The following is a 57,671-nucleotide window of genomic DNA, read 5'->3' as shown; positions in this document are numbered from 1 at the left end:
AGACCTTCGTCGTCGGGTCCCACAACTCGGGAGTCAGCACCGCGGTGTCGTCCGAGAAAGGCTGTGCGAACGCCTGGCCGCCCACCACGACGACCTGTCCGTTCGGCAACACGACGCTGCTGCTGAATGCCCGCGTATAGCTCATCGGAGGCAACGCGGTCGCGGTCGCGGTACCGGTGCTGATATCGATGAGCGTCGCATTCGAAGTCGCATTCGACTGCTCATAACTCGGCGCCCCGCCGACAGCGAGAATCTTGCCGATGTCGTACATGACCGCGTTGCCGTTCATCGCATCGGTATCGTTCGCGCGCTTGCCCGCATCGGTCACATTGCCGTTACCCGCGGTGTCGAACCAGTGCATGGCCTGGCTCGGCCCCGCGTGGAAAACGCGTCCGTTGGCCACCGCGAACAACCACGCGTGGTTGTCGGCGCGGAATATGCCCGCCGCGTCCTGGGTCAATATGTAGTCGGCGAGTATGGCGCCGTTGATTTGCCAACCCGAACCCGATGTCCACGTCTCGCCGTTCTTGCCGCCCTCCCCGCCATTCCACGAACCGCCCAGCGTGAACACGCTGCCGTTGCTCAACGTGACGGTGCCCTGATAGCCGCGCGGGATTTTCATCAGGTTGCTTGATGACCATTGACCCGTCGACGGCGTGTAGATACTCGTCTTCGAACTGCTCGATCCGCCGTTGACCAGCAAGCGGCCGTCAGGCAGATTCGCGATGCCCGGACAGAACATGTCGTGCCCGGTATTGCTGACCAGTACCTGCTTGTTGGTTCCTGTGGTTGGGTTGAAGACTGCGGTGTAGGTCTTTCCCGGCGTGATTTCACCCGAGGTGAAATCGAGCAGCATATCGGAGGACCACACCAGCACGTTGCCATCGGGAAGATTGGCTGCTGCTGCGGGAACCATCGGCACGCCGAAAGGCCCCGACCATTTGGACGGCAACGTCTTCACATTCAAACCGCTCAACTGCCAGGTCTGCAGCGCGCTGCCATTGCATGTCTGCTGGCGGATTTGCTGACCCCATCCAGTGAGACTCTGCGCGGCCAGACACAAGCCGCTATGCGCAGCCACTATCGCGTAGCCGTTGCCTTGCGGCTTCGCGGTGAAGGTCTGGTTCGTCTGACCGTTGCACGACCACTGGATGATCGCGGCGCCCGCAGCCTTGCTCTCCGCGTTCACATCCATGCACAGGCCGCTGTTCTGATTAACGAAATGGAATTGCGACCCGATAGGTACAGGCCGCCACTGCTGATTGGCGCCGCCCGAGCAGCCCCAGGAGATCACCGAAGCGCCGGGAGTGGTCGATGCAGAGTCGACGTCCGCGCACACATTGCCGCCGAGCGCTATCGACCCTACCGTTTGCGCTTCTACGCGTCCGGCAAACATGGCAAGCGTCAACGCCAGTGCAGCGACGAAAAATGCATTCATGCACTTGCCTGCATAGCGCGGGAAGAATCTGACAAACGGAATTGGCGCCACGGTTTCTGCTCCAGTGAAGGTTGTACTACGCGCGCCCCAATGCGCTCAGCGCATTGCAAATTTCATCTGCACGCGGAAGATCCGCGCTGCGCCAGCGCAATCGCGCGTTTGCATCGAAGCAGTAGATCTGGGTTGCGTGATCCGCAATGTTGCCGAGCGGCAGGCGGCTGCCTGCAAGGGCCATACGCATGCCGTCGATGTCGCGCAATGTCGGTGTTGCCGCAGTCCACGCAGGGCCTGCCTGAAAGCGCTTGAGCCACGCATGCAACGCGGATGGCGAGTCGGAGAGCGGATCGATTCCTATCGACAGCAATCGAACCGGATAACGCCCACGTATTTGTGGCAACCGCTCCTGGACCGCGCTGAACAGCGCTCCTTGCAAAGGACATACGGAACTGCATCCGGTATAGATGGTTTGAAGCGCAGTCACGCCGCCTAGCAACAAGCTGTTGAGCAATCGCTCGGTGCCGGCCTGATCGACCAGCCGCGTATCGTCGAGACGAACAGGCGGCGTGACGAGACCGGAGGTTCCATGCTGTGCATATGACGGCAAAGGCGCCGCCGCGATAGCAAGCGATGCGATATCGCGCAGGAAGACGCGACGCGACGATCTTTCAAGCGGGATGGACTCGCCGGCTTTAGCGCGCATGAGAGCTTTCGGATCAAACAAGGTGTCGTCCTCCGCAAAAGCTCTTTGGGGAAGTCGGCGATCGCTACGTTGCTTCGGTTTCGGGGGGCGGAAAACCGGTCACGTATTGGAGGTAGCGATTAACGCCGACGGCAAACGATCGTATGCGAAGATCGCGGCTTCGGTTTGTTTAGTACCCCACACTTCGCAGTGTTTGATGACGCAAGCGAAAGCACTGCGGCGATCTCTATTAATTCGCGTGCCGCGATGCTGTTTTTTTAACCCGCGCTGGCATTGCTCGCGAGCAGCATTCCCGAACCGCGAGCCTGCGAATAGCCCGTGCCGCAGCTCATCGCACTGTTACCGGTAACCGACATGTCGGTGCAGCCAGACAGATTCATGCCGGTCTCGCAACGGCGCACGAGATTCGCCGACACAACGCCGCCGATGCGATTTGCCGCTGCGATTCCGCTTCCGCCCGGCCCGTTGAAACCTTCGACGACATTGCCGACTACCACGGCGCCCGTCGCGCTCGCCTCGAGATAGATGCCGTGCTTCGCGCTTTGCTGACCGAGTACGGTATTGCCGTTGATCACGGGATCGGACACGTCCATACAATGGATTCCATGCGCGCCCATGTAGCGCAGGTTATTGCCGAGAATCGACGGCGAATCCTGATACTGCGCGAAAATGCCGATCGCGCCATCCGCGGCATTACACAGCACACTGTTATTGGTGACAGCGGTGCCCTGCCCGCGCTCATGCCATTTGAAAGTCAGTAGCGGCGAGCCGGCGCCTATCGGATTGCTTGCGAGCAGCGCAGTCCCCGCAACACTCACAACGAACGTCGCTGACGGCACGCCTGGCCCGGTGATGAGCTGCCCAAGTTGCACGGCCGGATTTGCAGATGCAAGCGTGGCGCGAGCCGTGCCGTTTGTCGCCGCCCGCTGCTCCACCGCGACCGCGTCATCCACGTCCGAGCCCAGCAAGCAGATTGCGGCTCTCGCGTGACCGCGCGTGAGATCGATGGTATTGCCCGATATCACGCATTGCACCGCTCCGCCATACACGGCAATGCCGGCGTGAATCGGGTCCCATGCGGACCCGGTGCCGTCCGTTGCGGCGCGGTCGAATATCACCGCGTTGCCTGTGACCGAGCACGCCAGCGATCGGACGATAGCGATGCCCCACCACTTTGCGCCTTCGCAGGTGTTGCCTGTGATGGTCGAGTTGTTGACGTTTTCCGTGACGATGCTTCGTCGAAACGGACCTCGCACGACGTTGCCCACCACCGTACACATGTTGTCCTGCAGTGGGAAAGAGTCGGCATGGTAGTCTGCCAGCCCTTCCATGTGGATGCCGATGCGGCAGTCCTGACCGGCCTTGGCCGTCACGAGATTGCCGGTGATCGTCGCCGCGCAACCCCAGACCGTGATACCGTCGCCGCGATCCTCGCCATACGTGGATTTTTGCGTGGGCCCGCCGCCGGCGCCGATACAGTCGATAACCCGGTTATTCGCGATGATAAAGTCGTGGTACTCGCCAGTCGATTCAACCTGGATGCCATTCTGAAAATAGCGAATGGTCGAGCGCGTCACGGAACCCAGACTTGCGCGAAACATGATGCCGACGTTTCGCGCCCCGCTATTCGACTGAAGCATGTTCGGGTTCGTCAGATAGACGCCGTCAAATTCGCAGCCTGGAGCAGTCACCGTGATCGCCGCCGCATTCGCGATGCCTGCGGTAAAGCGCAACTCGCCGCCGCCCATCACCCGAATCGTCTTCTCTATCTTGAGCGGCTTCGTCAGCTTGAACACGTAACCGCCGGGCACGTCCACTACTGCGGCGCCGCTGCTGAAAGCCGCTTGTATCGCGGCGCTATGATCGAGCGACGGCGCGCCGGAGCGTGCGTCAGCGCGTGCCTCGGCTGACATGAAGTCGAGCACGCTTGCTTCACCATTCGGCCCGCGTACATTGACTGCATTCGACGCAGTTGCCGGATTGGCCGAAAAGTACCCCGCCACTGCCGCGCCCGCGGTCGTAGTTATCTTCGTCAGGAAGTTGCGCCTTTGTTCACTCACAATTTTTCCAGCAAGTTGGAGTACAACTGTTGGCCGCTGCGACTTACCGCTTAATTAACCGGCATTCGTCTGCGGCTTGCCAAGGCGAGCAAAGTTCAGCGTTCTGATCAGTATCGACTTGACCGTGCCCAAAGGTAGAAGCCGCCAGGCGAGCGGCACGCCCGTCATTTGCGCGGCAAACCACGGTAATGAGGAATCGTCTTCGATATCGAATGCGCTCAGGCGAAACGGATCGCTTCTTTCGTCGTTCCAGCCCACTGCCGTAGTGCGTCCGGTCTTGTATCCGGTCGCCTTGAGCATCGCCACCTCGCGCGATCCATATCGGCCATACGGGTAAGCAAAGTGTTCGCAAGGTGAGCCGGTCAACTGCTCAACCTCACGCTTCGATTGCGCGAGTTCGTCGATACATTCCTGGTCGTCGAGGCGTGTGAGCGTCGGATGAAAGCGCGTGTGCGATTGAAAGTCCACGTACGGCAGCATGGCTTCGATCTGCTCTCTGCTTAGTCCGCTGACCGGTGCTTCGTCGCTGCGCACGTCCTGTTGAAATCCGCGCCGCGCTAACTCCTCGAGCCTTTGCGAATTGGGGAGCTTGATCAGACGCTTGACTCCCGCATGCTGCGCGCCGGGTGTCAGCCACCAGTGAGTGCGCTCGTGCGCAACGATACTGCTGCAAATGTAAATAGTCGGACGAACACCATGCTTGATGAAAACCGGCAACAGTGCCGCGTTTCCGACGTGGCCATCGTCGAATGTCAGTGCTGCGCGCCGGCGACCCTTACCCGGTTTATTTACTTCGGACATCGGAACAAAATCGCAATACCGCTTCAAATACGCAAGATGTAAATCCAGTGTGGCAGGATCGGGATCGTGATAAAGAAGCACCGCAACCCGGTCTCGCCATAGCAGCAAGCGTGTGAGCGCGGGCAAGCCGCTTACAAGAATGGCGTGCGTAAAGATCGTGCGCATTAGTTGCTTCGGCTTCATGTCACCTCTTGAGATCACGAAGTACAGCACGTGTTGTGCGCTTCCTTATACCGTTGCCGATAAGGTGCGAACGTACGGTTAACCACAAACGCGCCGTGTGCGCCGACTTTCGCGTAACGGCTTTGCTTTTTGCGAATACGATCGCTAGAAAACGCAGCGCAAGTGATCCAATAGAACTTGTGCGCTCGCGAACATACGCGTCGAAAATGGCATCGCAGACTCTGGCAGTGCTGACCGGTGCGCGTCACGCAGTGCGCCGCCTTCACACCGTTCTACATGCGACCCGGCTTCATTCAGGCACGAAGCGAGTGCGACGAGTCGCAGCATTCCGACAACGTATGAGCCTTGTTTGCCGCCATGTTTTATCGAGGCAAGAAAGAGGCGTCTGATCGGCATTTCCACGGGTTCGAACGACGCTCCTTGACCCGAGCGGAAAGCAATGAGCCGCGGCGCTTACGCGCGGTAAGCAGACCAATAGCATCCGGCAACGGAACTTCGCTGGCATCGGCGGCTGCGCATCAATGTGTGTGCGGGCAGTCGGTTAAACCTCTTCGATGATGGGTTCCCTATGAACGAGTTTTCTCCAAAATCGCAGGCTGCCGGCTCCGGCCAGAATGACGTGAATCTGGTGCGTTACGTCGACGTCGTCCTCGCGAACCGGTGGCTTGTACTCGCCATTACGAGCATGGTGCTGGCAATCGGTGTCGCGTACAGCTTTCTCGCACCGCCCGTTTATCAGTCGGATATTCTCCTGCAGGTTGAACAGGAGAGCCCCACCAACACCAAAAGTCTGCTAGGCGACGTGTCTAGTCTGTTCGACGTTAAAACAGAAACCACCGCGCAGATTGAAGTACTGCGCTCGCGCATGGTCGTGGGAAATGCGGTCGACAATCTCAGACTCTACATAAGCGCCGAGCCGAAACGCTTTCCGCTAATCGGCAATTGGATCGCGCGCTGGAACAAGAGCCTGTCTCAGCCCGGCCTGCTCGGCGTCGGCGGCTTTGCGTGGGGCAATGAATCGATCGATGTCGGGACGTTCGATGTCCCCGAGGATCTCGAAGGCGATGACTTCAAGCTGACCTCGCTTGGCGGAGACCGCTATGTGGTCGACCAGAAGCAGCTTGATGCGCCGATCTACGGACGCGTCGGCGAGACGATCGTTTCTAATGAGAGCACCGGCAAGATAACGCTGCGCGTGCAAACACTCAATGCGAATCCCGGCACCGAATTCGTGCTCGTGCGCAACGCGCGACTGAAGACGCTGGAAAACCTGCAAGACAAGTTGTTCATTGTTGAAAAAGGCAAGCAGAGCGGCATCATCGGCGCGTCATTGACAGGCACGGACCGGCAACTGACCGCGAAGATCCTGAACAATATCGGCGATGAGTACGTCGCCGCAAATATCGCGCGCAAGGCTGCCGAGGCTGAAAAGTCGCTCGCGTTTCTCAGCGATCTACTCCCGCAACTGAAGAGCGAGCTTGAAGAATCCGAGCGCAACTACAACGCATTGCGAATCAAGCGCGGCACATTCGACATCAGCGAGGAAGGCAAGACGTATCTGCGCGAAAGCGTCGAATTGCAGGCGAGCGCGCTTGCACTCAAGCAGAAGCGTTCGGAACTCACTGCGCTTTTCACGAGCGAGCATCCGTCGGTTCGTGCCGTCGACCAACAGCTTGCCTCCCTGAGCGCTAAAGAAGCCGCGGTCTCGCAGCGAATGACTTCACTGCCCGAACTCGAACAGGAATCGTTGCGCCTGATGCGCGATGTGCGCGTCAATAACGATCTCTATGTCGGCATGCTCAACAACATGCAGCAGTTGAAGCTCGTGCGCGCCGGCAAAGTCGGCACCGTGCGCCTGCTTGACCGTTCGCTCGTACCGAAGGAGCCCATCAAGCCGAATAAGCCGCTGCTGATCGCAGCGTCCGCGGTACTCGGCCTCTTTCTGGGGATAGCCGCAACTTTCATGCGCCACATACTGCGCGGCGGCGTGACGAACCCTCAGGACATCGAGCAGGAAACCGGTCTGACCGTGTATGCGACTGTGCCGGTGTCGCGCACACAAGCAACGCTCGAGCATGATTCGCCAGAACGCAGCGAGGGTTTGTTGTTGCTGGCGTCGCATTCTCCCGGAGACCCATCGGTCGAGAGTCTGCGCAGTTTGCGTATTGTGCTGCAGCTTTCAATGCTGGAAGCGGGCAACAATCGCGTGCTGCTCACCGGTCCGAGCGAACAGATCGGCAAATCGTTTCTGTGCGCGAATCTCGCGGCCGTGATGACCGGCTCCGGCAAGCGTGTGCTGCTGATCGACGCCGATTTGCGCAGAGGTCATTTGAACGACTATTTCGGCAAGGAATCTCAACCAGGGCTCGCGGACGTTTTGACGTCGAATGCCACGTTGGACGAAGCTCTGCAGCGTAACGTCGCGCCCGGACTCGACTTCCTTCCCAACGGTACTACGCCGTCCGACCCCGCCGAGCTTCTAATGGGCGACGCAATGGCGCGTCTTCTCGAATCGGTAGGCGACAGTTACGACATGGTGTTGATCGATACGCCGCCTGTGCTCGCGGTATCCGATGCGGCGGTAGTGGCGCACCGTTGCGGCACCGTGTTCCTCGCCACGCGCTTCGGCACGACTTCGGTCGACGAAGTGCGCGAGTCCGTCAAGCAACTCAGGCATGCGAACGTGGAAGTCAAAGGCGTGATCTTCAACGCCTTTCATCCCGCGGCCTATCGCTACAGCCTCGGTTCGCATGCGGGGCGAAACCGGTATCTGTCGTATCAGTACGCGACTGCCTCGAGCGATTCCAAATCCAATAGTTGACCGGCGTCCAACGGTATGCCGCAAAAAGCCTTCACGGCCGATGCGGCATGACCAGGACGGCTTTGCCCAAACCGAACTCCAAATAGAAGATGATCGTCAATGTAAAGCATTCGGTGGTTAGTATCGCGGGCGTTGTCCTAAGCCAGGCCGCGAACTTCATTGCGGTCATATTGATTGGGAAGTTCTGCGGGCCGAGTGAGCTCGGTTACTTCAGTCAGTTGAATGCGATTGGCCTGTTCGCCGGTTCCGTGCTGGGCTTGCGGCTCGAAGTGGCCTGCATGGCAGCGGATAAGAAGCTCGCCGTTCAGGCGCTGGTGAGTTCGAGCTGCGTTGCGACGGCAATCGCTCTGCTGCTCGCCGCCGTCGCGGTGGTCACTGGCCAGCAGAAGTACTTGACCGTCGTGGTGCTCGCGACCGGCGTATTTCTCCAGCAGGCACTGTCTTCCGCACTGGCGAGCGAGCGCAAGTACCTGAGCATTGCCGTACAGCGTGCATTTCCCAATGTTGCATTCGCGGTCGCATTTATTGCACTGATGATGGCAGCGAGACCCCCGTGGAGCGGCCCGGATATCTTCGCGGTATATAGCTTCGTGTTTTTTGCTTCGGCCGTCGTCCCATTGGTCGGCTATCTTTTTGCTTCCCGACCGATGCTTTCGTCGGAGTGCCTGAAGTTCTCCCGGCTGCAATTGGATTACGCCAAGTTCTCGCTGCCGACAACGTCGCTTAATTCGGTCGTGATCTACTCAATCGCGATCCTGATGCCGCTCGCTTTCGCCCCGCACGACGCGGGCGTGTTTGCTCTCGCCTATCGCGTCGGCTATTTCCCCGCGTCGCTTCTGTCGCAGAGTCTCGGGGCTGTATTTCGCCGGGACCTGATCGATCTGGTGGAAAGAGGAACGGACGTGCGCAGCGGCAGAAATCCGGCGACATCGTTCTCGCTGGTTTTGATGCCGTTGAGCGTGGTGCTCATTGCCGCCGGCTATCTCGGTCTCGCGCTCATCATCAACTTCAAGATGGGAGATTTGTGGCAGCAGTCGATGGAAGTCTACCTGCTGTTTTCGCCGTACTTCCTGACAATGGCCGTGTTCGGTTCGCTTGCACAGGTTTTTATCGTCTTCAGGCAGCAGAAGTTCGATCTGATGATTCAACTGATGAGCGCCGCCAGCATTTTCGTCATTTTCTCTTTCAAAAGCTTCTTCAGGCTCGACTTCATGTCCGTTGTGCTGCTTCTCAGTTTTATGGGAACGCTGGTGGCATGCATCGGAATCTACTATTCGGTGAACGTGGCGAAAGGCGGCATGAGCATCAAGCCGCGGGATTCAGTCGCAATCTAAGGGGATGAACGTGCGCATTGTCAAAGTACCTGGGCTGATCGGGCCGAGCGCGAGTCCCGGCGTGTCGGCGACAATCTGGGTGCTGCTGCTCGCGCTTCTTTGCTTCGTTGCCGTCGCGCATGAAACGGTGCTGCCGGCCAAGTTCCTGCTCGACGAGCAGGTTATCCTCGAACGCATGGTGACGGTTAGCCGCTTCGAAGCGTTCGGCGACTCCTTCGACAACCTCGCGTGGACTTTGCGGTGGCTCGGCGCGGGTACGGCGGGAATATCCCTGATCGGATTCTTCGCGTCCACCGTCGGACTGGTGCTCGCGATCTGGCGTTCGGGAGTGACGTCCCTGACCGGCACGGAGTTCCTGCTCGCCTGCTTCTGGCTCGTTGCACAAACGGTCTACATCGGCATGCCGTCGAAGGAGATCGTCATCTCGCTGGCGGTTCTCGTGATTCTGCAGTGCAAGGACTCGCGGTTCATCGTTGTCATATTCACCGCTTGCGTCGCGCTGATCGCCGTTTTCTTTCGTACCTACTGGGCGATTACATTGGCGCCGGCGCTATTGCTCTACTTCGGGCCCGCCGTGCTGCGCAAGCCGCTGTCTCTTGCGTTCGTTGCTGTCGTCCTGTTCGCGTGCGTGGCCGTCAACTTCCGCATTCAATACGGCGAAACGCTGGACTTCGCACGCCAAATGGTCAACGAGTCGAGATATCCGAACGAGGTGGGATCGCTTATCGTACAGGTCATTCCGGGTGGCAATATAGTCTCGGACGTGACGAACGCCATGCTTATTCTCGGGACATTCCTGCTGCCATTACCGCTGATTCTCTCGGGTGTGGCGACGCAGACCATCGGCGGAATATGCACGTTTTTTACGCTGGCGTTGATGTTCTCGCGGTATCAGGGAAGACGCGCGGTGGCGGCGCCCGATCGTTTCGGGAAGCTGTGCTTCTGTTTTATCGTCAGCTTTCTTGCGACTCAGGCGATCTTCGAACCGGACTATGGATCGTTTCTCCGCCACCTATCGCCGATCTCACCGCTTATGCTCTATCTGCTGCTTTCATCGCGTTCGGAGCGGGAGTCGGAAGCGCCTCGCTCCGCTATGATCCGGAGCGCCCGCTCGCATTCCGGCCAGCCGGCGCGCGGATAACCGCGATCGCACGACACTCAATGAACGCGCAGCGCCGCGTTCAGGCAGCGGTCTATTCCCGACGAGGCGATCACGTTATTCCACCGCAAGTGAGTGAGACCGGAAGGGTCGTTCGCTGGCACGGTCTCATCCGACAGGTGACCGATTCCTGCAAAGATGTCGCGCCCCGTTACCTTGCACAGTATTCCGAATTCGGCAGCGGCCGTGAGGTTCGACGGCGAATCGTTGCAAATGATCCTTTTGCCTAACGCGGCATACTCGAGGAGCTTCGTCGGCGTCTGCACGTTGTACGGGCGCGAGTAAGGAATCGTGGAAATGGCGTACTCGCAGTTCTTCACGACATCGAGCGCGTCGCGCTGCGGCAGTTTTCCCGTGAATATCAGGCCGGGCGCGCCATGATAAGCGTCGGCAATTTCCTTTTCCACGGCGCCGACAAGCACCAAGGTTTCAGAACCGCGCCGCGCCGAGGCGAAACCCGCGAGGAATTCATCGACGCCTCGCTCCCGCGTAATTTCACCCATATAGCAAAAGGTTCCTGCGGGCAGCGACCCGTTGCGGGTTCCCCTGCACGAGAAGATCCAGTCAGGCACGCCCATAGGCAACAGGATGGTTTCGACACTGTCGTCGAAGTTCATGACCTTCTGCATGGATTCGTTCTGAAAAATCCGGAGATCCGGACGCGGCTGCAGTAGCTTCTTCGCCGTGTCTTTCAGTGCAATGTAGCTACCCACCGATAGCGAGCGATAGTCGTGAATCACGTAGCGCGACGGCAGTCTGCGTGGATAGAACCCCATGATGCACCAGAGCACATAGTTCTGCGGGTCGGAGATCTTTCTGTATTCGGCCATCGTCCCCGAGTCGACAAGATAGCCGTTCTTCTGGAAGTACTCGGTGTATGCGGCGACCTCGGGATAGTTCGCCTTGCCCGTATGCAAAATAAACAGTTTCACTTTGTCCTACCTCCGTTTCTCACACCCGGCACCCAGGTGATCGACGAACTCTCTGTCTCTGACGGCGTTACTCTTATTGGCTCAAGTTTATTTTTTGCGAAATATAGCTATTGATGTTCGACTTCTCGATCACGCTGTCCCACGCAAGCTGCGTGAAGTTCGCCCTTTCATTGGGCTTCGCCGTTTTCATGGTGGCGATCGTCATGCCGGCGAAGATGGAGGAGCCGGTGATGATGCTGTTGATCCGCAAATCCTCGCAACACGCGACGTTCGACGGCGAGTCATTGCACAAGATCTTCTTTCCGAGCGCCGCATACTCGAGCAACTTGGTCGGCGTCTGATAACAATGCGGGCGGTGGTACGGAAAGTACGACACCGCAATCGACGACTTCGCGACAAGTGCAAGCGCCTCGCGCTGCGGCAACGGGCCCGCGAACACCAACCCGCGCTTGCCGGCGTATCGCTCGTAAAGACGCGGCTCGGGTTTGCCTACGAGCAATAGCGAAACATCGCTTTCGCGGAAGTTCTCAAGGAACGCGTCAATGACGAGATGAAATCCCCGCTCGAAGCTCATGTCGCCGATATAGCAGAAGTCGGCGATATCTTCAGCATCGGGCGCTTGTTGCGGCACCTCGAAGATCCATTTCGGAACGCCCATCGGAAGTATCACTGACGGCACGTCGTCATTGAACTTCATGATGTTCTGCTGCCGCGTGTTCTGGAAGATCCGCAAATTGGGCCGCGCGTTCAGATAGCGCTTGGCGATGTCTTTTAGTCCCGCCGAGCCGCCCACGGAGAGCGACCTGTAGTCGTGAATGACGAAGTCCGACGCCAGTTGCTTCGGATAGAACCCCATGATCGCCCACACCAGAAAGTCGGCCTTGTTCTCCAACGCCTTGTAGTCGGTCAGCGTTCCGGCGACCACATCGACACCGCGTGCAGCGTAGTAGTCCTGGTATGCCAAAAGCTCGGGATAGTTGGCCCGCCCCGGATGCAACAAGAAAATTTTGTACACAGTGGGTCTCTCTGAATCGTTGGTGCGCTCAACTAGTCGATCGGATCGAATGCCGGAACTACACTGACTTGTCCGGGTTAGGCTGGATATCGCAAGGTCCGATCGAATGGGTGTCCATGACTTCCTTGCTGCGTTTTTCCGTGGTGGACTCGTAAGTGCTCAGCCATCTGTGAAAGATGATGTCCATCGAAAATTTGGCGACCGCGAGTTCTCTTGCGGCCGCGCCCATCTTTTCTCTCAGTTGCCGGTTGCCGCGGAGCTGCTCCACGTAACCCGGCATCTCTTCGTCGGACCCGACGAATCCCGTCACGCCGTGAACGACCACGTCGCGATTGCCGACCACGTCCGTCACGACCGCGGGGATGCCCGCGACCTGCGCTTCGATGAGCGCCACGGGCATGCCTTCCCAGCGCGAGGTCTGCACGTAGATGTCGAGTTCGGACATCAACGCGAGAGCGCGCGAACGAGTTAGCCAGCCACTGCATGTAAGCGCCGACGCCTGACTCGCATCGGGCACCTCTTCTCGATTGCCGCCGATCCACACAAAGCGCGTGGTCGAGTCGTGCAATGTGTTCGCAAGAGAGATAAAGAGCTCGTGATGTTTCTGGAACGACGCGCGGCCATTCATTCCGATGACCACATCTCCGTCGTCGCGAATTCGGCGCAATGGGATGCTGCTAATGTCGACGCCGTTCTCTATCAGTTCCGCGTCCTTCACTCGCACCTTCTCTTCGATTTCGCGCAGCTCTCCCGGCGAACACGCGACCACCGTTCCGCCCATCAGGTCGGCCATACGCTCGAACATCAGATACGCAAGCTGCTTCGTGCGAGAAACGTCGCGACGCAAGAATGCAAGACCGTGCGGCGAATAGAGAACCTTCGCGTTCTGCGTCGCAATCTTGGCGGCCGCCCGCCCTAATACGCCGGCCTTCGACGAGTGAAGATGAATCACCGTCGGGTCGACGCGCCGCATATGTCTCGCCAGTTCCCACACGCTCGACCAATCCTTGCGAACATGCACGTCCCTGCACATGGACACGTGCACGAGGTCGACCTTGGGGTGGAACAGTTCGACGAAATTCCTGGGCGTTTCAGGTCGTGTCGAGTAAAGCACCGTGACATGCGCGCCGACTGACGCCGCGCGGTTGCAGAGCTCCGTGAGCATCGACAGAACGCCTCCTCCGAATGCCTCGGTAACGTGAACGATTCTCATGGGGCTCCCACGCCAATTAACGATTTGCCAACTTATTCGCCCTGCTCGCCGTCCAGATATGCGCCAATTAACCGGGTGTCCTGGAGCCTGCGTCCGTTTTAAAACGCAAAATGCGAAAATTAATCTGCGCAACTGGAAGTCATGCGTGAAGCGTCGCCCAGGTAATCGATTTCAGGGCGCCGCGTTCTTTTTTTGCCCGTAGCGAACACCGTTCAGGCCGCAATACGCGAAGCAATAAAATGGATTAATACCAGTTAACGCGAACACGCAATTCGAGTTGCTAATCAACGCGAGACTTAGCTTTTTTCGGATTGATGCTTGTCGATCAACAAGCAAACAAGGAAGGCTTACTGCTTCTGCAAACGCGGATTTCGCAAACCGCGATGGAACAAAAAGGAAAATCAGGCTCGCCGCATCTTTTAAATGCCGAAAAATGCAATGCGCAAAACCCTGCGTGACGATAAAAGTCTAAAAGTTATCGCTCCGTGCGGAAGGACACATCGCGCGGTAAGTTTTGCAAATGGCGTTTTGCAAAGAGCGGTAAGAGTGACTTTCAGATAATATTATTACTTGGCGGGGATTTTTCGATTTTATTCTGGGTCCAACCCATTGATTCGCGGTGAAGCGGCTGGAATGGATATAAGCATGGTTCATTCACAGCGGATAGACCGCCGGAGCGCTTCTACAAACGGGCGGCCAGGGGCGAAGAGAGCAGCGTATGCTTGTGTCGGAAGGTCCGGGACGCGCAGCGCAACGCCTGCTCCTGGCAAGCATGGCCGTAACAGGCGGTGAACGTTGTACAACGAAGCTGTGACCGTCGTCCTGTCGTTTTGATCGTGTACGCTTTGCTTTTTCTATGGAGTACGGCGTTGACAGCGATTCCGATGGCCCTGAGGATCAAGCACGCGTTCTCCGTTGTACGCGTGCTGTGCATCTTTCTTGTGCTTACCGTTTGCATGCAAGTCGTCCAGACCTTCGAACGGTTCGCCGAGCGGCGCAAGGCGCGTCGCGACAATAAATAGCTTTGGCATCGCGATGCGCCGGGTGGCGCGGCTGCGCTTCTCGCCCGGCGTCGGTAGTGAACGAGTTCGAAAGACCGTCGTCAAGCAAGCCGATAAACGCGCGAGACTGTGCCGCGAAACAGTGCCGCGCGTTCGCCGGCGCTTGCATGCGCAGTGAGGCGCTTGAACGCATTCCAGCCGTTGCTATACGGATACGAGCCTTTGTCGACGGGGAAATTGCTTTCGAACATGCAGCGGTTCACACCGAACGCCTCGATGCAGGTATGCATCCACGGTTTCCACGCGTCGGCCAGTTCTACCGACGACGGCGGACGCTCGCCCTTCTCGAAGTCGAAGCCGTTGATCCGCATTCCAAGGCCGCCGACCTTCACATAGACGTTCGGCAGTTGCGCCAGTTGACGCATCGAGCGCGACCAGTTGTCGAAAACCTCTTTGCGCTTGTCCGCGTAGCTCGCAATGCGCACGACCCCGCCGCAATGATTGATGATGATCGGCATGTCGGGGTATGTCTTCGCGAGATCGAACAACTCGGGGAGTTGCGGAAAGAACAGCCACGCATCGTATGAAAGACCGCGTGCGGCCAGTTGCGCGACGCCTTCGCGATAGCTCGAATCGAGCAGCAGACCACGCGGAACCGCGGACAGCGGATTGACCAGCGTTTCATCGGCGTCCCACGTCACGAGGTGCCGAACGCCTCGAAAGCGCCCTTTGCCCGCCTCGATATGCGCGTCGAGCACGCTTTGCACGGCCGCGCCGCGACGAAGATCCGCGTAACCCACAATGCCCTTTGCGACCTGCGGCGAACCGGCGGGCAACGCGGCAACGGCGTTCGCGACATACTCCGTTTCTCCCACCGGGCGCAGCTCTTCGGGGCCGCTCTGACGATAGCGCGTCAGTCCCTGCATGAAGACGGACGCCGTGATGTTATGCCCCGAACGTGCATCGGCGAGATAGTCGTCGAGCAGATAAATCCAGCCGGGACGCTCGTAGAAGTGATGATGCGCGTCGATGATCGGCATCTCCGGCTCGATGGCGGCTTCGGTGCCCGACGCGAGCCATTCCGGGCGAACCGGCAGATAGTTGCTCGTGGTCTTCATGCTGTGCGTGTCCTCTGTGGCGAACGCATGCGTGGGTGCGATGGCGCAAGCCGCAACCGATGTCGCGGCAGCGCTGAGAAAGTTGCGTCTTCCTCGTGAACGGATTGTGTTCATGGTCATTTTTATTGGTCGCGATTGAATGCGTAGAGCGACAGCGTCAGCAGCGTCGTGATGCCGAGCACGATGGCAAGTCCCATCATCCCCGCCGTGAACGTGCCGAAACTGTCCTTCAGATAGCCGACGAGATACGGGCCGGCGAAGCCGCCCAATGCGCCGATCGAATTGATCAGCGCAAGGCCGCCCGCGGCTGCCTGTCCCGACAGAAAGCGGGCCGGCAGTGTGTAGAAAATGGTTCGTCCGGCAATCGTGCCGATGAGCGCGAGCGTCACGCCGAGCAGCGCCGGGCCGAGTTGGTGAAAGTGCGTCGATACGCCGAGCGCCACCGCGCCGATCAAGAGGCCCGCCGCGAGATTCGCAATCGCTCCGCCCCGCCGATCGACGCGTTTCGCCCACCACAGCAGCGCGATCGTCGCGAAGAAGTAAGGCACCGCGGAGAGCCAGCCGGTCTGCGTCACGCTCATGCCGTGTCCCTTGAGCATCTGCGGCAACCAGATGCCGATGCCGTACGAGCCCATCGTGAAGCCGAACGAGATCATCGCGAGGATGTAGACGCGCACGTCCTTCAGCGCCGCGCCGAAGTGCTTTTCCTTGCGTCCCGACGATGCTTCACGATCGAACGCACCCTGCAGCGCTTCGCGTTCTATCGGCGACAACCATTTGGCGTCGGCCGGCCGATCCGCGAGCATCTTAAGCACGAGGAAGCCGAGCACACACGCGGGCAATCCTTCGATGATGAACATCCAGCGCCAACCGGCCAGACCCAGCACGCCATCCAGTTGCAGAAGCCAGGTCGACAGCGGCGCGCCGATCAGCGACGACAGCGGCGTCGACACGGTAAACCACGCGAGCACGCGAGTGCGGTATTGAGCGGGAAACCACACAGCCAGAAAAAAGATCACGCCGGGAAAGAAGCCCGCTTCGCCAATGCCGAGCAGCAGCCGGATCGCGTAGAAGCTGTTGGGCCCGACCGCGGCCGAGGTCGCCGCGGCCATCAAGCCCCACGTGATCATGATCCGCGCGAGCCAGCGTCGCGCGCCGAAGCGATAGAGCGCGAGGTTGCTCGGGACTTCGAAGATGCAATATCCCGCGAACATGATGCCGGCGCCCCAGCCGAACTGCGTCGCCGTGAGCCCGAGTTCCTTGTTCATCGTCAGAGCGGCGAAGCCGACGCTCGTACGGTCGAGGTAATTGAAGAAGTACGCGAGCGCGAGCAGCGGAATAAAGCGCCACGCCGCCTTGCGCACCGCCTGCTGTTCGAGCGAACTGTCGTTCACCCTGCCGGCAGCCATGCCGGGGGAAATTGAGGTCATCGTCGTCTCCATGACTTCGCCGGTCCGCTGCGAGAATGGGCGCGGCCGGGCGGTTTGATGCGTTGGCGGTTTTAACTTTTGCGGTTGCGGCTTTTGCGGCTTTCACCACTAACCGCTTCAGGCACTGGCAAGCTCGTTTGCAGATGGGCTGATGCGATCGCCGGCCTCCCATTCCTGACAGCGGACAACGCCGGCCTCGGTCAATTGCCTGACGTGCTCAGCCGTATAGCCAAGCTCCGACAGCAGCGCCTGCGTGTTCTGTCCAAGCGCTGGCGGCGCGGCGCGCAGGCGCAGCCGCTCGCCGGCAAGCGTCAGCGGCAACAACGCCGTTCGCGTGGTAACCGGCTGTCCCGCACCGCTTGCGTCGGGCGGCAAGGTCACGTCGGCGAGTCCGCCGGTCGCGAGAAGATGCGGATCGTCGAACAGGTCCTGGGGCTTCGTGATCGGCGCATAAGGCAAGCCGATCCGGTCGAAAATCCGGCTGATTTCCGCCGCGCTGAACGCCTCCATGTGCGTGCGCAGCCGGGGCAACAACCAGTCGCGCGCCTGAACCCGCTGGTTGTTGGTCGCGATCCGTTCGTCCGCTTTGAGCTCGTGCAGACCGAACGCATCGCAGAAAAGCGCCCACTGCGTGTCCGATACCACGGCGAGGAAAATCTGTTCGCCATCCTTCACGGAGAACACGTCGTACACGGCCCACGCGGACAGGCGATTCGGCATCGGCGCGGCGGCTTTGCCGGTCACCGCGAACTGCATCATGTGCTGCGCGACGAGAAACACGTTGTTCTCGAAGAGCGCACTCTGCACTTCCTGACCCTGCCCTGTGCGTTCGCGCTGCGCGAGCGCGGCCATCGCGCCGATGGCGCCGAACATGCCGCCCATGATGTCGTTCACGCTCGTGCCGGCGCGCAGCGGCCGGCCTTCGGGCCCGGTCATGTACGCGAGGCCGCCCATCATCTGCACGACTTCGTCCAGTGCCGTGCGATGGTCGTAAGGCCCCGGCAAAAAGCCCTTGTGCGAAACGTAGATGAGGCGCGGGTTCAGCTTCGACAGCGCGGCGTAGCCGAGCCCGAGCTTGTCCATCGTTCCGCTCTTGAAGTTCTCGCTGAAGATGTCCGCGCCGCCCAGCAGCTTGTGCACGATTTCGAGCCCGCGCGGATCTTTGACGTCGACGGCAATGCTTTTCTTGTTGCGGTTGAAGGTGCCGAAGAAGCCCGCACCCGAACCGCGGAGCGCGCGCGTGCTGTCGCCGGCGATCGGCTCGACCTTGATGACTTCCGCACCCAGGTCCGCGAGCACCATGCCGCACGTCGGCCCCATCACCATGTGGGTCATCTCGACCACGCGCACGCCGCTATAGGGCAGCGACGGGTTGTTCTGGGCATCGCTCATTGCGCGGCTCCTTTGAGGCAGGCTTCCGGCTGGACGGCGCTTGGGCCGCGGCCGTCCGCGTAGGTGAATCCCTTGGGCAAGCCGGCGTCCTGCACGTGTCCGTACAAGGCTTCGCCGGGGAGCGCGTCGGCCAGGATCGAGCGCGCGGCAACGAGCGCATCGATGTCGATGCCGGTGTCGTATCCCATCGCTTCGAGGAGGAACGCGAGGTCTTCGGTGACGATGTTGCCGGTCGCGCCTGGCGCATAGGGGCATCCGCCCAGACCTGCCTGACTGGAGTCGATGGTCGTGACGCCCACTTCGAGTGCCGCGACCACATTGGCGAGACCCTGGCCGCGCGTGTTGTGAAAATGCGCGCCGCCCGCCTTGCTGCCGAACTCGGTTTGCAGGCGGCGAAACAGGCGTCGAACCTGGGCCGGATTCGCATAGCCGCTGGTGTCGGACAGGCCGATTTCATCGACGCCGCACGCCGCCATCGCGGCGCACATGCGGATCGTCTCGTCGTCGCTGACCGCGCCGGCAATCGTGCAGCCAAACGCAACCGACACACCGGCTTCGATTGCAATGCCGGGAAATTCAGCGTCTCGCAACGCGACGATCTGCCGGACCTCTTCGATCATCTGATCGGTCGTCTTGCGGATGTTGGCCAGCGAGTGCTCGTTCGTCACCGACACCGGCAACGTCACTTTATGGACGCCCGATTCGAATGCCGCCTGACATCCGCGCAGGTTCGGCGCGAGGACCGCGACGTTCAGTCCTGGGATCGTCAGCGCGTGCGCGACGACCTCGCGGATGTCGGCCATTTGCGGCAGCAACTTCGCGGGCACGAACGAGCCGACTTCGATTTCCTTGAGCCCGGCTGCGGCGAGCGCGGAGATCCAGCGCAGCTTCGCGTCGGTGGGCATGACGGTTCGGATGCTCTGAAGGCCGTCGCGCGGACCGACTTCACTGATCATCACCGGTAAAGGGAGAGACGTATTCAAGAGATGCTCCTTATCGTTCTGCTATACAGAATGGTGTTCTGTTAAACAAAACTATAGGAGCGCGGTGATTGCGCATCAAGCGGGTAAACCCGTTCGCCGTGTCCGTTTTATAGAATAACGTTCTTCTATGCAGAACGACGTGGACAGTGTTTACCCTTGTATGGGTTACGCCCGACGAAAGTTGACGCATCTTCGGCGAGCCCCTACGATGGTCTGCACAACAGAACGGTATTCCAGATGCAAGCGGACGATGCAGACAAAGGTGGCGTAGCAGCACTAGACCGGGCCTTCGCCATTCTCGGCGTGTTCCAGCCGGGCGAACGCGCGCTTTCGCTCGCCGAAATTGCCCGGCGAACGGGCTTCTACAAAAGCACGATTCTTCGATTACTGAGCTCGCTCGAACGCGGCGGCTTTATCCGAAGGCTTGACGGTAACTATTCGATCGGCCCCGAGCCGCTTCGGCTCGCCCAAATATTTCAGGAGTCGTTTCACATCCGCGAGGTGATCGAGCCGGTATTGCGGCAGCTTTCGGACGATTCGGGCGAGACGTCGTCGTTCTACGTCAGGCAAGGCGAATATCGCGTGGTCTTGCATCGCGTCGAGCCGCCGCGTTCGGTGCGCGTGTCGATTCGTGAAGGCGAGCGCTTTCCGATCGATCGCGGCGCGTCGGGAAAAATACTCATCGCATTTTCGAAGCCGTCGCGAGCCACTCACGATGCGGTGCGCGAAAGATTGTGGGCGTTGTCCTACGGCGAGCGCGACCCCGACACGGCCGCCGTTTCGGTTCCGGTCTTCGGGCCGAACAGCGAACTCGCGGGCGCGTTGACGTTGTCGGGTCCGAAAGATCGCCTTGGCGCCAGCGACAAGATGCGAGCCGCGTGCAATCTGTTGCTGACCTCGGCAGCCCGGGCGACGGCTGCGCTCGGCGGCGATCATCGCCTCTTCGCGTATGGCATCGCGCTCGCCGCGCAGTTCGATTTCGCGCTGCCGGGTGAAACGCAAAAAGCGTGAGCGTGTATCGCGGATATGGCCTATGGGCGATTCGTCGCATAGACCTGCGGCTCACTCTCGCCCTGCAACTCAGCGCATATGCCGTAGTGTCGAACATCGTCTGACGCGGCAATAGTCCGACACTCTGAAACGCCACGCTGATCTTGTCGCGGCCTGGATCACGCAAGCCTTTGGCGTTGCGTTTAATGCGCTCATCGTCGGAATGACTAATACGTTCTGGCGCATCGCCCCGCATTGCAAGCGCTGACAACTCTCCCTTCCCTGTTCGTTTCTCCGTCACGCGATTCGCTTCGCTGCGGGCGGACGGCGCGCGCGATAGTACCTTTCCTAGCGGCATCAACGTTCGCGCAGCGACGCTGCCGTCGCCGGCGTGTGTGCGGCTGCCAAGTGCTCGCAGACGCGCGATGAGCGGCAGTAAGCAGGCACCAGACGACTAGCAAGCGATCAGCAAGCCGACCGCTCATCGGCCGCCGAATCCGGCTGACCGGCTCTATCGCCTCGACGCACTGCATGCATTGCCGCTCGCCCTTCATCCATTGCACGCCGCCGGCGGCCCGTGCCCGCACTAGCACTCGCACTCGCTGCACAGCGATCCGGTTCACGCGGTCACGACATAGAGACAACTTAACCAGGGAAATACGACATGCCTCAGATCGAACCAGGTTCCTCCGCATCCGGCCACAACCCGCACCTGCCGCCGCCCGGCGGAATTCCCGCCGAGGAGCCGGCCACGCCGTCGGCTACACCGCAACCGCTCTCGCCCAGCCTTCCGACTGCCAGAGCGCGAGGCCCCGAAGGTTCCGGCGAGCCCGCGCCGTCGGCACGCCCGCGCCAGGCGCTGCCGGCATCGAAGACTGACACAGCCGCGCCGGCGCGGAGCAAGGAATGGCCCGCCAGGATCTCCATGCGCGACTATCTGACGCCGGAGAACTGCGGCGCGCTCGCTCGCGATGGCTCGCTTTCGATGCTCGGACGCGCGCTGCCGCGGCTGACGCCGCAGACGGTCGGACGTTATTTCAAGGAGCCGGTGGGCGACTGGCCGCGCGATCGCAACAAGCTTGGCCCCGCGGTCAGTAAAAATCTGACGCTGCTCGCCAGCATGGAGGAAGGACCTAAGCGCGAGCAACTGCACTTAGAGACGACGCTGCAATGGCACGCGCTCTGCGAAGCCGAGCAAGGCGACGTGCTCGAAGCGCTCGGCACGCGGCAAGCGGACCTTCTCGGCGATACGGCGCGCCAGGCTTCGAACGATCTGCCGCGCACGCCGGTTCGCGACTGGCTCGAGCATACGGCCGTCTTCATGAAGCCCGAAACCGCCGCGCGGCTGCTCAATTCGTGCACGCCGGAGGCGCGCCAGAAGCTCGACATGCCGATGCAAGCCGCAGGCGACGACGCGGATCTCAAAGCGCTGCTGAAGGACCGCTTCACCGATCTGCGCATGACCATGCCGCTCGATCACATGTACGACTACACCGGTTTCTGGTGGGACAACAACCGCCAGGTGGGGACGCTGCCCGAAGGCGTCGCGGAGAACCTCAAGGTCTGCGTGGTCGGTGCGGGCCCGGCCGGCATCATGGCGGCGGACGCGTTGAACCGCATCGGCGTGAAGCCGGTCGTGCTCGAACAGGCGGATCACATCGGCGGACGGATTGCGTCGGGACGCTGGGAAGACGACCCCACGCCCTATCATCCGGGCGGCATGCGCTTTCACACGACGCGCGGCAACTTCTACTGGAGCCTCGCCGAACATTACGGCCTGGAGCATGTGCCGTTTCCGAATTCGAGTTCGGTGCAGACGTCGTATCTTATCGGCGGCAAAGTGTATGAAGCGCAGCCCGGCGAGGCGCCGGAGAACGCGACGATGCGCAAGGTCGCGGAAGACGTCATGCGTTCGATGACCGAGCCGCTGCTCGCGCCTATCCGCGAAGCCCGCGACGCAGGCGATACCGCGCGCTTTCGCGAGCTGTGCGACGACGCCAAGCAGAAATTCGACAGCCACACGTTCCAGTCCGGCCTCAAAGAGCTGCTGAAGGAAAAAGGCATCACCTGGAACAAGGACGAATGGCGCACGTTCGGCGCGACGGGCATCGGTGTCGGCGGCTATTCGGGCTATTTCAGCACGGGCTTTCTGGAGGAATTCCGTTTTCTCGCGGACGAGCGTCTGGAGGATCACGTCGCGCTCGTCGACGGCGCGGATGCCCCGCTCTACAAGGTGATCGAAGATAGCGACGATCTGCCCGAAGGAGCCGTTTCGCTTGCCGAGCAGAACGCGATCCAGCTCAACGCCGAAGTTACGAGCATCAAGAAAGTGGACGGAAAGTACCAGGTGACGTGGCTCGACAAGACGAGCAAGGAAACGAAAACCGCCGAGTACGACGAACTTTTTTTTGCCGGCGGTCCGCGCGAGGCCGTGCGTCTTGGCCTCACGGGTCCGCAGGAAGGTTCCGAGCCGCTGCTGCCGGACGATTTCGCCGCTGCCGTCAAGGACGCTCGCGTGGTGCCCGCCACTAAGATGGCCGTGAAGATCGCCGCGGATCTGCTGGAAGACCGCCAACTGCCGGGCAATGTTCAGGCAGACGAACTATTTCAGCAGTCGTACGTGGTGCCTGCCCGCGACGGCGGCGCCGTGGTCTATCCGAGCTATACGCTCGGCGACAACTCGACGAAAGTCGCCGGCATGACGGGCCGCGAGCAGATGGACCTATTCATCCAGACGCTTCGAAACGTGGCCTCGCGCGATCCGGAGAATCCGTCGCATAAGAAGCTCGCGGATCTCGCCGACGTCGTCGAGCAGAGCCGCGAGGGCATCGCGTACACGCACTGGGGCCTGGAGCGTCATCAGTGGGGCGCGTTCAAGATGGACGGACCGGACCAGCTCGACAACACGCGCACGCTGTATGCCGCGCTGCTGCGCATGAGCGACGGTGCAATCGCGATCGGCGAGGAACTGACGTTCGAGGGCGGCTTCGCGAGCGGCGCGCTGGCGTCGGCGACTCATGGCGTGCAGCAGTTCGTGCGGCGTCAGGGCGGGACACTGCCGCCGAATTCGCCGTACTACCAGGAGTTGCTGTAAAGCCGGCATGGCAAACGGCGACCGGCAAGCAGCAAAACAAGTGCTTTCCCTATAACCGTCCTAAGTGCTTGACATGGGAAATTTGATTTCATAAATTCGTTCCCAGTCTGTCGCCATGAATCTTGTGGCGGCACACGGCAACGTTGCCGTGCTACACATGGAAGGCTATGCAGCCCCCTAACCTTGCGTTTTCAACGCTGGTCAGGGGGCTTTTTGTTTTGGGAGACGAAAACAGCAATGTCGCACTACGACCTCGCAAAGCCCGGCTCAGAGGAACTCGTCATCGCGTGCGTGCAGATGGAGCCGCACATCGGTGCGAAGCGCGCCAACGTGGCGCGGCTGATCCGGCATGTCGAAACCGCCGCGGGTAACGGCGCATCGCTCGTCGTATTGCCCGAGCTGGCGACGACCGGTTACGTGTTCGCGGACCGCGACGAGGCGTTCTCGCTTGCCGAAGGCTTGCCCGATGGCGAGACGCCCCAGCTCTTCGCCGAGACCGCGCAGCGCCTCGGCGTTCATATCGTCACCGGCATCGCCGAACGCGCCGGCAAGCGTCTTTATAACTCGGCGCTCTTCACCGGTCCTTCCGGCCACATCGGCATTTATCGCAAGCTGCATCTGTGGAATAACGAAAACCGTTTCTTCGAGCCGGGCGATCGCGGCGTGCCCGTGTTCGGCACACCGCTCGGGCGCATTGCGATTGCAATTTGCTACGACGGCTGGTTTCCGGAGACTTACCGGCTCGCGGCGATGCAAGGCGCGGACATCGTATGCGTGCCGACCAACTGGGTGCCGATGCCCTCGCAGCCCGACGACCGCTCGGCGATGGCGGCGACACTCACGATGGCCGCCGCGCACAGCAACGGCATGGCGATCGCGTGCGCGAACCGCATCGGCACCGAGCGTGGGCAACTGTTCATCGGTCAGAGCCTGATCGTGGGCGGCGACGGCTGGCCGCTCGCGGGGCCCGCGAGCATCGATCGCGAAGAAGTTCTGTACGCGACGATCGACGTCAAACGCACTCGCGCCGCGCGCACGCTGAACGCTTTCAATCACGTCTTGCGCGATCGCCGCGCGGACGTGTACGACCCGATGCTGGGCGCGCGCTGGCCTTCTTTCCAGACATGAAGCATGCCGTATTCGTGCAACTCCCCTACTCTACTCACCACCACTGCGAAGGACATCATGAGACCGTTCACTAAACTCTTCCTGGTTGCCGCGGTCGCGGCAATGGCCAGCGCGGGAACCTGCGCGAACGTGTTCGCCGCGGAGCCGATCCGCATCGGCGTCGCGGTCGGACTGTCCGGCGCGAACAGCGTGGTCGCGCCCGCGGTGGTGCAGGCGTCGCAACTCGCCGTCGATGAAATCAACGCAACCGGCGGCATTCTCGGCCGGCCCGTGCAACTCGAGATCGCCGACGACGCATCCGGCGCGGTCGGCGCGCAGAAGGCGTACGACACGCTCGTCTTCCAGAAGAACGTCGACGCGATCATCTCGATGGAAACCAGCGCCGCGCGCAATGCCGCGCTGCCGATCGTCGCGCGCGGCAAGAAGCCGTTCATCTACACGTCGTTCTATGAAGGGCGCTCGTGCAATCCGTGGATGTATGTGAACGGCTGGGTGCCCGAGCAGCAGGTCGCGCCGGTGGTCGACTACTTCGCGAAAGCCAAGAGCGCGAAGACGTTCTATCTGGTCGGCAACGACTACGCGTTTGGCCGCGGCATGCTGCAGTTCACGCGCAAGTACATCGAGGCGCACGGCGGCAAGGTGGTCGGCGAGGAATATCTGCCGACCGACGGCACCGACTGGACGCCGATCCTTTCGAAGATCCGCGCGGCGCACCCCGACGCGCTGATCAGCGCGACTGCGGGCGGCGCGCCCAACGTCGCGCTCGCGAAACAGTTGAAGGGCTCGGGCCTCACGCTGCCGTACGGCAATCTCGCGATCGACGAAGGCACCGCGAAAAGCATGGGCGACGTGGCGACCGGCATCTACATGTCGGGCTCGTATCTGACGAGTATCGATACCTCGGCGAACAAGAAGTTTCTCGCGTCGATGGACAAGCGCTTCGGCAAGGACATGAAGACGCCGAACGAACTCTCCGAGCCGCAGTACGAGGCGTTTTTCCTCTACAAGGCCGCGGTCGAAAAAGCCGGTTCCGCCGATCCGGGCAAGGTCATCAAGACGCTCGATCAGGTATCGTTCGATGGACCGCGCGGTCAGATCGAAATGGTCAAGAGCCGGCATACGCCGCTCGCGATGCGTCTCGGCCAGATCCAGTCGGACGGCTCGGTGAAGATCCTGCAGACTTTCCCGGACGTCGATCCGGGCGCGCAGTGCCCGAACATCAAGTAGGCGCTACCGGCAATAAGGCATCCGCCTGAGCGCGCGGCTCGCCGTGCGGATGCGACTGGAGACAACCATGGTTCTCGCATTAGACATTCTCACCACCACCGCCGTGCTGTTCATCGTGACGGCCGGCCTGATGGTGATCTTCGGCGTGATGAAGATCGTCAATTTCGCGCACGGCGCATTGCTGACGATGGGCGCATACGCGAGCTTCGTCGTCACGCAATTGAAGCTCAACCCGTGGCTCGGCGTGCCGCTTGCGATCGTCGTCGGCATCGTGGTCGGCATGCTGGTCGAGCTGATTATCGTGCGGCCGTTGTACAAGCGTCCGCTCGATGCGATTCTCGCGACGTGGGGCCTCGGCATCGTGATCGGGCAAATCATCGTAATGGTGTTCGGCCGTGAAGTGCAGTTCGTCGAAACGCCGCTCAAGGGCGTGGTGTCGATTGCGGGCACCGACTATTCCGCCTACCGCCTCGTGCTGATTCCGGTTGCGCTCGGCATCTGCGCGATCATGACCGCGCTGCTGACCGGCACGCGCTTCGGCGTGAAAACACGCGCGGTCATCATGAACGAAGACCTCGCGCGCGGGCTCGGCATTCACTCGGGACGTATCCGCTTTATCACGTTCAGCCTCGGCGCGGCCTTCGGTTCGCTCGCCGGCGTGCTGATCACGCCGTTATCGAGCGTCGATCCCGACATGGGTCTGCCGTGGCTCGTCAGTGCCTTCATGCTCGTGATGGTGTCGGGCCATTCGATGCTGAGCCTGCTCGTCACCTGCTTCGTATTCGGCGCCTGCCAGGTGCTCGTCAGCACCTTCGTGAGCCCGGTGCTCGGCGGGCTGACCATCGCCGTGCTGGCCGCGCTCACACTGCGCATCCGTCCGCGGGGGTTCTCTCATGGCTAAAGTCAACGCGTCGCTGGATCATGCCGGGCGCGACTCGTCGCCGGGCAGCAAGCGTGTCAGCACGCAGCAAAAATCGTTGCGCGGTCTTGCGATGATCGGCGTGCTCGGCATTCTGTTGATCGCAGCGGGACCGTTCCTGTTCGGCTCGTATCTGCTGAACGTGCTGATTCAGGCGTTCTTCTTCTCGATCGTCGCGGTGACGGTCGATATTTTGTGGGGCTACACCGGCTATCTGACGTTCGGCCAGTCGGCCTTCTTCGGACTCGGCGCGTATGCAGCCGGTCTGGTGTTCACGCATGGCGGCTTTTCGACGGCATACGTGCTGCTCGCGCTCGCGGCCACGCTTGCCGTGACGGCCGGCGTCGCCGCCCTGCTCGGCTGGCTGTCGTTCTATCGCGGCGCTTCGCCGTTCTTCGCGACGGTCATGTCGCTCGTGCTGCCCATCGTGCTCAGCCAGTTGCTGCTGTCCGGCGGCGAGTGGACCGGATCGAGCTCGGGGCTGACCGGCTATCAGACCTTCGATCTCTCGCTCGAAGCGTGGTACTGGATCGCAGGCGCGGCGCTCGCGGTCGTCGTGGGACTCGCGTGGGTCTTCGTGCGCAGCGACGGCGGGCGCGTGCTCGCGGCGATTCGCGACAACGAATCGCGCTGCCTGTATCTCGGCATCAACACGTCGCTCGTGAAGATCGGGCTGCTCGTCGCCACTGCTGCGGTCGCGGGACTCGCCGGTTTCGGCTATGGCTCGTTCAGCGGCGTGGTCGCGCCCGAACTGACCGGCTTCGTGCTCGGCACGCAACTGATCATCTGGGTCGCGCTCGGCGGACGCGGCACGTTGTGGGGTCCGGTGATCGGCGCGCTGCTGATCAACGTGGGCACGTCGTATCTGAGCGGCATCATGCCGTTCGCGTGGCAACTGATCTTGGGCGCCGCGTTCGTCGCGGTGATCGTGTTGTTGCCGCAAGGTCTCGTGCCGCTGCTCGTCAAGCCGCTGCGCCATCTCGCGGGCGAGACGCGCGAACCGGAGCTGATCGAGCGGCCGGTGCGCGACGGCGACGCGCTTCATGCCGCCGCGCCCGCGCTGCGCATGAGCGGCGTCGCGCGTCATTTCGGCAGTCTGAAGGTGCTGCAAGGCATCGACCTCGACGCGCAGGCGGGTGAACTCGTCGGCCTCATCGGTCCGAACGGCGCGGGCAAAACGACGCTGATGCGCTGCATGAGCGACGGCGCGGAACGCTCGGCCGGCACGGTCATGTTGTGCGGCAACGATATCCGGCAATTGCCGCCCGACCGTTGCGTGCGCTTTGGCCTCGGCCGCAAGTTTCAGAACGCCAACATCTTCGAAACGCTGACCGTCGCGCAATGTCTGCGCATTGCGGGCACGCTGATCGAGCGGCCGTCGCTCGTGCGGCGCTCGGCCACGCTCGCGTTGCCGCCGTATGCGCTCGAAGTGATTCGCGCGACGAACCTCGAACGCAAGCTCGGCGCCGTCGCGAAAGATCTCTCGCACGGCGAACAGCAGGCGCTCGAACTCGCGATGGTGCTCGCGCTCGAACCGCGCATCGTGCTGCTGGACGAGCCGACCGCGGGCCTCACGAAAACCGAGCGCACGCAGATCGGCAACGTGCTTGCGACGCTCGCTCACCGGTACAAGCTGTGTTGCCTGCTGGTCGAGCACGACCTGGATTTCGTCGCGGGCATCGCCACGCGTATCGTGGTGCTGCATCAGGGGCGCATCGTGATGCAAGGCAATTTCGACGAAGTGGTCAACTCGGAACTCGTCAGGACCATCTATGCCGGCACCGCGCAAGGCGATGCAGCCGACGGCGCAGCGACACAACGGGAGGCGTCGTGAGCCAGATCGCGTTGAACCTGAAGGACGTGACAAGCGGATACAAGGCGTCGGTCGTGCTGCGCAAGCTGTCGCTCAGCGTCGCGAATGGCGAAGCCGTCGCGCTGCTCGGCAAGAACGGCATGGGCAAGACCACGCTGCTCAAAACGATCATGGGTTATCTGCCGAAGCAAAGCGGCGCGGTGCATGTGCATGGACAGGACATCACGCGGCTGCCGCCGCATCGCATCGCGCGGGCCGGCATTGCCTACGCGCCACAGGAACATGCGCTGTTTCAGGATCTCAGCATCCGCGACAACCTGCGGCTCGGGCTCGTGAACGTCTCCGTGTTCGACGAGCGCTTCGCCGAGATCGAGCCGATCTTTCCGGTGTTCGGCAGCCGCTTGCGCCAGTACGCGGGCACGCTGTCGGGCGGCGAGCAGAAGATGCTGCTGGTGGCGCGCGCGCTGATGATGCGCCCGTCGATCATCCTGCTCGATGAAATCACCGAGGGTCTGCAACCTTCGGTGATCGACCGGCTCGCCGATGCGCTGTTATGGGAGCGCAGCCGTCATGGCACGACGCTTTTGCTGATCGAACAGAACGTGCCGTTCGCGCTGAAGGTCGCCGACCGCTACGCGGTGCTCAAGCAAGGCGAGATCGTCGACGAAGGCAACGCGAAGGACGATGCGGCAGCCGAATCGATCTACGAACATTTGCGCGTTTGACTCTCCTCTGCACTTACGCCATGACTCTTGCCCAATCGTTTTATCGGCCGCAATCCGCTTATGCGCTGCTCGAGCGCGGCGCGCAGAATCCGCATGAACGCAGCAGCCGTGCCGTGCTCGAATCGCTCGCGCGCATCGAGGAAGTCGACGCCGAAGTTCGCGCGATGACCGCCGTTGCCACGCACGAAACTGCGCTCGCGAACGCGTCCGCCGCGCAAGGGCCGCTTGCCGGGCTGCCCGTCGTGGTCAAGGACATCTTCGACACGCACGACTTCGTGACTTCGTACGGTTCGCCGATCTACGCGGATCATCGGCCGAAGTCGGACGCGGCAATCGTCACCTTGTTAAAGCGCAACGGCGCGGTGCTCGTCGGCAAAACCGTGACGAGCGAATTTGCTTACATGGCGCCGACCGTCACGCGCAATCCGTGCGACCCTGGCCGCACGGCGGGCGGTTCGTCGTCCGGTTCGGCCGCAGCCGTCGCGGCCGGCATCGCGCCGTTCGCGATCGGCTCGCAGACGGGCGGCTCAACGATACGGCCCGCTTCGTTTTGCGGCGTCGCCGGTTTCAAGCCGACGCTCGGCATGCTGCCTACCGCCGGCATGAAATGCTTTTCGTGGTCGTTCGATACGGTCGGCCTCTTTGCCGCGGGCGTGCGCGACGTGGCCTATCTCGCGCAGGTTTTGAGCGGACGTCCGCTCGCGCTCGACCGGAACGCGGAGCCGCCCGTGTTCGGTGTGCCCGAGACTTATCCGTGGACCGAACCTTCGGCGAATGCGAGCCACGTGCTCGACACGGCGATACGTGCGATCGAGCGCGCGGGCGGCCGCGTTCGGCCGCTGCGCTTCGATTCATGGATGGCCGAACTGATCGCCGCGCACGACACGATTCAAAGCTATGAGGCGTGGCAAACACTCGGCTTCGAGTACGATTGTCATCGCGCGCAACTGTCGCCGGTGCTGTTTGCGTTTCTCGCGCGGGCATCGAATGTCGATGCCGCGGCATATGCGAACACGTGTGCGTCGATGGCTCGCGCGAAAGCCAGGCTCGCCGAACTGTTCGACGGCGTCACGGCGCTGCTCACACCGAGCGCGCCCGACGAAGCGCCCGACGGACTTGCGTCGACCGGCGACCCGGCGTTCAATCGCAACTGGACGCTGCTCGGCTGTCCGTGCGTCAATGTGCCTGGCCTCAGCGGCGCGCGCGGCGCGCCCATCGGCGTGCAGGTGATCGGCCGGCCGTTAGACGATGCGCGCTGCCTCGCCGCCGCAGGGTTCGTCGAGCAGGCAATCATCGCAAGTGCGGGAACAACAGTTAGCCATCGCGCCGCGGTCTAACCGAACGCAACGCGAAGCGCAGCGAGGAGAACACTGAATGGAGACGATGGAGACGAACGCGCAACGGCCCGCGAAACCGCTGTCCGCCGAATCGGGCTGGCGCGTCGGCGTGCTGTTCTCGCGCACGGGCGTGACGGCGGCTACGGAGTCGGAGCATTTCTTCGGCACTGTCCTCGCAATCGAGGAAGTCAACGCGGCAGGCGGCGTGGACGGTCGTCTGCTCGACCCCGTCGTGTACGATCCGAAAAGCGATCCCGACGAATATCGCCGGCTCGCGTCGCGCATGTTGCAGGAGGACGAGGTCACGGTCATTTTCGGCTGTTCGACTTCGTCGAGCCGCAAGGCGGTGTTGCCGGTCATCGAACGCTATAACGCGCTGCTCTGGTATTGCTCGATCTACGAAGGATTCGAATACTCGCCGAACGTGATCTATACGGGCGCGGTGCCGAACCAGAACAGCATGCAACTGGCGGCCTACCTGTTGCGCAATCATGGCCGGCGTTTTTTTCTGGTTGGCGCCGACTACATTTATCCACGAGAATCGAACCGCATCATGCGCGACATGGTCGAGCAGCATGGCGGCGAGATTGTCGAAGAAGTCTATCTGCCGAGCGACGCCGAGCCCGCGGCGCTGCAGGACGTCATCGAGCAGATCCGGGCAGTCGAGCCCGACGTGGTATTTTCGACGCTGATTGGCCGGGGCGCGCGTGCGTTTTACAAGCTCTATCGCGAGCACGGAATCGATCCTGCACGCATCCCGATTGCAAGCTTGACGATGACCGAGGGCGAAACGCGGATGATCGGTCCTGAACTGTGCGGCAACCACATCATTTCCGCGAGCTACGTGAACACGCTGAAGCTGCCGGGCAACCAGCGCTTTCTCGAATCGTGGCGCGCGCGCTTTGGCGACCAACCCGCGAGCATGTGGTCGGAGATGGCGTACAACCAGGTGCATCTGTTTGCGCTCGCATTGGCACGCACGCGCAGCCTCGATACGGCGAAACTGGTCGACGCTGTGTACGAGGTCGAATTCGATTCGCCCGAAGGCTCGCTGCGAATCGACCGCGCGAACAATCACGCGATCCTCACGCCGCGCATTGCGGTATGCCGGCCTGACGGCGCATTCGACATCGTGTGGGAAGGCCGTCAACCGGTCAAACCCGATCCTTATCTGACTTCCTACGGATTCGCCGAATTCTGGCTCGACGGAGAGCCGGTATGAACGCAGGCGCGCGCCGCATCTTCGACGATCTGCGCACGCTGCGCGTGGTGGTGATTCATCCGCCCGGCGACGACCGCAGCGTGCTCGAAGAGCAATTGCGGCGCATCGGCTGCCCGGTTCGCGCGATCTGGCCGCTGCCCGCGCATCTGCCCACCGACGCCGACGTGATCTTTTTTCTGGTGGGCCCCGAAATCAGGAACGCGGGCAACTGGAGCGCCGCCGACACGCAAGCCACGCTGATCGCGCTGTCCGACTACGAGAACCCCACTGCTTTGAAGATGCTGCTCGATACGCAGGCGCACGGCGTCATCACGAAGCCGTATCGCTCGACCGGTGTGCTGAGCACGCTCGTGCTCGCGCGCGCTTCGTCGGGTTATCAGCAGCGGCTGCACGCGAAGATCGGCAAGCTCGAGGAGGCGATCAAGGCGCGCCGACATATCGAGCGGGCCATGCGCATTCTGATCGACGCGCATCGGCTGAGCGAGAACGAAGCGTATGAGCACATGCGTTCTCGCGCGACCGAATTGCGCGTGACCGTCGGCGAAATCGCGACGATCGTGATCGACGCTCATGAGGGCATGGAAAAGCTCGGGCTGGGGAAACGGTCGAAGCTTTAGCTTGTAGCTGCCGTGGCTCGCTGCCTGGCGGCCTCGCCGCTTCGCTTTAGCGGCGTCAACTTCCGAACCGCGCATCAAACGAAAATTCGCCGCTGCTACAGTTGGCTCGATCCTGCATGCTCAACCGATCTCGTCCCTTACCTTCCGAGCGAGACCACCATGATCGATGCCGCCGAACTCAAACGTCTAGACCAGCTCATTCATCAGCTCGGGCCCGGCGGTTCCGGCACGGGCAGCGCAAGCGACGAGAACATCGCGCGCGAGATCGAGCAGATTCTCGCTGATCTCTTCAGCGATAGCGGCGCGTCGAATTCCGGCATGCCCGCGATGCCTTCCCTGCCCTCCATGCCTTCGCGGCCTTCGACGGCAACTCGCGCCGCGCCCGCCAGCTACCGAAGCACATCGACGACAGGCGGCGTGCCGGCCGGCGACGGCTCGGGCCAATCCAGTTCGGCCAGCACGCCTGAAGCCAAAAAAACCGCGCAGTACTTCATGACCAATCTGCAACGCGACTTTGGCCTCACGCGAAACCAGGCCGCGGGCGTCGTCGCGAATCTGTGGCACGAAAGCGGCGGGATGAACCCAGGCATCAACCAGGGCGGCGCAATCGGCGCGCCGAACTCGAACATGCAATCGGGCTACGGCATCGCGCAATGGACCGGCTCGCGCAAGCAGGACTATCTCGACTATTGCTCCGCGAATCATCTCGATCCGTCGAGCGAGCAGGCCAACTACGGCTTCCTCAAGCACGAATTGCAGACCACGCAAGCGGGCGCGATCGACGCGATAAAAAACACACAGTCCGCGCAGGACGCCACCGTTGTGTTCTGCAACACGTTCGAGCGTCCAGGCGATCCGCAGATGTCGAGCCGCCTCGCCGACTTGCAGTACGTGTTGACCGCGTGATGAAGCATGTTCGGCGCGCGCGGTTCTCAAAGCCACTTGTGTTGAGAACGAAACGCGCCGAACCCGCCGAACCCGCCGTTTAGAACAGCACGCGCCGCGTCACCGCTCCAGCGTCTCCGAAGGCGCCTCGTGAAACTGCTTGCGATAGCCGCTCACCAGCGTCGAACGATTCTGCACGCCCCACTTGTTGGCGGTGAACAGCACCGTGCGCTCGCCGTTGAACGAATCGTCGAGAAGGTCCGCGCGAATCCGCTCCATCCGCAGACGGCGAATCAGTTCGGTCGGCGAAAGACCTAGCGAGTGCTTGAACGCGCTTTGCAACGCGCGCTCGGTCACGCCGACTTCGGCGGCCACTTCGCGCACCGACAGATCGCGCCGGTCGAGGTTTTCCTGCAAGTAGCGATAAGCGCGCCGGTAACGCGCGGGCAAACGTGCGGCGACGTCGTCCAGTTGCGGCGCCTGGCGCGCGGCCTTACCCGCATACGACACGAGCACCTGCGAATCGTCGCGCAGGCACTGCGTGGCGATCAGCGCGTAGCGGCCGAAAAACAGCATGCCCTCGCGGCTGCGCCCGAGCGCCTGATGCGTCTTCGCGACCGCATACAGATATTCGAGCTGCCGATGCCCCGTCGACGCCGCGTGGTCGATCCGATGCAGCGGCTCGAGCAGCATCTCGGCCAGTTGCGGCGCGTCGGACGCGAGCGCGGCGAGCACGACTTCGAGCCGCGTGGTGCGCAGATAATCGCCGAAGCCGCGCTGCTGCGCCCAGTTCAGATGCGCGGTGATGCCGTCGAGCGCCGCGCGTTCGCCACGCGCCAGCGCGCGCAACTGACGCAAATAATCGACGCGTTGGCGTAAGAGCGGCGTGCAGACGTTCAACGCTTCGACTTCGTGAAGATCGGCTTCGTCGCTTGCGGAGGCCATCGAGCGGAATGCGCCGGGTGTGCCTGGTGTGCCCACGCCGCGCAGCGTCTGGTCGCCGAGGCCCGACTGCCAGTACGCGTGATCGGAAAGCAGCGTCGCGCCGCGTAATTCGCGCTGCACCGCGACGTCGAAGCGCAACGTGGCGATCATCTCGCGCCAGTGCCCGAGCGACGGGTCGGTGATCGCGGCCGCGAGTTCGTCGAGCGCGTCGCCCGAATCGCGCGAACGGCCGAGTTCGTGCAACGCACCGACAATGCCGAGCCGCGCTTCGATCTGCTGCGCCGCGTCGACGTCGGGCTCGTCGACGAGCCGTGCGAAGCACGACAGCGCGGTCGCGAGCCGGTGACGAAACAGTGCCTGCCAGCCGGCGTTGCGGCACGACGCCGCGCGGATCGCCTGACGCGGCGAGCGGATCGCCTTCTGCGCGCGGCGATACTGTTCTTCGGCTTCGTCGCAGATGCCGAGCGCCATCTGCATGTCGGCATGCAGGCGCAGCAAGTCGGGCGAGCCCGCAGCGCCGCGCGCGAGGTCCGACCAGCGGCTCGCCTGCGCGCCCGCCGGTTGCAGATCGCCGTCGCGTATCTTGTTGAGAAACCCGTCCGGCAGATCCTGCACGGACAACGACGCCGCCAGGGGAAAGTAAAGCGTCAGGAACATTGCGCTACTCCTCGTTGATGCGCGCGGCTCGATTCACCCGCACGCATGCTGCTGCAAACCGATCGTTGCGAATGCCACCATCGTTCGCATCCCCTAATCTATGCAGATATGCGGCGCACATCTTCAACAAATCTGAGCGTTCGGGCCGATTTGAGAACTGTTGAGATTCGCGATGCTTGCCGAACGTGGGCAGGCCCGCGCGCTGGACCCTATTGCCGAACCATGCAACTCGCAATAAGCTGACGAATCCATTGCCCGGCGAAATTGTCAAAAGGCGTCGACCGCGCGTGCGCCGCGAGAACGCCTCTGCGCACGCGGCCACGATCGACATGACCGGTGAGCATTTGATCCGCCGCACGCGGTGGCGCCCAGCCGACCGGGCTCGCCGAATCCGCTGGAGATCCACGATGCCGTCATTACGACCGAACGAAACGATCCTGGCGTTCAGTCGCTTCACGCTGTCCCAGGAGCCGCCGCGGCTCGTCGCCGATGGCCTCGAGGTCGAGCTCGGCGCGCGGGCGCTCGAACTGCTGATCGCGCTCGTCGAGGCGCGCGGCCGGCCTGTCGCCCAGGCCGAGCTTGGGCGACGCGGCTGGCCTGAACTGAACGTCGACGTCAATACGGTTCAATCGCAGATTTCCGCGTTGAGGCGCGCGCTCGGCGACGATCGCGATTTGATCGTCACCGTGCCGGGTTTTGGCTATCGCTTTGCCGCCGAGGTTCAGACCAACGGCCCTGGCGATTCCGCTTCGCCCACTCCGCCCGCTCCACCCGCGCCGAGCTGGCAGTTGCCAAGCGAGCCGCCGATCGTGACCGCGCCTCGCGCGGCGCAGCCCGCGTTTGGCGCAGCGGCGAGCCCGGCCCGCACGCAGCAGCAACTCACGCCGTTCATCGGCCGGCATGCCGAGCTTTCGGAAGTGCTCGGCCTCATATCGATCACGCGGCTCATCACGCTCGTCGGCGCAACCGGTGCGGGCAAGGCGCGCCTCGCACACGAAGCGGCGCGCCGCCTCGCCGCGCGCTTTCGCGACGGCGTCGTGCCGGTGGCGCTCTCGGCGCTCACGCCCGACGACGGTTTCGCCGCTGCGTTCGCGCTTGCGTTGCATCTGCCCGCGGGTTCGGGACAGACGCCGCTCGCGCGTTTGCTCGACGGCGTGCGCACGCGCGAAGTGCTGCTCGTCGTCGATTGCAATGAGTGCGACGGAGCGCTCGCGGCCCACACGCTCGACGCGTTGCTGGCGGCCGGACCGAACGTGCGTGCGATCGTGACCGCGAGTGCGCCGCTTGGCTTGTGCATCGAGGAAGTCGTCACGCTCGGCCCGTTGCGCACGCCCGAACAGCCTCGCGTGAACGCGACGCTCGCGCCGGAATACGACGCGCTGCGTCTGCTGTTCGCACGGCTCGCGACGCTGTCCGCGCGGCGGGAGCGGCAACGGGTTTCGCCGCATTCGTCGCCGCATTCGTCGCCGCAAACATCGCCGCAAACGTCGCAGCAAACGTCGCAGCAAACGTCCCAGCAAACGTCCCAGCAAACGTCGCCGCGTCCGCTGAGCGGCAACGCGCTGCTGACCGCGCTCGACGGCGGGGCGATGTCGCAAGCCGCCATCGACGCCGCCGTGCTCATCACGCAACTGCTCGCCGGCGTGCCGCTCGCGCTCGAACTCGCCGCGGCGACCATCGACCAGAACATGCGCGCCGGCGAGCCGCTCGAAAGCGCACTGGCCCGCTACGCGCAATGTCTGGATGCGCTCATCGGACCACGCATCGAAACGCCCGGCGTTCCGCATTCGCGCTCGGCGCCGATCACGCTCGCGTTCGATTTGCATTTCGCGCGGCTCGACCGACGCGCGCGTCTGCACTTGCTGCGCCTCTCGATGTTCGCCGGCGAATTCCCGCGCTGCGCGGCCATCGGGCTGCTTGGCGCCTGCGAGCCGTCGATGGCCGCAAGCACAGGCGTCGGAACGCCGGAGCAAACGCACGAACGCACGCCCGCCACCCTGCACGACGCAATCCGCAGCGACGCGCTCGCCGACGCCGCGCTCGACGCGTTGACCGAAGCGGGCCTCGTCGAGGAAATCGACAGCAGCGGACAGTGGATGCTGCATATCCGGCGCCCCGTCCGCCATCTCGCGCGCGACATGCTGCGCGACGCCGGCGAATACGACCGCACCGCGCTCGCGGTGGGTCTGCCCGTGCGGCTGAACGCGCATCGCAAGCGCGGCGAGCGCCCGCATATCGACGCGCTCGACATCAGCGATCTCGAAGACCTGCGCGCGTCGCTCGAATGGAGCACGCAATGCGAACGCTTCGAGACGGCGATCTCGCTGCTCGAAGGGTCGGCCTGGCTGTGGACGCGGCTTTCGCTCGAACCCGAATATCTGCAGCGCAGCCGTGCGGTGCTCGCCGGCGTGCAGGCCGGCGCCACGCCGCGTAGACGGGACGAGATGCGCGTTCATGCGGTTCTCGCGAGCACGCTGCCGCTCGCGCACGCGCCGGTCGCGCAGGCCATCGCCGCATGGGAAACCGTCTACGAACTGGCCAACGCGTGTGCGGACAGCGCGTTCCGCGAGCGCGCGCTGACCGGTCTCATCGTGTGCTGTAGCGAAGCCGGCGATACACGTCGTGCGGCGGAATTGCAGGCGCGTTACGACCGCATCGTGAAAGCGGGCAATGCGCGCAGCGGGGCCGCGTCGCGATGACGGCGCTGACTTGGCCGACATCGCTGCCCGCGCATCGCGGCGAGTTTGCGTGGAATTCATCGCGGGCGTCGTCACGTGTATTCATTGCCTAACGCTTCGGCAATGCGCGCGGCAATCGAGTCCCCGCCGATGCTCAAAAACTTCGCGACGATCGCGAGCGCCGTGGGATCGCCGCTGCGCAATACCGCAGCCGCGCAACGCCGCCAGTCGCGATCGGCGAGCATGTACAGACACCAGGCCTGCAATGCGGTGACGACGGGCGAACCGTAGCCCTGCTCGTCGATCTGCCGCAACAGACGCAACGCATCGATCCAGCGCCGCGAATTGACGAGCAGCCTCACCTCGCAGATGTCGACGACCGCCGGGTTCGGATGAAGCTGGCGCAATACGAGCAGCAGTTCCTCGAGGTCTGCGTGCGCGCCGAGCCGCAGTCCCACGGAGAAGATCGTCAGCAGCACACCCAGCACCGCGACACTGCATGGATCGTTTTTCATTGCACGTACCTGGGCGAACGAATGGCATAAAGCGACACTCTGCATTCTCGGACGCGCGGCGCGTGGCTATCGCGCGCATACGAAGCGCGGAGCGTGATCGCGAAGCATGCGGTTGTGGCGCGCGGATTTCGCGTGCTCACACCCCGCTTCGCATCCGTCCGCGCACGCCGATGCCCTTCCCATAGTCTGTCTGTGTTGAAGTCGGCGCGATCTGGCGACCTCATCAGTCTTCGTTATCCGCATGAATCAACCTTGTGAGAGGAACCATGACCACCAATAACGTGAACTCCGCGTACTACCAGAGCCCGACGTTCCAGTACCCAGGCGGGCAGCAGAATGGCGGCGCGAACCAGGCGCAGATCGACGCCGACATCCAGCAGTTGCTCAACGACCTCGGCATCACGGGCGGCCAGTATCCGGGCGGCAGTCAGTATCCCGGCGGCGGCCAGTTCCCCGGCTCGACCGGTCAGTATCCCGGCGCGCCGTCGAACGGCAATCCGCCGCTGCGCTCCATCAAACTCTCGACGCGCTCCGGCGGCGAAGTGAGCCTGCTCGAAGATCCGTCCGGCAATCTGTACGACAAGAACGGCAAATCGGTCGGCACGGTGGGCGCGGACGGCAGCGTGAGCTTCACCGCCGACGGCAAGAAAGAAGTCAACGAACTGATGACGAACGGCCGCTCGCCTTTCGATCTCATCATGAGCGGCGGCCTCGTCGAAGGCGAGAAACAGAGCGACGGCACGTACAAGTTCGCAGCGGATCAGGTGAACATCGGCGCGGGCGATCTGAATCTGAACAGCGCGCCGAACAATCGGGTTCAGCCGCTGACGGTTGAGCAGCCCGCACAGTTGCCGGGTAATTACACTCTTAACGTGTGACTTTTACGTTCGACGTGCCGCTCACCGATACACGCACGCACGCATGCTGACGGCCAACCGCCGATGACCTGCGAGATCCCGGACCCAGGCTCGTACAGCGTGCTGCCGTCGATCATCGGCACGGGTTCGGGCGATCCGTATCCGCTCTATGGATGGTTGCGCGCGCATCGGCCGCTGTGCCGCGACGCGAGCGGTGTATGGCTCGCGTCGTCGCATGCGCTCGTCACCCGCATACTCGACGACGCGCGTTTTTCGGCGCGGCCGCCGCCTGGCACCGAGCCGCTCGACGATCCGCTCGGCTATGCCAGCATGGTCGTGTTTCAAACGGGCGAAGCGCACGAACGGCTGCGGCGCTTTCTCGGGCCGCTGTTTTCACGCAAGGCGTTGGTGTCGCTGCAAGACTTTATCGACGATGAAGTCGCGCGCCTCGTCGATCAATGCGAGCACTTGCCGCGTTTCGATCTGGTCGCGAATATCGCAAGCGTGTTGCCGGTGCGCACGATCTGCCGTCTGCTCGGGTTTCCCGATGCGCACGGCGCGAGTTATCTGGAGGCGTCGGCGGGCGCGTGGCAACTGATCAGCGGCGCGCCGATGTCCGCCGCGGAACACGCGCTCGCGGCCATGCAGACCGAGGCTTTCCTCGCGCAAGTCGAATCGTTCATGCGCGCCATCGACCCTCACGCCGCGCCCGATCATGCGGCCTCGCGCTTCCTGCGGCTCGAACAGGAAGGCGGCATCGGCCGGCGCGAAATGCTCGTCAATATCCTGTTTCTGTTTATCGCGGGATACGGCACGACGCTGCTGTCCATCGGCAATAGCGTCGCCGCGCTGCTGCGCGAGCCGCGCGCGTGGCAGGCGCTGAAGGACGACATTTCGCTCGTGCCGCAAGCCGTGCGCGAACTGTATCGCTACGATCCCGCGGTGCAGTCCGTGTTTCGCTATGCATGGGACGATGTGGAGATCGACGGCTGCCGGATTCGTCGCGGAGAACGCGTGATGCCGCTCATCGGCAGCGCGAATCGCGACCCGGCGGTGTTCGCCGCGCCCGATGAGATTTGCTTCGAGCGCGAGGCGGGACGTTCGCTGACGTTCGGCGCGGGTCCGCATAGCTGCATGGGACTTGCGCTCGCGCGGATGCAACTGGAGTCGCTATTGCGCGCGTTGACTCGGCGCATGCCGGACTTGCGGCTCGCGCCTGGTCAGCAGGCGCGGCAGCAGCATGGTTCGTTTCATGGTTATGACCGGTTGATGGTCGAGCGTTAGGCTGGTCGCGATTGAACGCGGTACGCGTGAGGCTCGCGCATCTTGCATCGCATATCGGGTTGTCACTCGGACAGGAACTTCACGTCGCCCCGGTTGCCCGTATAGGTGTCGTACGACACGACCTGCGGGCCGCTGCCGCCTTGCGTATTGTTCGAACCGATCAACGTGATGCGGCCGTTGTCGTTGCTCGCGACGATCTCGACGTGCTCATCGTCGCCGACGATGCAGATGTCGCCCGGCTTCGCCTCGTTGCGGCTCACGGTGCGCCAGCCATCGCCCTTCAATTCGCTGTGAAGCGTCGACACGAGATTCGTGTGCTGCGACTCCGAGATCTTTCCGGACTTCACGAGACACGCCGACGCGAAGTTCGCGCAGCACACGGTCGTGTCGACGCCCTTGTCCATCGGCACGCCCTGGTCCGCCATGATGCTGGCCGCCGACTTGTGCAACTGCGTCTGGGCGACGCCCGCCGCATTGCCCGAGCCGGCCGGCCGCACGTTGGCGTCGCCTCGCTCGACGGCGCCGTTCGCGTTGACCACGCCCGTGCCGGATGAACTGCGATAGCTCGCTTGGGTGACACCGCCGCTGCTCGTCGGGAGCGACGGCATCGAGGGCATGGAAGGCATCGGCATGCCCGACGATTCCTGCGATGGACTCGTGATGCTCAACAGGAACTGCAGAAAGAGTTGCTCGAGCGCGTTGTCACCCATGCCGCCTGGCGAATTCCAGTTCGCGCCGGCGTTGCTGCCGACGTTGCCGCCGACGTTTCCCCACGCGTTCGGTTGCGTCGTGATGGATCGCGTGAACAGCGACGAAGGATCGGCCGCGCCCATATATCCGCCAGCCGGGTAGGACAGCGTGGAAAATGCGCTATACGTCATGACGACTCCTTGTTAGCGAAGCGACGCGGTGGCCTGGCGCGCGTTGTTGCCGGGCACGCTTGAATGTAAAACGCGGCGCGATGCAGTTGCCGTGTGCCGCGCGCAACGATGCGCAATAAAGCGAAGCGAACGATGAGGTGTTGCGGCGGGGTGCGGGGTCGACGTTAGCGGTTGTCGCGGGTACTTGCACGGCGTTGCGGCATTCTCGCGGGAGCCGACATAGAAAGCGATTCTGCGCAAGTTCGTCGGCGGGTTGCGACGTGCAGCGGCGCGCACGCGTCGTCGTTGCGCGGCATCGCGGCGATCTCGCGCAGGTCGCCGCAAGAAGTCGATTCTGCGCAAACCGGTCCGGCGGTTTTGAGCGCGCAGCGGCGCACAAGCGCCGTCATTGCGCGGCACTCGCGGCGATCTCGCGCAAGTCGACACAAGAAGCCGCTTCTGCGCAAATCCGTCCGGCGCTTCGCAGCGTCCCGGCGCGTCCGTCGCGCTTCATGTCTACTACCGCCATTGCGTTGCGTCGAGATCGCCGTGCCGAAACATTCTCTTTCCGCGCTCTGTCCCGCGGCCGCGTTCCATGCGCCTGCTGTCGCCGTCCGCGCGCTCGTCGCGCTTGCGCTCGCGAGTCTTCTCGCCGCGTGTGCCGACCCGACGCCCGGCTCCGCGCAACTGAAGATCGCCCAGCAGCAGAAGCTCGTCCCGCCTGCCAACGAAACCTTGCCGCTGTCGCTGCGAGCCGGATCGCAGGAAGTCCTGCAAGACGTGTTGAGCGCGATCGGCGATGAAGTGTGGAGCTGCCGGCGAAGCGGCGGCGCGCTTCAGTGGACGTCGACAGGCACGGAAGCCACGCTCGTCGATCAGGCGCGCAAGAGCGTCGGCACGGTGATGCCCAACCGCATGTTCAGCGCGTACGACGGCAGCTACATGATCGGACGCCTCGCCGCCGACCAGACCGTCACGCCCGACGCGCTGCCGTGGCAACGCATGGACGCGCGCTTCAATGCCGGCGAGCGCACAGGCGAAGGCCGCTTTGCGAGGACGACGTCGGTGCAGCGCGTGCTGACCTCTGGCGGCGTCCCGCCGAATCCGGCTTGCGACCAGGAAGGCGTGTCGCTGTTCGTGCCGTATTCGGCGACGTATTTGTTCTATCGCGCGAGCGACCCCGCCGCAGTGGTGCCCGCGCCGGAGCCGCCGTTGGACGCGGCGTCGGCTGCGCAGTAGCGTGGTCGGGTCTTGCGTCACGCACGAGGCGAAACACGGCACATCAAATTCGCACGAAACGCGTGACGTATAGCGCCTAACGCGGCGCCCGCCTCACACGCGACGCCCGACGCCACACTCCCGCTTCTCGCGCGCCGCGCCGCTGCATGCTTCGGAGGACTCGATGAACTTCCGCTTTCCGCCACTGACCTCTCTTCTACCCAGCCGCGATAACGCCGCGACTTCATCACAACAGCAACCGCAGCCACAAACACACCCCACCACCCCCGACACCCAGACCCCGCTCAGCGGCCTCGCCCGTCTCTCGGACCGCGTGCGCCACAATCCGGTCACGCGGATTTTCCGCGCGTCAAACACCACGGTAACCGTGCTCGAATCGACGCTCACCGCAGCCGGCAGCGTCGCCAACGCAGCCGCCGATACGCGCTTTCCCCGTCCGCCGCAACGTGCGCCGGCGCAGGAACCGGCATCGCTGGACAGCGCCGCGATCGCGATCGGCGCACAGGGCGCGCAACTCGCGAACGCGTCGATCGGACGCACGGCCGCCTTCCTGGCCGACGACGCCACGCGCGGCGCGCTGCCCGTGCCGAAGTTCATGAGTCCGCGCGCGATCGGCCAGACGCTGCGCCGTCTGCGTAACCGCGAAGCCAACGCGGCCTCCCGCGAATGGGCGCAAACGCTCGACGATCACTTCATGCAGCCCGTGATCGCCGTGAACCGGCTCTTCCCGATTCCAGCCGATGCCACGCCGGAGGTGGCGGACGCGCGGCAGACCGCCATCAATAGCCTGCTCGACGGACTCACGCTGCGCAGGCCCCGGCCGGCGGGTGCGGACGCGTCGTTGCCGCCGGCCGTCGAACGCCTGCCGCAGGAGTGCGTGGTGCCGGTCGCAGAGGCGCTCGCCGAGGCAAGCGGCGGCGATCCCGCGCTGGCCGCGCGAATTCTCGAACGCTTGCAGCAGCCGCTAGACATCGCCAGTAATGCACCACCCGACGCACCCGACGATCTGGAACCCCGCACCTGGCGCTGCGCGCAAAACCTCGCGCAGGCGCGTTGCGCCGCACTCGAAGGTCTGCTGCGTTTGCAGTTCGGCGACAGCGCCCCGCATGCGGAGCGCGGCAACAGCGCGGCCGCGCGGCTCGTCGTCTATCTGCAGGCCGGCCACAAGCTGCGTTCGATGGACGCCGACCTCGGCGCGACGCCCACCGATCTCAACGACGACGCGACCTATCGCATGTTCATCGACGATCCGTATGGCCGGCACGCGATGCTCGCGCTCGATGCGGCGCGGCGTCTGCCGCCCGACGCCGTCGACGCGCACGACATCGGCGCATGCGAGATCGAAGCGATCACGGCTTACCGTCTGTGGCAAATGGGCTTCGACGAAAGCGGCCCCGGCTCCGATCTGGAGCGCGCGTCACAGTTGCTGTTCGACGGCGGCACGATGTGGGTTGAGCGCGGCGCACAGCGGCAGCAGCGCAAGGACGCGGCGCTCGGTTCGATCGACGGCGCACCGCCTGCCCAGCGCTTCGCGCATGCGAAGGCGCGCGTGGGGCTTGCGGTGCACGACGTGCCGCGCGTGTTCGGCAGGAACCGCTCGCCGCTCGGCGTCTCGAGTCTGCTTGGCGCCGACACGCCGTTCTTCGACACGACGCGCGGACGCTACGACACCGCGCTGATCGCCGCCCGCACCGCGCTGCTCGACTACAGCAACGAGCAGTTGCCACGCGCGGCCACGCCCGGCCGGATGCTCACGCATGCGCTGAACGCGGAGCGCCTGCGGGCATGGACCGATGCGCGCCCCGATGTGCCATACGACGCGCGGCTTCGCGAGTTGCAAAAGCGCCGGCCCGAATCGTTCGAAATCGGCCGGCGCGACGCGCGGCGGATGTGGGACGCCGCGCGCGCACGCGTCGCCGCAATGCGTGGGCAAGGCGATCCGCGAGCGCAGCGCAACGTCGAGCGCTGCTTGCGCATGTTCGACGATCGCGAGCGGCGCCGACGCTTCGTCGATGAAATGACGGACGGCGGCTTCACGCTTGCCACGCTCGAACGCTGGTTCAATGCAAGCGCGATGGCCGCCGACGACGCCCCGCTCGCCGAGCCCACGCAGCGCAATCTGCAGGCCGCGCACGATCTGCTGGACAACCCCGGCATTGCGCCGCTCGAACGGATCACGACGCGCAATCTGCGCGAACAGCATCTCGCGCTGATGGCGCAGAACGTGCCGGGCACGGGCTTCACATCGTATGACGGCAATGCACTCGGTCTCGACGCCAACGCGTGGGGCAACCTTCCCGCGAAGCTGCTGGTCTCCGCGGGACCGATCGTGACGGTACTCGGCGGGCGCGATTCGATGTATTCGATCGGCACCGCGTACGAAGGCGGCCAGATGATCTTCGGCAACCGCAGCCGCGTGAACGGCGCGCTGGGCGCGCAAGGTTTCGTCGGCGCGGCGCTCGATGTGGCCGGCGTCGCCGGCATGGCGGGCGGCTGGGCATCGTCGGGCATGGGCGGCTCGCTTGCGTGGGAGCAGTCGGTGGTGTTGCGCGCGCGGCGGCTCGCGCCCACGCCCGCGACCGCCGCGCACGAGGCCGAGGTCTGGCACAAGGACAGCCGGCAGATGGTCAACGCCTACTGGGACGCAGCCGAACAGGCGCAGACACCCGACGAGTTCATGCAGATTCTCGCCGCCGGTATCGCGGACAACGAACGTATCTCGCTGTCGTCGCAAAGCAATAACGCGACGTCGGTCACGGCGACGCCGCTGACCGTCGGCGGCGTCGCGCGTGCGAACGTGCCGGGCGCGAGTTCGCCGGATCGCGTCGGCGTTTATGCGGGCGTGAGCTCGGGCGTGACGCTCTATTCCGCCGCCGATCTGAAGGAGAGCGGCGCGCTTGCCAGCACGATCGGCGCGACTGCCGTGCAGGGCTCGCTGACGGCGAGCGCGGGCGCACAGTTCGCGCCGCGTGCGATTGGGCTGGGCGACAACGGTTTGAGCACGGGCTTGGGCTTAGGCGACGTGGGATCGGTCAGCCCTGCCCCGAAGACGCTGGCCGGCGCGGCCGTCGACGTCACGCCGTTTGGGCGCTCGTCGTTCGTCTTCGCGATGCGCGATAACCGCGGCCTCGTCGCCGAATACACGATGCAGGACCGCATGTTCCGCAACGCCGACGACTGGGCCCGCTCGGTGCGCGCGAATCCGGCGTGGGTGCACGGCATCGGCGCGCAACGGCTGCAACAGGTGATCGAGCAGACGCAGTTGGAATCGTCCGGTGAGTTTTCGTTCGGCGAACGCTGGGTCATCAAGGATGAATGCGTACCGCGCCTGAACCAGTATCTGACGTTGTCGAATCAGTTGCGCTCGCGTCTGGAAGATGATGCGTCCACGCGGACGCTGAGCCGCGCGGAGCGTGCGCTGATCGAGGCGAAGCTGCGCACGCTCGAACGGAAAATGCAGAGCGCGTTCGAAGATCCGTCGGCGTGGCGGCCGCTCGGTTTGTTCGGTCTGCGTGAGGTCGCGCGAAGCAGCTCGCAGGGTTGGACATACGGCTTGCGTGCATCGCATGAGCAAAGCCGGATCGGCAAGAGCCTGACGTTCTGGACGCCGGTGTCGGAACCGGAGGGTGAATCGGCTGCGTTGGAAGTTGGTGGCGTGGTGCCGACGCATGCAAGTCCGGCAGCAGCCACGCTTGCAAGCGCGGGCACGCGCACAGCGGCCGCTGACGCGCCAGGCGGCGCGATGTAACGACGGGCGGAGGCTTTGTCGAGGGCTTTGGCTGCTGGCCGCAGCCCCCAACTACAATACCTCCCCCGCCGTCGATACACCTTGCCGCGCTTCGTCCGCGATCAGCCGTTCCATGATGCGGCGCGCGTGCACCGCGCCCGCGTCGATCGGCAGCATCGCCGGGCGCAGCGACCAGAAATCGCGTTCGCCGATCATGCGTTGCTGCGCTTCGAGCATCGGAATGTCTTCATCGCGAAACGGCGCGAGCAGGCTTTGCGCCGTGCGGCTCACCAGCTCCGCGCCATGCTCGCCGATCGCGCGCGGCAAACCGAACGCGAAAAAATAATGCGAACTCGCGGCGGTTTCGGGCGTGAGCCAGTGCGCTGAAACCGCTTCGCGCGTCGTCTCCGGCAAGCCGCTTTCGCAAATGCGCACGACGATTGTGAGCAGCCCTGGCGGTATCCATTTCACGTCGAGTTCGCGGTCGGCGCGCTCGCCATAGAGCAGGTTGAAGCTCTGCGTGAGCATCGGCCGCAGATATTCGCCCTTCATCTCGCGACGCACCGACACCGTGTTGCCCGCGACCGTCGCACGTACCGCGCCGCTCGCCATCTGCTCGCTGCCGAGCGTCTCCGGATGCAGATACTGAAAGTGGCTCAGGTCGAGCAGATTGTCCACGCTCAACTGATAGTTCGCGTGCGTGTGCAGATAGCGCTCGCTCGTGAAGTTCTCTTGCGGATCGAGATAATCGAACGCGGGAAGCGGCGTATCCGATGCGCGTTGCGGAGCGCCCGGCCAGAACCAGATCGCGCCGTAGCGCTCACGCACCGGATAGTGGCGCGCTTCAGCGCGCGCGGGCACGCGGCCATCGCCGTGCGGATTGAACACGCAGCGGCCTTCCGCGCCAAAACGCAGCCCGTGATACGGACATTCGAGCGCACCGTCGACCACGCGTCCGCGAGACAAAGGCGCGAAGCGATGCGGGCAGCGATCCGCGAGCGCAACCGCTTGTCCGCCCGCGACGCGATACAGCACGACGGGCTCGTCGAGCAGCGTGCGCGCCAGCGGCGCATCCGCCGTGACCTCGCTGGAGAGCGCGGCGACATACCAGGCGTTGAGCAGATACGGCACGGCGAGTCTCCAGTCGGATCGAGGCACGATTCACCTGCGGCGAGCCCATATTAGGCAATCCGTAATTAAACACGCTCAACAATTCTCATAGCGGTAAATAACGGCAGACGCGCAATTAAGCAGGCGCTCGTGCGGAAATAAATGCGTATTACGGATTGCAAGCGATGGACGCGCGTGTCGCTTGCCCCCAATACCGCAGCGGTTAAATATTGGCCGGCGTCTAAAGTGCGCTTCAACCTTACACCAACATTACATGAATGTAAGGATCGCGCGTAAACGGCTGTCGCAAAAGCGATTTCAGCGCTTCGCGCAGCTTCGCTTCTGTAAGGTTCAACGCGCCCTGCTCCGTCATTATTTTTTCGGCAAGCGGCAAAAAACGTCTATTGCGCCGAGTGAACTACGAGAAACAGGTAGTCGAAAAATGGCAATTTCGTGATCCGCTTTTCAATCAGGCGATTGAATCGCGGTGAGGAAACAAAACGTTACATCCTTGATGGACCGCTCCCTCTACTGTCGAGTCATTCGAATTGCGTAATCGGCCGCAACCGCAAACGCATCCGCCTACCCGTTCCACGAATGACGTTCGCCTTTCGCCCGTGAGTCTCGCGGGCGAGCGGTATCGCACGGAGGAAAAATGAAACTTGCAGTGATGACCAGAAGCGCAACATTGTTCGGGTTGATCTGCCGTTGTTTCGAAGCCGACGGCGCAGTCTGCCATCGGTTCGCCGATGACGTCGCCTTCGCGCGCGCAATCTATCGCGACGAATACAGCGCGATCCTGATCGACGCCGACACCGGTCTCAATCCGCTGCGGCCGGTGCTCGCGCGGCGTGCCTGCTATGCCGACCGCCGCGCGCCGCTGATCGTGATCGGCGCCGGCCACGACCGCGAAGCCATCGCGCGGCTGTTCGATGCGGGCGCGGACGACGTCGTGCTGTCGCCCGTCGATGCGCGCGAGGTGATGCTGCGTGTGCACCTCGCATTGTTGCGCGTGCAACTACAGAGCGCCGATTCGAGCGACACGCTGGAATGCGGCGCATACCGGCTCGATCGCCGCAACTGCACGGTTCACGTCGACGGCCACGCGGTGCGCCTCACGCCGCGTGAATTCGCGATTGCGTGGCTGCTGTTCTCGCGCCGCGGCGAATATGTGAGCCGCCGCCAGATCGCGGGCGCTGTATGGAGCCGTTCCGAAGACATCATTGGACGCACGCTCGAACAGCACATCTACAAGCTGCGCAAGAAGCTGGAACTGAACGGCCCGTGGGGCGTGCATCTGCGGACCTTGTATGCGCACGGCTACCGCATCGAGATGACTGATACGTCGGAGGCCGCGCTTGAAGAAAGCGTTGAAAGCGCGGACAGCATGGATAGCGTGGATTGCGTGGATAGCCACGGCGTCGCATTGGAGACACTGCACGACGATGCCCGCACAGCCGCGGCCATGACCTGCCTCGCACCGATGCAGCCCGTCGCTGCGCCGGCCGCGCCGCCTCGCGCCGAAGTGCATCCCGCCGATAGCGCGGTGGCCCGCAATGCGCCCGCGTGGGGCGACTCGCAAGCAGCGTTCGCCGCGTCCGCGAGCAGCGCGCCGAAAGCGCCGTACGCGTTGCTGAGCGCAGCCGCCCTCGCCGCGCGCACGCGCGGCAACGGCTAAGCCCCAAGCGTCGCGCTCAAAACTCGATGATGCGCGGCGACAGCAGAAACAAGCGCTCCATGTGACTGCGCTGGTCGTCGCGATAACGGAACAGCCCGCCGATCAGCGGAATCTTCGAAAGACCCGGTACGCCGGTTTCGCCGTTCGTCGACGTATCGACGCGATAGCCGGCAATCAAAAGACTCTCGCCCTGCCCGACGAACGACTCCGTGTTGATCGTGCTGGTCGTAATCACAGGAATGTTGTCGACCTGCTGCGAGGTAATCGCGCCGTCCTCGATATGAACGTTCAGCTTGATGTCCGTCCTGCCGTTTTCTTCCACGACGAGCGGCAACACGCGCAGCGACACGCCGGTCGACACGCTGTACAGATCCGCCGACGTGTAGCCCGACACGCGCACGAAGAAGCGCGTCTTCTGGTCCATCACGGCCTCCACGTTATTGAGCGTCGCGACCTTCGGGCTCGCATCGATCTTCGCGAGATTGCTTTGCTGCAGCGCGTTCACGCGCGCAAGCAGATAGCGGCCCGCGTTGCCGAGCACCGCCGTGAGCGATCCGCCGAGCGGCGTCGTGTTGATGACGGTCGTGCCGTCCGACAGCGTCTGCGTGCCGAAGATCGGATCGATGTTGCCGTTGTAGCCGTTTTGCTGCGTCGTGCCGTTGCCGGTCTGAATGTCGATGTGACTGTTATGCGCGCGCCAGTCGACGCCGATCTGCTTGAGCGCGTTGTCGTCGATCTCGATGATATGCGCCTCGATTTCGATCAGGCGCGGCCGCACGTCGAGCTTGTCGATCAGGCTTTGATACTGCGACAGGCGTTGCGGCACGTCGCGGATCAACACCGAGTTTGTGCGCGGATCGGCTTCGATCACGGGCAGCGCCTGGCTGCCGCTCACCGACGTGTCGCCGCTGCCGCCGTCGCCGCCATCGGACGAGCCGACCGACTGCATGCCAGGGCCACCGCCCGCGGCCATGCCGTTCAGCAATCCGCCGATGCCCGGCGCGACGCCGCCGTTCGCCGCAATGCCGGCAGGCAGCGGCGGATTCACGCCGCTTTCGTAGCCGCCGCCGTCGGTGCTGCCGGTGACGTCGCGCATCGGTTGCAGGCGGCGCATCGTCGGTTCGCGCGCCGCGCGATTGGCGGCCTGCTCGTAGCTGTCCGCGCCGTTGCGCCCGCGCTTGTCGCGCGGATGGTACATGGACGACAGCACGTTCGCGACGCCCGACACGGTCACCGTCTTGCCGTCGATCTCGACGTTGTGATCCGCGGCCCACGCATGATGCAACTGGAACACGCGAATCATCGAGCCCGAGCGCTGCGCCGCGTTGTCGTCGAGCCGGCGCGCGACTTCCGACACGAGTTGCACGTACGCTTGCGGGCCGCTCACGAGCGCGGTGCTCTGGCTCTCGTCGTAAGTGATCGGAAAGCGCGAATTCTCGATGCGCAGTTGCGTGAGCGCCGCGCGCAAGTCGGCGGCGCTCGCATGATCGAGCTTGATGACCCGCCGCGTGACGGTGTTCACATCGCTGATCGACAGCACGCTGCCGTCGTAGAACCACACGAAGCCGAAGCTCGACGCGAGCGTGTCGAGAAAGCGCTGCGGCGGCATGTCGAAGCGGCCGCTCACGCTGCCGTGGACGTCGCCGGAAATGGTTGCGGGCACACCTTGTCCGGCGGTGAAATCGCGCAGCACGTCTTTCACGTCCTGCCCTTCGGCGCTGACGTGGACCACGGAACTGCGCCAGCGGATCGCGGCGGCTTCGGCGGGCGCCGCGAGCAAGGCGGGCAACGCGAAGACAAGAGACGCTGCCAGCCGGGCAGCAAGCATGAGCCGTTTGTTGTTCATGGGTTCCACGATGTCCACGATGGTCGATGGGTTGGCCGTGCGTCATGCAACGTGCAACGTGAGCCGGCGATGCCCAATGTATCGAAGCGTGTGAAGCACATCCTCAACAAATCTGACGGTTCATGCGCATTTGAGGAGTGTTGAGAATTGGCGGCGCGGCGCGCACGCTTATTTGCCCGCTCATTGCCCGCTTATTTGCGCAGCGGCCCCGCGATGGCGCGCAACTGTTCGCCGAGACCCGAGAGCACGAGCTGATCGCGGACCTGGTCGACAAAAATCCCGACGAAGAGCGCAAGCATCATCACCGTAAGCGCGCCCTTCACCGGCTGACTGAGCGTCATCAGCTCGAGTTTTTGCGCCGACTTCGCCGCGAAGCCGAACGCGAAATCGACCAGCAGCAGCATCAGCATCATCGGCGCGGCGAGCTTGGCGGTGGTCTGCATCAGCGAGTCGGTCTGTTGCAGCACGAAGCTTTCGAGCACGTTCGCGGGCACCGGCGTCGCGGCGCTCAACGGCCACCAGTGATACGACTCGTACAGCGCGCCGAGCAGGAACGTCATGCCGCCGAAGGTCCAGAACGCGACGCTCGCCACTTGCGCGAGCAAGGTGCCCGTCGGCGTGGACTGCTCTTCGCGCAATGGATTGGTGATCTGCACATTGTTGTAGCCGGCCAGATCGTCGACGTAGATGCCCGCGCCTTCCGCGACCCAGAATACCGTCGATGCCGCAAAGCCCAGCAGCAGGCCAATGGCCGCCTCGCGCAAGCCGATCACGACAAGCGCCGTTCCGGTCAGCGACGTATAGAGCGAAACCGGCTGACCATACGCGATGAACGAGCTGAACAGCAGCACGACGCCATTGCGCACCACGCCTTGCAGGATGCCGTCCGCCGTCGGAGGGAACAGGTAGAGCATCACAAAGAGGCGCACCGAGCACACGCCGAGTACGGTCAGCGAGCGAATCAGTGTGGCGCCGAATTGCGGCAGTGTGGTGATGGTGTCGTACATTATGGATGGCTAATCAAATTTGGAACCGTGTGGTTTGCTCATTGCTCGGCGTTTTCAAACGGCCGTGCCGTGGATACCGGTCGGCGGACGCAAACGCGCTAGCGCGGTTTCCTCCGCTTCGTCGTCCTCGGCGTCGCTGGCTTGACGGTCCAGCTCGATATGCAAGTGCGCGATGCGCTCGCCGCACAGATCGATGCGGCTGCGATTCAGCGCCAGTGCGCGCGTGGCCGCGGCGAGTTCGTCGGCCCTGCCGCGCAACGCGGACTCAAGCGTGGCCAGTTCGCCTTCCATCTGCTGAACACGCACGGCGACGACATCGGCGTAGCGCATCGTCGCGTTGAGTTCGGCGAGACGAACGGCGCTGCCGCCCGTCATCATCTGCGCGATGCGGGCGTGAAAGCCGCGCAATTGCTCGCGCTCGGCCTCCGTGCGCGCGAGTTGCGCGTCGCGTTGCGCGAGCGCTTCGGCATGCGCAGCGCGCGCGGCGATCAGGACCAGTTGCAGACGGCGCTCGAGCCGCTCGCGACGGCCTATCGTCAGTTGAAGCGCGGCCACCCGTCGTCGTGTCGTCTCGGGACTGTGCGTCGTGCTCATCGTGTCAACCGTTCGCCAGTTGGAAAAGCCGCGCCTCGGTGTCCTGCGGCGCGGCCAGTTCATGCGTCGCCTGATTGAAGAACGCGCGGATCGCGTCGATCTTGCGAATCGCCTCGTCGGCAAGCGGATTGCCGCCCGGTTGATATTCGCCGATCTGCAGCAGCATCTCGACCTCGCGATGCTTCGCCAGCAACTCGCGCAGCCGGCCTGCCGCGCGCACATAGTCGGGCGTCATCACTTGCGGCATCACGCGAGACAGGCTCGCGAGCACGTCGATGGCCGGATACTGGTTTTTGGCGGCGATTTCGCGTGACAGGATCATGTGTCCGTCGACGATCCCGCGCACTTCCTCGGCAATCGGATCGTTGCCCGACTCGTCCTCGGCGAGCACCGTGTAGAGCGCCGTGATCGAGCCGTGCTCGCCCATGCCCGCGCGCTCGAGCAGGCGCGGCAACTCGGCGAAGATCGATGGCGGAAAGCCGCGCCGCGCGGGCGGCTCGCCGGCGGCGAGGCCGATCTCGCGCTGCGCGCGGGCAAAGCGCGTGAGCGAATCCATCATCAGCAGCACGCGTTGGCCGCGGTCGCGAAAGTGCTCGGCAATCGCGGTCGCGACATAAGCCGCCTTCGCGCGCTCGATCGACGAACGGTCCGAGGTCGCGCACACGACGATGGAGCGCGCCATGCCCTCGGGTCCGAGAATCAGCTCGACGAACTCGCGCACTTCGCGGCCGCGCTCGCCGATCAGCGCGATCACGGTCACGTCGCATTGCGCGCCGCGCGCGAACATGCCGAGCAGCGTGCTCTTGCCGACGCCCGCCGGCGCGAAGATGCCCATGCGCTGACCTTCGGCGAGCGTCATCATGCCGTCGACGATGCGCACGCCGGTCGCAAGCGGCGTGTCGATCATGCGCCGGCTCATCGGCGAAGGCGGGTTCGCGAAGACCGGGCGCTCTTCGATGGTATCGAGCAGCCCGAGTCCGTCGATCGGCTCGCCGAGGCTGTCGATCACGCGGCCCAGCAACGCGTCGCCGACCGGCACCGTCAGCGAACGGCCGAGCCCGACGACGCGCGTCGAGCGCGAGATGTCGGCGAGCCGCGAGAACGGCGAGAGCAACGCGACGTCGCGCGTGAAGCCGATTACTTCGGCATGCTGAAGTAATTCGCCGTTCGCCGCGCGCAGTTCGCACAGCTCGCCGAGCGTCACGTCGAGGCCGGCCACCTTGACGAGCGTGCCGATGACTTCCAGCACCTTGCCGGTTCGCGCGATGCTCGCTGTCGACAGGATCTCGTGTTCGATCGCATCGGCGAGGCGCTCGGCATCGAAAAGCGGAAGCAGCGCGTCGTCCGGGTCGTCGGCTTCGTGCATGGCGGGCGCATTGGCTGCGCGCGGCGGGGTCATCGCGAGCCCTCGTCGTGCCCGCCGTTCCAGTCACCGTCTGCATGGGCGAGTTCGGCGGCGGCGTGCTCGTGCTCCTGCACATACGGCGCGAGCGATTCGGCGACCGCGCCGAGTTCGCTCGCGGATTGCTTGAGCGCTCGCGAGACGGCGAGCCGCATCGCGCGCATTTGCGTCGCGAGGCTCGCGTCGATGGCGCCGAAATCGGACTCGCACAGGCAACTGCCGGGGGCGAGCCGCTTGTCGGCGACCACGGACAGCGGAAACGGCCGGCCGAGATCGCGCCAGCGCGCGGACAGCCGTTCGAACGCGACGCAGGCCTTGTCGTAGTCGACGGGGCTCACGGCGACGCGCAGCCACGTCGCGCCTTCGACGATGCGGTCGACTGCCGACAGCGCCCGCTCGAACAGTTGATCGGCCTGCTGGACCTGCACGATCTGCTCGACGGCCACGGTCACGATGCTCGCGATCCGCTCGCGCATTTTCAGTTGCGCGCGGCGTTGGCCGGCGCCCGCGTCCGCGAGCCGCTCGACCCAGTCCGCGAGCGCGCGCTGTTCGCCGTCGCGGTAACCGCGGGCGGCGGCGTGCTCGTACTCGTCGCGCGCGGCCGCGAGAATCGTTTGGGCTTCGGCGTGCGCGGCGGCGACGATCGCTGCGGCTTCGTCGCGCGCGGCGGCGAGGGTCGCTTCGCGGTCGGCGGCGAGTTGCGCGTACGCGGCGTCGATTTCGATTAGCGCGCCGAACGCGGCGCGCGGCACGACGTCCGCATGCGCGCCGACATGGCCACGGCCGTGTGCGTCGCCGTCGATGCTGACCGCGGCCGGCAGTAGACGGTCCGATCTCAGCCAAATAGCCATGCCCACTCCGGAAGCAGTTCGGGAAGTTGCGCGAAGAGGAACGCGGTGCCGCCTGTGTCGAGTTCGCGCGCGGTCGTGGCGGGCCACGGCGGGAGTAAGTCGCGGGGCAAGGCGAGGCGTAGGAGTGGACAGGGGCGTGGCCACGCGAACAGCGCCGCCTCCTGCGCATCGCTGGCGGACAGCGCCACGTCACGTGCGATCAGCGCATAGCCTTCGTACGCCAGCCTTTCCGCGTCGAGTTCTTCGAGCGAAGGCAGATGTCCACGCGTGACGAGGCGCGCTACATCCGGCACATTAGCCGACGCGCCGCCAGCGCCGCCGCCATGCCTCGGCGCACCACCCAACCGTTCGAGCGGCACGCCGATCCATTCCGCGAGGCGGCGGCGGCTCGGCTTGTCGATCAACCTGCGCACCTCCGCCCGACGCAACAGCAGCGCGCGCATGCGCAGCACGCGCAACGCGTCGTCCACGGGCAACGCATCGAGCACGAGCGGACTGGGCGCGCGCAAGCTGTCGAAGTCCGGCAGCGGCACGCCGGCCGCGCGCAACAGCGCCCGCGAACAGGCCGCAACCGCACCGGTGTCTGTGTTCGCCAGCGCGTCGCGCAGTGCGTCGAATGAGGCGGATACCGTGGCCGGCGACACATCGAGCGCGGGCGCCCACCATGACGGATGCGCCCAGCGCGCGGCGTCATTTGCATTGCGCTGCCACGCGGCGAGCGCGGCAGCGGCGCGAGAAAATGGGAAGGCTGCGGGGGACGGCGCGGAGCGCGCTGCTGGAAACGCGGCGGATGCGGGCGTAGAAAGCGCAGAGGAAGAACTCGCTGATCCCGTCCCCGCCAACCCAACCGAAGAACCCGCTGATGCCTGAGCCGAAAGCGCACGCGAAGACCCCGCCGCCCCCCACGCGGCTAACCCACCCGAAGACACCGCCGCCATCATCACGCCGCAGAAGAAGGTTTCGCACGCCGCCACTTGCCGACGAGCGCGCTGATTCGTGCATAAACACGCGGATACAGCGGACCCGCCGCGGCCTTCGCCGGCATCCCGCGCCGCAACCACAGAAAGAGACTCGCGGCGCCGACGAGAAACACCAGCGCCGCACCAATCAGCGTCGGCAGCGGCGAGACTTGCGCGGGCGCGGGCTTCGGCAGATCGACGGGATCGGCGGCCACGGCCGTCACGCTCACCGCGTCGTAAGTCAGACCTTCGACGCTATGCATCACCAGCGTCTTGATCTGCGGCACGAGCGCGTTCGCGTCGGAATCGGGCCGGTATTTGATGAACACGGACGCCGACGACGGCTTCATCTGCTGCGCAAGCGGATCGTTGTTCGGCAGCACGATCTGCACGCGCGCGACGATCACGCCGTCGATCTTCGAAAGCGTCGCCGACAATTCCTGCGACAAGCCGTAGATAAAGCGCACGCGTTCCTCGGTCGGCGTCGACACGAGGCCGTCCTTCTTGAAGAGGCTGCCGAGATCGTCGTAACGGCTATGCGGGAGGCCGCGCTCGCGCAGCACCTGCATTGCGTGGACGAGCTGCTTGTCGTCGACTTCGAGCGTCCAGGTCTTGCCGTTGTCGATGGTGCTCTTGGACGCATCGACGCCCTGCTCCAGCAGCGCCACCACCATCTCGTTCGCGTCCTGTTCGGTCAGATTGCGATACAACTCCTTCTGGCAGCCCGCGAGCACGATACAGCCGGCAAGCGCAAGCCCGAGCGCGGCCGCACGCATCGCGCGGACCGAGGCGTGTCTCGCTTGCGTGGCGTCTCGCATCGTCTGCAACATGGGCTATTGATTCTTCATCAGCGTTTCAACCGACGACTTCGACGAGTTGACCACGCTCATCTTGGCCTCCATGTCGAGTTGCGTGCTGGCGAGTTCGAGCGTCGCTTTCATCGCGGCGGCGGTCATCTCCTGGACCGACATGCTGTTCGCCTGGCTCGACAACGCGACCACGTCGTTCACCGACTTCTGGATCTCCGCGTCCTGCGACGCCGCCATCTTCGCGATCACATTGGTACTCATGTCGTCGCCGCGATTGGGCGGCGCCATGCGCGGATTCTGCATCAGCGATTTGAAGCGGTCGCCGGCCTGTTGCAGCGATGCGTCGCCACCGGCCGCGTGCGATGCCGGCGCTGCCGCTTGCAACGCGGCCGCGATCTGCTGGTTCGTCACAGGAAGTGTCATGCTCAGCCTCGTGCCGTTGAATGTTTCGGATGACGTAGCATCATGCCGACCGCCGCGAACAGATAATCAGATGCGCAAATAGCCTTGCTGCGCGATCGCCTCGTTATGCGCGGCAGTGGGCGGCGGCGGGCTCATGGCGGGCGGCTCTTGCGGCAGGTCGTCGTTGAGCGCGGTGATCGACAGCGGCACTTCGAAGGTGCCGCCGTTGCGATAGACGCGAATCGCCTCGCGCAGATCGTCGCGAGCTTCGAGCGCGCGCACGAGCTGGCGCGTGTCGCGGTCCGGGTTCTGCGCGAGCGCGGCGCTCGCCCATTGACGCCAGCCGGCATCGCCCTTCACGGACAGGCAGAACGCGAGCAACGCCTTCGCATACGAGAAATGCGGCGCGCCTTCGATCACGCGCGAGAACACGCGAATCGCATCGTCCCAATGGCCGCGCTGCATGTAGAGCACGGCTTCCATCGTGTCGAGCTCGGCCATTCGCGGGCGCAACAGACGCAGCGCGTCGAGCGTCAATTCGATGTCGTACGGATCGGCTTCGAGCGTCGGAAAATTGTTGAGCAGCGCGCAGGACAGCGTGTCGATCAGACCGCCCACAATGGCCTGACTGCAGTTGAGGTAATCCGGCGTGGCGGTACTCATGGCGAGAACTCCTGCTGATGGACTTGTCGACGAAGCGCTGCCGCGCAAGGC

Annotated in this window: 46 protein-coding genes (1 of these 46 only partly in view); 21 read left to right on the top strand and 25 right to left on the bottom strand. The window is 63.4% G+C overall.

Annotated features, from left to right (window positions below):
* The 4 genes from CUJ91_RS23780 to CUJ91_RS23765 form a co-directional block, all read right to left on the bottom strand.
* Positions 1–1,438, bottom strand: partial view of an RICIN domain-containing protein gene (locus CUJ91_RS23780; protein WP_167450669.1) — the 5' portion only. 467 nt of this gene lie to the left of the window's left edge; the window shows 1,438 of its 1,905 coding nt (coding positions 1–1,438); its start codon is at positions 1,436–1,438; the stop codon falls past the left edge of the window.
* 76 nt (positions 1,439–1,514) lie between these two features.
* Entirely contained in the window at positions 1,515–2,138 is a 624-nt protein-coding gene (locus CUJ91_RS23775) for an SCO family protein (protein WP_044020130.1), read from the bottom strand.
* Between the two features lie 257 nt (positions 2,139–2,395).
* Positions 2,396–4,198 (bottom strand): NosD domain-containing protein, encoded by a 1,803-nt coding sequence (locus CUJ91_RS23770; protein WP_114157305.1) that lies wholly within the window; start codon positions 4,196–4,198, stop codon positions 2,396–2,398.
* 54 nt (positions 4,199–4,252) lie between these two features.
* Entirely contained in the window at positions 4,253–5,164 is a 912-nt protein-coding gene (locus CUJ91_RS23765; RefSeq protein ID WP_167450689.1) for a polysaccharide deacetylase family protein, read from the bottom strand.
* A 586-nt stretch (positions 5,165–5,750) separates the two neighbouring features.
* Here CUJ91_RS23765 and CUJ91_RS23760 point away from each other — a divergent pair.
* From CUJ91_RS23760 to CUJ91_RS23750, 3 genes are all read left to right on the top strand, one after another.
* Positions 5,751–8,003 carry a polysaccharide biosynthesis tyrosine autokinase gene (locus CUJ91_RS23760; protein ID WP_107709720.1) on the top strand — a complete coding sequence of 751 codons (2,253 nt, stop codon included), beginning with the start codon at positions 5,751–5,753 and terminating at the stop codon, positions 8,001–8,003.
* Between the two features lie 392 nt (positions 8,004–8,395).
* Complete coding sequence (locus tag CUJ91_RS23755) at positions 8,396–9,337, top strand: hypothetical protein (protein WP_244231078.1); 942 nt, start codon at positions 8,396–8,398, stop codon at positions 9,335–9,337.
* Between the two features lie 10 nt (positions 9,338–9,347).
* On the top strand, positions 9,348–10,478 hold the full coding sequence (locus CUJ91_RS23750; RefSeq protein WP_114158043.1) for a hypothetical protein: 1,131 nt from the start codon (positions 9,348–9,350) through the stop codon (positions 10,476–10,478).
* A gap of 17 nt (positions 10,479–10,495) precedes the next feature.
* Here the strand turns inward: CUJ91_RS23750 and CUJ91_RS23745 are convergent, their stop codons facing one another.
* The 3 genes from CUJ91_RS23745 to CUJ91_RS23735 all read right to left on the bottom strand — a co-directional run bounded on the left by CUJ91_RS23745 (position 10,496) and on the right by CUJ91_RS23735 (position 13,656).
* A complete protein-coding gene (locus tag CUJ91_RS23745; protein ID WP_114157303.1) occupies positions 10,496–11,428 on the bottom strand; it encodes a glycosyltransferase in 933 nt (310 codons plus the stop codon).
* 73 nt (positions 11,429–11,501) lie between these two features.
* Entirely contained in the window at positions 11,502–12,443 is a 942-nt protein-coding gene (locus tag CUJ91_RS23740; protein WP_006047156.1) for a glycosyltransferase, read from the bottom strand.
* Positions 12,444–12,501: 58 nt separating this feature from the next.
* Positions 12,502–13,656 (bottom strand): glycosyltransferase, encoded by a 1,155-nt coding sequence (locus CUJ91_RS23735; RefSeq protein WP_167450668.1) that lies wholly within the window; start codon positions 13,654–13,656, stop codon positions 12,502–12,504.
* 314 nt (positions 13,657–13,970) lie between these two features.
* Here CUJ91_RS23735 and CUJ91_RS34190 point away from each other — a divergent pair, with 314 nt between their 5' ends.
* Positions 13,971–14,114, top strand: a complete 144-nt coding sequence (locus CUJ91_RS34190; protein WP_161966593.1) for a hypothetical protein — start codon at positions 13,971–13,973, stop codon at positions 14,112–14,114.
* A 644-nt stretch (positions 14,115–14,758) separates the two neighbouring features.
* On the opposite strand, the gene CUJ91_RS23725 is transcribed toward CUJ91_RS34190, so the two are convergent.
* The 4 genes from CUJ91_RS23725 to CUJ91_RS23710 form a co-directional block, all read right to left on the bottom strand.
* A complete protein-coding gene (locus tag CUJ91_RS23725; protein ID WP_208716194.1) occupies positions 14,759–15,889 on the bottom strand; it encodes an amidohydrolase family protein in 1,131 nt (376 codons plus the stop codon).
* Positions 15,890–15,897: 8 nt separating this feature from the next.
* Positions 15,898–17,205: an MFS transporter gene (locus CUJ91_RS23720; protein WP_114157300.1), complete on the bottom strand. Its 1,308-nt coding sequence runs from the start codon at positions 17,203–17,205 to the stop codon at positions 15,898–15,900.
* A gap of 117 nt (positions 17,206–17,322) precedes the next feature.
* Positions 17,323–18,597: a CaiB/BaiF CoA transferase family protein gene (locus CUJ91_RS23715; protein WP_114157299.1), complete on the bottom strand. Its 1,275-nt coding sequence runs from the start codon at positions 18,595–18,597 to the stop codon at positions 17,323–17,325.
* Positions 18,594–19,580 (bottom strand): hydroxymethylglutaryl-CoA lyase, encoded by a 987-nt coding sequence (locus CUJ91_RS23710; protein ID WP_006047151.1) that lies wholly within the window; start codon positions 19,578–19,580, stop codon positions 18,594–18,596. The genes CUJ91_RS23715 and CUJ91_RS23710 overlap by 4 nt, the downstream gene beginning before the upstream one ends.
* A 237-nt stretch (positions 19,581–19,817) precedes the next feature.
* On the opposite strand from CUJ91_RS23710, the gene CUJ91_RS23705 reads away from it, so the two are divergent.
* The 11 genes from CUJ91_RS23705 (at position 19,818) to CUJ91_RS23655 (ending at position 33,558) form a co-directional block, all read left to right on the top strand.
* Complete coding sequence (locus CUJ91_RS23705; RefSeq protein WP_006047150.1) at positions 19,818–20,591, top strand: IclR family transcriptional regulator; 774 nt, start codon at positions 19,818–19,820, stop codon at positions 20,589–20,591.
* Positions 20,592–21,234: 643 nt separating this feature from the next.
* The gene (locus tag CUJ91_RS23700) at positions 21,235–23,664 is read left to right on the top strand and encodes a flavin monoamine oxidase family protein (RefSeq protein WP_114157298.1); all 2,430 of its coding nucleotides are present in this window, start codon (positions 21,235–21,237) and stop codon (positions 23,662–23,664) included.
* A 237-nt stretch (positions 23,665–23,901) separates the two neighbouring features.
* On the top strand, positions 23,902–24,792 hold the full coding sequence (locus tag CUJ91_RS23695; RefSeq protein WP_114157297.1) for a nitrilase family protein: 891 nt from the start codon (positions 23,902–23,904) through the stop codon (positions 24,790–24,792).
* Positions 24,793–24,849: 57 nt separating this feature from the next.
* A complete protein-coding gene (locus CUJ91_RS23690) occupies positions 24,850–26,019 on the top strand; it encodes a substrate-binding protein (protein ID WP_114157296.1) in 1,170 nt (389 codons plus the stop codon).
* Positions 26,020–26,086: 67 nt separating this feature from the next.
* Positions 26,087–26,920 (top strand): branched-chain amino acid ABC transporter permease, encoded by an 834-nt coding sequence (locus tag CUJ91_RS23685; protein WP_006047146.1) that lies wholly within the window; start codon positions 26,087–26,089, stop codon positions 26,918–26,920.
* On the top strand, positions 26,913–28,772 hold the full coding sequence (locus CUJ91_RS23680; protein WP_114157295.1) for an ABC transporter permease subunit: 1,860 nt from the start codon (positions 26,913–26,915) through the stop codon (positions 28,770–28,772). The genes CUJ91_RS23685 and CUJ91_RS23680 overlap by 8 nt, the downstream gene beginning before the upstream one ends.
* Positions 28,769–29,476, top strand: coding sequence for a branched-chain amino acid ABC transporter ATP-binding protein (locus CUJ91_RS23675; RefSeq protein WP_029970678.1), 708 nt, complete (start codon positions 28,769–28,771; stop codon positions 29,474–29,476). Before CUJ91_RS23680 ends, CUJ91_RS23675 begins: the two co-directional genes overlap by 4 nt.
* Positions 29,477–29,496: 20 nt before the next feature.
* Complete coding sequence (locus tag CUJ91_RS23670; protein WP_114157294.1) at positions 29,497–30,813, top strand: amidase; 1,317 nt, start codon at positions 29,497–29,499, stop codon at positions 30,811–30,813.
* Between the two features lie 46 nt (positions 30,814–30,859).
* Entirely contained in the window at positions 30,860–32,035 is a 1,176-nt protein-coding gene (locus tag CUJ91_RS23665; protein ID WP_114157293.1) for a transporter substrate-binding domain-containing protein, read from the top strand.
* Positions 32,032–32,652 carry an ANTAR domain-containing response regulator gene (locus CUJ91_RS23660; protein ID WP_006047141.1) on the top strand — a complete coding sequence of 207 codons (621 nt, stop codon included), beginning with the start codon at positions 32,032–32,034 and terminating at the stop codon, positions 32,650–32,652. The genes CUJ91_RS23665 and CUJ91_RS23660 overlap by 4 nt, the downstream gene beginning before the upstream one ends.
* A 159-nt stretch (positions 32,653–32,811) precedes the next feature.
* A complete protein-coding gene (locus tag CUJ91_RS23655) occupies positions 32,812–33,558 on the top strand; it encodes a phage tail tip lysozyme (RefSeq protein ID WP_114157292.1) in 747 nt (248 codons plus the stop codon).
* Positions 33,559–33,657: 99 nt separating this feature from the next.
* Here the strand turns inward: CUJ91_RS23655 and CUJ91_RS23650 are convergent, their stop codons facing one another.
* Both CUJ91_RS23650 and CUJ91_RS23645 read right to left on the bottom strand, forming a co-directional pair.
* Positions 33,658–35,139, bottom strand: coding sequence for a helix-turn-helix transcriptional regulator (locus tag CUJ91_RS23650; protein WP_114157291.1), 1,482 nt, complete (start codon positions 35,137–35,139; stop codon positions 33,658–33,660).
* 4 nt (positions 35,140–35,143) lie between these two features.
* Entirely contained in the window at positions 35,144–35,470 is a 327-nt protein-coding gene (locus CUJ91_RS23645) for a hypothetical protein (RefSeq protein WP_044020119.1), read from the bottom strand.
* A 76-nt stretch (positions 35,471–35,546) separates the two neighbouring features.
* Here CUJ91_RS23645 and CUJ91_RS23640 point away from each other — a divergent pair, with 76 nt between their 5' ends.
* Complete coding sequence (locus CUJ91_RS23640) at positions 35,547–37,838, top strand: winged helix-turn-helix domain-containing protein (RefSeq protein WP_114157290.1); 2,292 nt, start codon at positions 35,547–35,549, stop codon at positions 37,836–37,838.
* A 71-nt stretch (positions 37,839–37,909) separates the two neighbouring features.
* Here the strand turns inward: CUJ91_RS23640 and CUJ91_RS23635 are convergent, their stop codons facing one another.
* Positions 37,910–38,332, bottom strand: a complete 423-nt coding sequence (locus CUJ91_RS23635) for an HrpB1 family type III secretion system apparatus protein (protein ID WP_006047137.1) — start codon at positions 38,330–38,332, stop codon at positions 37,910–37,912.
* Between the two features lie 266 nt (positions 38,333–38,598).
* Between CUJ91_RS23635 and CUJ91_RS23630 the strand changes: the two genes are divergently transcribed.
* Positions 38,599–39,210 carry a hypothetical protein gene (locus CUJ91_RS23630; RefSeq protein ID WP_006047136.1) on the top strand — a complete coding sequence of 204 codons (612 nt, stop codon included), beginning with the start codon at positions 38,599–38,601 and terminating at the stop codon, positions 39,208–39,210.
* A gap of 63 nt (positions 39,211–39,273) precedes the next feature.
* The gene (locus CUJ91_RS23625) at positions 39,274–40,473 is read left to right on the top strand and encodes a cytochrome P450 (protein WP_114157289.1); all 1,200 of its coding nucleotides are present in this window, start codon (positions 39,274–39,276) and stop codon (positions 40,471–40,473) included.
* Positions 40,474–40,535: 62 nt separating this feature from the next.
* On the opposite strand, the gene CUJ91_RS23620 is transcribed toward CUJ91_RS23625, so the two are convergent.
* Positions 40,536–41,354, bottom strand: coding sequence for a hypothetical protein (locus CUJ91_RS23620; protein ID WP_114157288.1), 819 nt, complete (start codon positions 41,352–41,354; stop codon positions 40,536–40,538).
* 528 nt (positions 41,355–41,882) lie between these two features.
* Here CUJ91_RS23620 and CUJ91_RS23615 point away from each other — a divergent pair.
* Both CUJ91_RS23615 and CUJ91_RS23610 read left to right on the top strand, forming a co-directional pair.
* Positions 41,883–42,572: a DUF3455 domain-containing protein gene (locus CUJ91_RS23615; RefSeq protein ID WP_114158042.1), complete on the top strand. Its 690-nt coding sequence runs from the start codon at positions 41,883–41,885 to the stop codon at positions 42,570–42,572.
* A 163-nt stretch (positions 42,573–42,735) separates the two neighbouring features.
* Positions 42,736–46,320: a hypothetical protein gene (locus CUJ91_RS23610; protein ID WP_114157287.1), complete on the top strand. Its 3,585-nt coding sequence runs from the start codon at positions 42,736–42,738 to the stop codon at positions 46,318–46,320.
* Positions 46,321–46,371: 51 nt separating this feature from the next.
* Here CUJ91_RS23610 and CUJ91_RS23605 read toward each other — a convergent pair whose 3' ends face one another.
* Positions 46,372–47,457, bottom strand: a complete 1,086-nt coding sequence (locus CUJ91_RS23605; protein WP_244231077.1) for an aromatic ring-hydroxylating dioxygenase subunit alpha — start codon at positions 47,455–47,457, stop codon at positions 46,372–46,374.
* Between the two features lie 607 nt (positions 47,458–48,064).
* On the opposite strand from CUJ91_RS23605, the gene CUJ91_RS23600 reads away from it, so the two are divergent.
* Entirely contained in the window at positions 48,065–49,087 is a 1,023-nt protein-coding gene (locus CUJ91_RS23600; protein ID WP_114157285.1) for a response regulator transcription factor, read from the top strand.
* A gap of 16 nt (positions 49,088–49,103) precedes the next feature.
* Here CUJ91_RS23600 and sctC read toward each other — a convergent pair whose 3' ends face one another.
* The 9 genes from sctC to CUJ91_RS23555 all read right to left on the bottom strand — a co-directional run bounded on the left by sctC (position 49,104) and on the right by CUJ91_RS23555 (position 57,620).
* Positions 49,104–50,933 (bottom strand): type III secretion system outer membrane ring subunit SctC, encoded by a 1,830-nt coding sequence (gene sctC, locus CUJ91_RS23595; protein WP_114157284.1) that lies wholly within the window; start codon positions 50,931–50,933, stop codon positions 49,104–49,106.
* Positions 50,934–51,124: 191 nt separating this feature from the next.
* Entirely contained in the window at positions 51,125–51,940 is an 816-nt protein-coding gene (gene sctT, locus CUJ91_RS23590) for a type III secretion system export apparatus subunit SctT (RefSeq protein WP_006047128.1), read from the bottom strand.
* Between the two features lie 54 nt (positions 51,941–51,994).
* On the bottom strand, positions 51,995–52,534 hold the full coding sequence (locus CUJ91_RS23585) for a type III secretion protein (RefSeq protein WP_114157283.1): 540 nt from the start codon (positions 52,532–52,534) through the stop codon (positions 51,995–51,997).
* A 4-nt stretch (positions 52,535–52,538) separates the two neighbouring features.
* Positions 52,539–53,900: a type III secretion system ATPase SctN gene (gene sctN / locus CUJ91_RS23580; RefSeq protein WP_114158041.1), complete on the bottom strand. Its 1,362-nt coding sequence runs from the start codon at positions 53,898–53,900 to the stop codon at positions 52,539–52,541.
* A 29-nt stretch (positions 53,901–53,929) separates the two neighbouring features.
* Positions 53,930–54,787: a type III secretion system stator protein SctL gene (gene sctL, locus CUJ91_RS23575; RefSeq protein WP_006047125.1), complete on the bottom strand. Its 858-nt coding sequence runs from the start codon at positions 54,785–54,787 to the stop codon at positions 53,930–53,932.
* Entirely contained in the window at positions 54,772–55,725 is a 954-nt protein-coding gene (locus CUJ91_RS23570; RefSeq protein WP_114158040.1) for a type III secretion protein HrpB4, read from the bottom strand. The genes sctL and CUJ91_RS23570 overlap by 16 nt, the downstream gene beginning before the upstream one ends.
* A 2-nt stretch (positions 55,726–55,727) precedes the next feature.
* Positions 55,728–56,522, bottom strand: a complete 795-nt coding sequence (gene sctJ / locus CUJ91_RS23565) for a type III secretion system inner membrane ring lipoprotein SctJ (protein WP_175130916.1) — start codon at positions 56,520–56,522, stop codon at positions 55,728–55,730.
* A gap of 57 nt (positions 56,523–56,579) precedes the next feature.
* Positions 56,580–56,978 carry a type III secretion protein HrpB2 gene (locus CUJ91_RS23560; protein WP_114157282.1) on the bottom strand — a complete coding sequence of 133 codons (399 nt, stop codon included), beginning with the start codon at positions 56,976–56,978 and terminating at the stop codon, positions 56,580–56,582.
* A gap of 66 nt (positions 56,979–57,044) precedes the next feature.
* Positions 57,045–57,620: an HrpB1 family type III secretion system apparatus protein gene (locus CUJ91_RS23555; protein ID WP_006047121.1), complete on the bottom strand. Its 576-nt coding sequence runs from the start codon at positions 57,618–57,620 to the stop codon at positions 57,045–57,047.
* Between the last annotated feature and the right edge of the window lie 51 nt (positions 57,621–57,671).

The organism is Paraburkholderia graminis (genome assembly GCF_003330785.1).
GTDB classification, from domain to species: Bacteria; Pseudomonadota; Gammaproteobacteria; order Burkholderiales; family Burkholderiaceae; genus Paraburkholderia; species Paraburkholderia graminis.
Note: the sequence above shows the minus strand (reverse complement) of the source record. Positions and strands in the feature narration are given on the sequence as shown.

What these genes read in the sequence shown, in the direction of transcription:
- CUJ91_RS23765 (WP_167450689.1), bottom strand. Translation starts at nt 5,164, where the DNA reads ATGCGCACGATCTTTACGCACGCCATTCTTGTAAGCGGCTTGCCCGCG.
- CUJ91_RS23700 (WP_114157298.1), top strand. Translation starts at nt 21,235, where the DNA reads ATGCCTCAGATCGAACCAGGTTCCTCCGCATCCGGCCACAACCCGCAC.
- sctC (WP_114157284.1), bottom strand. Translation starts at nt 50,933, where the DNA reads ATGAACAACAAACGGCTCATGCTTGCTGCCCGGCTGGCAGCGTCTCTT.
- CUJ91_RS23620 (WP_114157288.1), bottom strand. Translation starts at nt 41,354, where the DNA reads ATGACGTATAGCGCATTTTCCACGCTGTCCTACCCGGCTGGCGGATAT.
- CUJ91_RS23690 (WP_114157296.1), top strand. Translation starts at nt 24,850, where the DNA reads ATGAGACCGTTCACTAAACTCTTCCTGGTTGCCGCGGTCGCGGCAATG.
- CUJ91_RS23585 (WP_114157283.1), bottom strand. Translation starts at nt 52,534, where the DNA reads ATGAGCACGACGCACAGTCCCGAGACGACACGACGACGGGTGGCCGCG.
- CUJ91_RS23625 (WP_114157289.1), top strand. Translation starts at nt 39,274, where the DNA reads ATGACCTGCGAGATCCCGGACCCAGGCTCGTACAGCGTGCTGCCGTCG.
- CUJ91_RS23735 (WP_167450668.1), bottom strand. Translation starts at nt 13,656, where the DNA reads ATGAGAATCGTTCACGTTACCGAGGCATTCGGAGGAGGCGTTCTGTCG.
- CUJ91_RS23610 (WP_114157287.1), top strand. Translation starts at nt 42,736, where the DNA reads ATGAACTTCCGCTTTCCGCCACTGACCTCTCTTCTACCCAGCCGCGAT.
- CUJ91_RS34190 (WP_161966593.1), top strand. Translation starts at nt 13,971, where the DNA reads ATGCTTGTCGATCAACAAGCAAACAAGGAAGGCTTACTGCTTCTGCAA.
- CUJ91_RS23775 (WP_044020130.1), bottom strand. Translation starts at nt 2,138, where the DNA reads ATGCGCGCTAAAGCCGGCGAGTCCATCCCGCTTGAAAGATCGTCGCGT.
- sctJ (WP_175130916.1), bottom strand. Translation starts at nt 56,522, where the DNA reads ATGCGTGCGGCCGCGCTCGGGCTTGCGCTTGCCGGCTGTATCGTGCTC.
- CUJ91_RS23685 (WP_006047146.1), top strand. Translation starts at nt 26,087, where the DNA reads ATGGTTCTCGCATTAGACATTCTCACCACCACCGCCGTGCTGTTCATC.
- CUJ91_RS23645 (WP_044020119.1), bottom strand. Translation starts at nt 35,470, where the DNA reads ATGTCGATCGTGGCCGCGTGCGCAGAGGCGTTCTCGCGGCGCACGCGC.
- CUJ91_RS23570 (WP_114158040.1), bottom strand. Translation starts at nt 55,725, where the DNA reads ATGGCGGCGGTGTCTTCGGGTGGGTTAGCCGCGTGGGGGGCGGCGGGG.
- sctL (WP_006047125.1), bottom strand. Translation starts at nt 54,787, where the DNA reads ATGGCTATTTGGCTGAGATCGGACCGTCTACTGCCGGCCGCGGTCAGC.
- CUJ91_RS23725 (WP_208716194.1), bottom strand. Translation starts at nt 15,889, where the DNA reads ATGAACACAATCCGTTCACGAGGAAGACGCAACTTTCTCAGCGCTGCC.
- CUJ91_RS23665 (WP_114157293.1), top strand. Translation starts at nt 30,860, where the DNA reads ATGGAGACGAACGCGCAACGGCCCGCGAAACCGCTGTCCGCCGAATCG.
- CUJ91_RS23555 (WP_006047121.1), bottom strand. Translation starts at nt 57,620, where the DNA reads ATGAGTACCGCCACGCCGGATTACCTCAACTGCAGTCAGGCCATTGTG.
- CUJ91_RS23705 (WP_006047150.1), top strand. Translation starts at nt 19,818, where the DNA reads ATGCAAGCGGACGATGCAGACAAAGGTGGCGTAGCAGCACTAGACCGG.
- CUJ91_RS23660 (WP_006047141.1), top strand. Translation starts at nt 32,032, where the DNA reads ATGAACGCAGGCGCGCGCCGCATCTTCGACGATCTGCGCACGCTGCGC.
- CUJ91_RS23715 (WP_114157299.1), bottom strand. Translation starts at nt 18,597, where the DNA reads ATGAGCGATGCCCAGAACAACCCGTCGCTGCCCTATAGCGGCGTGCGC.
- CUJ91_RS23670 (WP_114157294.1), top strand. Translation starts at nt 29,497, where the DNA reads ATGACTCTTGCCCAATCGTTTTATCGGCCGCAATCCGCTTATGCGCTG.
- sctT (WP_006047128.1), bottom strand. Translation starts at nt 51,940, where the DNA reads ATGTACGACACCATCACCACACTGCCGCAATTCGGCGCCACACTGATT.
- CUJ91_RS23760 (WP_107709720.1), top strand. Translation starts at nt 5,751, where the DNA reads ATGAACGAGTTTTCTCCAAAATCGCAGGCTGCCGGCTCCGGCCAGAAT.
- CUJ91_RS23695 (WP_114157297.1), top strand. Translation starts at nt 23,902, where the DNA reads ATGTCGCACTACGACCTCGCAAAGCCCGGCTCAGAGGAACTCGTCATC.
- CUJ91_RS23630 (WP_006047136.1), top strand. Translation starts at nt 38,599, where the DNA reads ATGACCACCAATAACGTGAACTCCGCGTACTACCAGAGCCCGACGTTC.
- CUJ91_RS23655 (WP_114157292.1), top strand. Translation starts at nt 32,812, where the DNA reads ATGATCGATGCCGCCGAACTCAAACGTCTAGACCAGCTCATTCATCAG.
- CUJ91_RS23600 (WP_114157285.1), top strand. Translation starts at nt 48,065, where the DNA reads ATGAAACTTGCAGTGATGACCAGAAGCGCAACATTGTTCGGGTTGATC.
- sctN (WP_114158041.1), bottom strand. Translation starts at nt 53,900, where the DNA reads ATGCACGAAGCCGACGACCCGGACGACGCGCTGCTTCCGCTTTTCGAT.
- CUJ91_RS23650 (WP_114157291.1), bottom strand. Translation starts at nt 35,139, where the DNA reads ATGTTCCTGACGCTTTACTTTCCCCTGGCGGCGTCGTTGTCCGTGCAG.
- CUJ91_RS23720 (WP_114157300.1), bottom strand. Translation starts at nt 17,205, where the DNA reads ATGACCTCAATTTCCCCCGGCATGGCTGCCGGCAGGGTGAACGACAGT.
- CUJ91_RS23680 (WP_114157295.1), top strand. Translation starts at nt 26,913, where the DNA reads ATGGCTAAAGTCAACGCGTCGCTGGATCATGCCGGGCGCGACTCGTCG.
- CUJ91_RS23560 (WP_114157282.1), bottom strand. Translation starts at nt 56,978, where the DNA reads ATGACACTTCCTGTGACGAACCAGCAGATCGCGGCCGCGTTGCAAGCG.
- CUJ91_RS23640 (WP_114157290.1), top strand. Translation starts at nt 35,547, where the DNA reads ATGCCGTCATTACGACCGAACGAAACGATCCTGGCGTTCAGTCGCTTC.
- CUJ91_RS23635 (WP_006047137.1), bottom strand. Translation starts at nt 38,332, where the DNA reads ATGAAAAACGATCCATGCAGTGTCGCGGTGCTGGGTGTGCTGCTGACG.